General features: G+C 63.8%; 53 protein-coding genes and 3 tRNA genes (1 of these 56 only partly in view). 36 read left to right on the forward strand and 20 right to left on the reverse strand.

What is annotated here, in order from left to right:
- Positions 1 to 281: 281 nt before the first annotated feature.
- From JQ632_RS17100 to JQ632_RS17135, 8 genes are all read left to right on the forward strand, one after another.
- Positions 282 to 1,358: a nitronate monooxygenase family protein gene (locus tag JQ632_RS17100; RefSeq protein ID WP_212403738.1), complete on the forward strand. Its 1,077-nt coding sequence runs from the start codon at positions 282 to 284 to the stop codon at positions 1,356 to 1,358.
- 78 nt (positions 1,359 to 1,436) lie between these two features.
- Positions 1,437 to 1,724, forward strand: coding sequence for an Asp-tRNA(Asn)/Glu-tRNA(Gln) amidotransferase subunit GatC (gene gatC, locus JQ632_RS17105; protein WP_212403739.1), 288 nt, complete (start codon positions 1,437 to 1,439; stop codon positions 1,722 to 1,724).
- Between the two features lie 26 nt (positions 1,725 to 1,750).
- On the forward strand, positions 1,751 to 1,963 hold the full coding sequence (locus tag JQ632_RS17110) for a hypothetical protein (RefSeq protein ID WP_140982211.1): 213 nt from the start codon (positions 1,751 to 1,753) through the stop codon (positions 1,961 to 1,963).
- Positions 1,960 to 3,435 (forward strand): Asp-tRNA(Asn)/Glu-tRNA(Gln) amidotransferase subunit GatA, encoded by a 1,476-nt coding sequence (gatA, locus tag JQ632_RS17115; protein ID WP_212403740.1) that lies wholly within the window; start codon positions 1,960 to 1,962, stop codon positions 3,433 to 3,435. The genes JQ632_RS17110 and gatA overlap by 4 nt, the downstream gene beginning before the upstream one ends.
- Positions 3,436 to 3,437: 2 nt before the next feature.
- Positions 3,438 to 3,728, forward strand: a complete 291-nt coding sequence (locus JQ632_RS17120; RefSeq protein WP_249152135.1) for a hypothetical protein — start codon at positions 3,438 to 3,440, stop codon at positions 3,726 to 3,728.
- Positions 3,725 to 5,203, forward strand: a complete 1,479-nt coding sequence (gatB, locus tag JQ632_RS17125; protein WP_212403742.1) for an Asp-tRNA(Asn)/Glu-tRNA(Gln) amidotransferase subunit GatB — start codon at positions 3,725 to 3,727, stop codon at positions 5,201 to 5,203. The genes JQ632_RS17120 and gatB overlap by 4 nt, the downstream gene beginning before the upstream one ends.
- 26 nt (positions 5,204 to 5,229) lie before the next feature.
- Positions 5,230 to 5,664 carry a hypothetical protein gene (locus tag JQ632_RS17130; RefSeq protein WP_212403743.1) on the forward strand — a complete coding sequence of 145 codons (435 nt, stop codon included), beginning with the start codon at positions 5,230 to 5,232 and terminating at the stop codon, positions 5,662 to 5,664.
- Positions 5,665 to 6,711: 1,047 nt separating this feature from the next.
- Positions 6,712 to 6,978 (forward strand): hypothetical protein, encoded by a 267-nt coding sequence (locus JQ632_RS17135; RefSeq protein ID WP_212403744.1) that lies wholly within the window; start codon positions 6,712 to 6,714, stop codon positions 6,976 to 6,978.
- Positions 6,979 to 7,053: 75 nt separating this feature from the next.
- Here JQ632_RS17135 and JQ632_RS17140 read toward each other — a convergent pair whose 3' ends face one another.
- Positions 7,054 to 9,063 (reverse strand): tetratricopeptide repeat protein, encoded by a 2,010-nt coding sequence (locus JQ632_RS17140; RefSeq protein ID WP_212403745.1) that lies wholly within the window; start codon positions 9,061 to 9,063, stop codon positions 7,054 to 7,056.
- A 350-nt stretch (positions 9,064 to 9,413) separates the two neighbouring features.
- Between JQ632_RS17140 and JQ632_RS17145 the strand changes: the two genes are divergently transcribed.
- Positions 9,414 to 9,507 (forward strand) — tRNA-Ser (locus JQ632_RS17145).
- 600 nt (positions 9,508 to 10,107) lie between these two features.
- Positions 10,108 to 11,598: a porin gene (locus tag JQ632_RS17150; RefSeq protein ID WP_212403746.1), complete on the forward strand. Its 1,491-nt coding sequence runs from the start codon at positions 10,108 to 10,110 to the stop codon at positions 11,596 to 11,598.
- A gap of 652 nt (positions 11,599 to 12,250) precedes the next feature.
- On the opposite strand, the gene JQ632_RS17155 is transcribed toward JQ632_RS17150, so the two are convergent.
- The 3 genes from JQ632_RS17155 to JQ632_RS17165 form a co-directional block, all read right to left on the reverse strand.
- On the reverse strand, positions 12,251 to 12,742 hold the full coding sequence (locus tag JQ632_RS17155; protein ID WP_212403747.1) for a GcrA family cell cycle regulator: 492 nt from the start codon (positions 12,740 to 12,742) through the stop codon (positions 12,251 to 12,253).
- A gap of 70 nt (positions 12,743 to 12,812) precedes the next feature.
- Complete coding sequence (locus tag JQ632_RS17160) at positions 12,813 to 13,010, reverse strand: hypothetical protein (RefSeq protein WP_007603456.1); 198 nt, start codon at positions 13,008 to 13,010, stop codon at positions 12,813 to 12,815.
- 303 nt (positions 13,011 to 13,313) lie between these two features.
- Positions 13,314 to 14,255 carry an acetamidase/formamidase family protein gene (locus JQ632_RS17165; RefSeq protein ID WP_212403748.1) on the reverse strand — a complete coding sequence of 314 codons (942 nt, stop codon included), beginning with the start codon at positions 14,253 to 14,255 and terminating at the stop codon, positions 13,314 to 13,316.
- A gap of 104 nt (positions 14,256 to 14,359) precedes the next feature.
- Between JQ632_RS17165 and JQ632_RS17170 the strand changes: the two genes are divergently transcribed.
- Genes JQ632_RS17170 through JQ632_RS17180 form a run of 3 tightly spaced genes read left to right on the forward strand, consistent with a single transcriptional unit; the run spans position 14,360 to position 17,176 of the window.
- Complete coding sequence (locus JQ632_RS17170) at positions 14,360 to 15,157, forward strand: YdcF family protein (protein WP_212403839.1); 798 nt, start codon at positions 14,360 to 14,362, stop codon at positions 15,155 to 15,157.
- 45 nt (positions 15,158 to 15,202) lie between these two features.
- Positions 15,203 to 15,985: a DUF169 domain-containing protein gene (locus JQ632_RS17175; protein ID WP_212403749.1), complete on the forward strand. Its 783-nt coding sequence runs from the start codon at positions 15,203 to 15,205 to the stop codon at positions 15,983 to 15,985.
- A gap of 12 nt (positions 15,986 to 15,997) precedes the next feature.
- Positions 15,998 to 17,176 (forward strand): trans-acting enoyl reductase family protein, encoded by a 1,179-nt coding sequence (locus tag JQ632_RS17180; protein ID WP_212403750.1) that lies wholly within the window; start codon positions 15,998 to 16,000, stop codon positions 17,174 to 17,176.
- Between the two features lie 124 nt (positions 17,177 to 17,300).
- On the opposite strand, the gene JQ632_RS17185 is transcribed toward JQ632_RS17180, so the two are convergent.
- Positions 17,301 to 18,497: an FAD-dependent monooxygenase gene (locus tag JQ632_RS17185; protein ID WP_212403751.1), complete on the reverse strand. Its 1,197-nt coding sequence runs from the start codon at positions 18,495 to 18,497 to the stop codon at positions 17,301 to 17,303.
- 147 nt (positions 18,498 to 18,644) lie between these two features.
- Here JQ632_RS17185 and JQ632_RS17190 point away from each other — a divergent pair, with 147 nt between their 5' ends.
- Positions 18,645 to 19,115, forward strand: coding sequence for a MarR family transcriptional regulator (locus JQ632_RS17190; RefSeq protein ID WP_212403840.1), 471 nt, complete (start codon positions 18,645 to 18,647; stop codon positions 19,113 to 19,115).
- Here the strand turns inward: JQ632_RS17190 and JQ632_RS17195 are convergent.
- The 3 genes from JQ632_RS17195 to JQ632_RS17205 form a co-directional block, all read right to left on the reverse strand.
- A complete protein-coding gene (locus tag JQ632_RS17195; protein ID WP_249152141.1) occupies positions 19,090 to 20,379 on the reverse strand; it encodes an O-antigen ligase in 1,290 nt (429 codons plus the stop codon). The genes JQ632_RS17190 and JQ632_RS17195 overlap by 26 nt on opposite strands.
- 178 nt (positions 20,380 to 20,557) lie before the next feature.
- Positions 20,558 to 22,108 carry an undecaprenyl-phosphate glucose phosphotransferase gene (locus JQ632_RS17200; RefSeq protein WP_212403752.1) on the reverse strand — a complete coding sequence of 517 codons (1,551 nt, stop codon included), beginning with the start codon at positions 22,106 to 22,108 and terminating at the stop codon, positions 20,558 to 20,560.
- A gap of 144 nt (positions 22,109 to 22,252) precedes the next feature.
- Positions 22,253 to 23,386 (reverse strand): glycosyltransferase family 4 protein, encoded by a 1,134-nt coding sequence (locus JQ632_RS17205; RefSeq protein WP_212403753.1) that lies wholly within the window; start codon positions 23,384 to 23,386, stop codon positions 22,253 to 22,255.
- 199 nt (positions 23,387 to 23,585) lie between these two features.
- On the opposite strand from JQ632_RS17205, the gene JQ632_RS17210 reads away from it, so the two are divergent.
- Together JQ632_RS17210 and JQ632_RS17215 are read left to right on the forward strand one after the other, a co-directional pair.
- Entirely contained in the window at positions 23,586 to 25,925 is a 2,340-nt protein-coding gene (locus JQ632_RS17210) for an exopolysaccharide transport family protein (RefSeq protein WP_212403754.1), read from the forward strand.
- Between the two features lie 254 nt (positions 25,926 to 26,179).
- On the forward strand, positions 26,180 to 26,626 hold the full coding sequence (locus JQ632_RS17215; RefSeq protein WP_312015620.1) for a helix-turn-helix domain-containing protein: 447 nt from the start codon (positions 26,180 to 26,182) through the stop codon (positions 26,624 to 26,626).
- Positions 26,627 to 26,803: 177 nt separating this feature from the next.
- On the opposite strand, the gene JQ632_RS17220 is transcribed toward JQ632_RS17215, so the two are convergent.
- Complete coding sequence (locus tag JQ632_RS17220) at positions 26,804 to 27,991, reverse strand: GNAT family N-acetyltransferase (RefSeq protein ID WP_212403756.1); 1,188 nt, start codon at positions 27,989 to 27,991, stop codon at positions 26,804 to 26,806.
- Positions 27,992 to 28,121: 130 nt separating this feature from the next.
- Between JQ632_RS17220 and JQ632_RS17225 the strand changes: the two genes are divergently transcribed.
- Positions 28,122 to 29,174 (forward strand): polysaccharide deacetylase family protein, encoded by a 1,053-nt coding sequence (locus JQ632_RS17225; RefSeq protein WP_212403757.1) that lies wholly within the window; start codon positions 28,122 to 28,124, stop codon positions 29,172 to 29,174.
- Here the strand turns inward: JQ632_RS17225 and JQ632_RS17230 are convergent, their stop codons facing one another.
- The gene (locus tag JQ632_RS17230) at positions 29,175 to 29,384 is read right to left on the reverse strand and encodes a DUF2842 domain-containing protein (RefSeq protein WP_212403758.1); all 210 of its coding nucleotides are present in this window, start codon (positions 29,382 to 29,384) and stop codon (positions 29,175 to 29,177) included.
- Between the two features lie 124 nt (positions 29,385 to 29,508).
- On the opposite strand from JQ632_RS17230, the gene JQ632_RS17235 reads away from it, so the two are divergent.
- Positions 29,509 to 30,600 carry a COX15/CtaA family protein gene (locus JQ632_RS17235; RefSeq protein WP_212403759.1) on the forward strand — a complete coding sequence of 364 codons (1,092 nt, stop codon included), beginning with the start codon at positions 29,509 to 29,511 and terminating at the stop codon, positions 30,598 to 30,600.
- Here the strand turns inward: JQ632_RS17235 and JQ632_RS17240 are convergent.
- The 4 genes from JQ632_RS17240 to JQ632_RS17255 all read right to left on the reverse strand — a co-directional run bounded on the left by JQ632_RS17240 (position 30,565) and on the right by JQ632_RS17255 (position 34,032).
- The gene (locus JQ632_RS17240; RefSeq protein WP_212403760.1) at positions 30,565 to 30,906 is read right to left on the reverse strand and encodes a hypothetical protein; all 342 of its coding nucleotides are present in this window, start codon (positions 30,904 to 30,906) and stop codon (positions 30,565 to 30,567) included. The two genes, JQ632_RS17235 and JQ632_RS17240, sit on opposite strands and share 36 nt — an antisense overlap.
- Positions 30,907 to 31,068: 162 nt before the next feature.
- Positions 31,069 to 32,349, reverse strand: a complete 1,281-nt coding sequence (locus JQ632_RS17245) for an O-acetylhomoserine aminocarboxypropyltransferase (RefSeq protein WP_212403761.1) — start codon at positions 32,347 to 32,349, stop codon at positions 31,069 to 31,071.
- Positions 32,350 to 32,502: 153 nt separating this feature from the next.
- On the reverse strand, positions 32,503 to 33,102 hold the full coding sequence (locus JQ632_RS17250) for a CoA-binding protein (protein WP_212403762.1): 600 nt from the start codon (positions 33,100 to 33,102) through the stop codon (positions 32,503 to 32,505).
- Between the two features lie 105 nt (positions 33,103 to 33,207).
- Complete coding sequence (locus JQ632_RS17255) at positions 33,208 to 34,032, reverse strand: enoyl-CoA hydratase (RefSeq protein ID WP_212403763.1); 825 nt, start codon at positions 34,030 to 34,032, stop codon at positions 33,208 to 33,210.
- 85 nt (positions 34,033 to 34,117) lie between these two features.
- Between JQ632_RS17255 and JQ632_RS17260 the strand changes: the two genes are divergently transcribed.
- The 6 genes from JQ632_RS17260 to JQ632_RS17285 all read left to right on the forward strand — a co-directional run bounded on the left by JQ632_RS17260 (position 34,118) and on the right by JQ632_RS17285 (position 37,835).
- The gene (locus tag JQ632_RS17260) at positions 34,118 to 34,546 is read left to right on the forward strand and encodes a PaaI family thioesterase (protein ID WP_212403764.1); all 429 of its coding nucleotides are present in this window, start codon (positions 34,118 to 34,120) and stop codon (positions 34,544 to 34,546) included.
- A 156-nt stretch (positions 34,547 to 34,702) separates the two neighbouring features.
- Positions 34,703 to 35,167: a 50S ribosomal protein L13 gene (gene rplM, locus JQ632_RS17265; RefSeq protein ID WP_212403765.1), complete on the forward strand. Its 465-nt coding sequence runs from the start codon at positions 34,703 to 34,705 to the stop codon at positions 35,165 to 35,167.
- Position 35,168: 1 nt separating this feature from the next.
- The gene (gene rpsI / locus JQ632_RS17270; protein WP_212403766.1) at positions 35,169 to 35,648 is read left to right on the forward strand and encodes a 30S ribosomal protein S9; all 480 of its coding nucleotides are present in this window, start codon (positions 35,169 to 35,171) and stop codon (positions 35,646 to 35,648) included.
- Positions 35,649 to 35,876: 228 nt separating this feature from the next.
- The gene (locus tag JQ632_RS17275) at positions 35,877 to 37,094 is read left to right on the forward strand and encodes a diguanylate cyclase (RefSeq protein WP_212403767.1); all 1,218 of its coding nucleotides are present in this window, start codon (positions 35,877 to 35,879) and stop codon (positions 37,092 to 37,094) included.
- A 106-nt stretch (positions 37,095 to 37,200) separates the two neighbouring features.
- Complete coding sequence (locus JQ632_RS17280; protein WP_212403768.1) at positions 37,201 to 37,437, forward strand: hypothetical protein; 237 nt, start codon at positions 37,201 to 37,203, stop codon at positions 37,435 to 37,437.
- A gap of 101 nt (positions 37,438 to 37,538) precedes the next feature.
- Positions 37,539 to 37,835, forward strand: a complete 297-nt coding sequence (locus JQ632_RS17285; protein ID WP_212403769.1) for an antibiotic biosynthesis monooxygenase — start codon at positions 37,539 to 37,541, stop codon at positions 37,833 to 37,835.
- 18 nt (positions 37,836 to 37,853) lie between these two features.
- Here JQ632_RS17285 and JQ632_RS17290 read toward each other — a convergent pair whose 3' ends face one another.
- The gene (locus tag JQ632_RS17290) at positions 37,854 to 38,972 is read right to left on the reverse strand and encodes an AI-2E family transporter (protein ID WP_212403770.1); all 1,119 of its coding nucleotides are present in this window, start codon (positions 38,970 to 38,972) and stop codon (positions 37,854 to 37,856) included.
- Between the two features lie 152 nt (positions 38,973 to 39,124).
- Between JQ632_RS17290 and JQ632_RS17295 the strand changes: the two genes are divergently transcribed.
- Together JQ632_RS17295 and JQ632_RS17300 are read left to right on the forward strand one after the other, a co-directional pair.
- A complete protein-coding gene (locus JQ632_RS17295; protein ID WP_212403771.1) occupies positions 39,125 to 39,838 on the forward strand; it encodes a hypothetical protein in 714 nt (237 codons plus the stop codon).
- Positions 39,839 to 39,927: 89 nt separating this feature from the next.
- On the forward strand, positions 39,928 to 40,701 hold the full coding sequence (locus JQ632_RS17300) for a gamma-glutamyl-gamma-aminobutyrate hydrolase family protein (RefSeq protein ID WP_212403772.1): 774 nt from the start codon (positions 39,928 to 39,930) through the stop codon (positions 40,699 to 40,701).
- Between the two features lie 220 nt (positions 40,702 to 40,921).
- Here JQ632_RS17300 and JQ632_RS17305 read toward each other — a convergent pair whose 3' ends face one another.
- From JQ632_RS17305 to JQ632_RS17315, 4 genes are all read right to left on the reverse strand, one after another.
- Entirely contained in the window at positions 40,922 to 41,800 is an 879-nt protein-coding gene (locus tag JQ632_RS17305) for a hypothetical protein (protein ID WP_212403773.1), read from the reverse strand.
- A gap of 42 nt (positions 41,801 to 41,842) precedes the next feature.
- The gene (locus JQ632_RS40080; protein WP_258767217.1) at positions 41,843 to 41,968 is read right to left on the reverse strand and encodes a hypothetical protein; all 126 of its coding nucleotides are present in this window, start codon (positions 41,966 to 41,968) and stop codon (positions 41,843 to 41,845) included.
- A 238-nt stretch (positions 41,969 to 42,206) separates the two neighbouring features.
- Complete coding sequence (glnA, locus tag JQ632_RS17310) at positions 42,207 to 43,616, reverse strand: type I glutamate--ammonia ligase (protein ID WP_212403774.1); 1,410 nt, start codon at positions 43,614 to 43,616, stop codon at positions 42,207 to 42,209.
- A 153-nt stretch (positions 43,617 to 43,769) separates the two neighbouring features.
- Positions 43,770 to 44,108: a P-II family nitrogen regulator gene (locus tag JQ632_RS17315; protein ID WP_007603495.1), complete on the reverse strand. Its 339-nt coding sequence runs from the start codon at positions 44,106 to 44,108 to the stop codon at positions 43,770 to 43,772.
- A gap of 376 nt (positions 44,109 to 44,484) precedes the next feature.
- Here JQ632_RS17315 and JQ632_RS17320 point away from each other — a divergent pair, with 376 nt between their 5' ends.
- Positions 44,485 to 45,984 (forward strand): NAD(P)H-hydrate dehydratase, encoded by a 1,500-nt coding sequence (locus JQ632_RS17320; RefSeq protein WP_212403775.1) that lies wholly within the window; start codon positions 44,485 to 44,487, stop codon positions 45,982 to 45,984.
- A complete protein-coding gene (locus JQ632_RS17325) occupies positions 45,984 to 46,427 on the forward strand; it encodes a GNAT family N-acetyltransferase (RefSeq protein WP_312015621.1) in 444 nt (147 codons plus the stop codon). Before JQ632_RS17320 ends, JQ632_RS17325 begins: the two co-directional genes overlap by 1 nt.
- Here JQ632_RS17325 and JQ632_RS17330 read toward each other — a convergent pair whose 3' ends face one another.
- On the reverse strand, positions 46,428 to 47,735 hold the full coding sequence (locus JQ632_RS17330; protein ID WP_249152150.1) for a multicopper oxidase family protein: 1,308 nt from the start codon (positions 47,733 to 47,735) through the stop codon (positions 46,428 to 46,430).
- 156 nt (positions 47,736 to 47,891) lie between these two features.
- Here JQ632_RS17330 and JQ632_RS17335 point away from each other — a divergent pair.
- The 8 genes from JQ632_RS17335 to JQ632_RS17370 form a co-directional block, all read left to right on the forward strand.
- Positions 47,892 to 47,976: transfer RNA gene (locus JQ632_RS17335), tRNA-Leu, on the forward strand.
- Positions 47,977 to 48,162: 186 nt separating this feature from the next.
- Entirely contained in the window at positions 48,163 to 49,524 is a 1,362-nt protein-coding gene (tig, locus tag JQ632_RS17340; protein ID WP_212403777.1) for a trigger factor, read from the forward strand.
- A gap of 281 nt (positions 49,525 to 49,805) precedes the next feature.
- Positions 49,806 to 50,441: an ATP-dependent Clp protease proteolytic subunit gene (locus JQ632_RS17345; protein WP_212403778.1), complete on the forward strand. Its 636-nt coding sequence runs from the start codon at positions 49,806 to 49,808 to the stop codon at positions 50,439 to 50,441.
- Between the two features lie 461 nt (positions 50,442 to 50,902).
- Complete coding sequence (gene clpX / locus JQ632_RS17350; protein WP_212403779.1) at positions 50,903 to 52,174, forward strand: ATP-dependent Clp protease ATP-binding subunit ClpX; 1,272 nt, start codon at positions 50,903 to 50,905, stop codon at positions 52,172 to 52,174.
- 322 nt (positions 52,175 to 52,496) lie between these two features.
- Positions 52,497 to 54,920, forward strand: a complete 2,424-nt coding sequence (lon, locus tag JQ632_RS17355; RefSeq protein WP_212403780.1) for an endopeptidase La — start codon at positions 52,497 to 52,499, stop codon at positions 54,918 to 54,920.
- Positions 54,921 to 54,994: 74 nt separating this feature from the next.
- Entirely contained in the window at positions 54,995 to 55,399 is a 405-nt protein-coding gene (locus JQ632_RS17360; protein WP_212403781.1) for a GFA family protein, read from the forward strand.
- A gap of 46 nt (positions 55,400 to 55,445) precedes the next feature.
- Positions 55,446 to 55,522, forward strand: a tRNA-Val gene (locus tag JQ632_RS17365).
- 278 nt (positions 55,523 to 55,800) lie between these two features.
- A protein-coding gene (locus JQ632_RS17370; protein ID WP_212403782.1) for a hypothetical protein crosses the window boundary here: on the forward strand, positions 55,801 to 55,869 show its 5' portion. Its footprint extends 87 nt past the window's final position; only the first 69 of its 156 coding nucleotides appear in the window; its start codon is at positions 55,801 to 55,803; its stop codon lies beyond the right edge, outside the window.

Genomic DNA, 55,869 nt, shown 5'->3' on the forward strand with positions numbered 1-55,869 from the left:
CAACAGACCTGAACGAAACAAGAATTGTGTTACCCATGTCGTCGGTTTGAACTGTTACCCATCTCGCCGGTTGCTCAGCGTAGGCGGCCTCCGGCCGCCGTCACCTGAGAACGCCGATGCTTCGCATCGGCTACGGCGCCGGATGAGGGGTTCTGCCCGCGGCGAACAGAAGCAAATTTGAGAGGTCTGTCTTCGCGGATACAAACCCCTCACCCGTCTCGCCGCTACGCGGCGATCCACCCTCTCCCACAAGGGGAGAGGGTAAGAGCGAGAGAAGAACCATGTGGCCCAACCGTCGACTGATAGATCTCTTCAAGACCGAGTTCCCGATCGTGCTCGCGCCGATGGCGGGCATCATGGATGCGGATCTCGTGATTGGGGCTGCGCAAGGCGGGGCACTGGGTTCGCTGCCTTGCGCGATGATCTCGGCCGAGAAGGCGCGCGAGCAGGTCAATGTCATCCGCCAGCGCGTTTCGGCGCCGGTCAACATGAATTTCTTCTGCCACAAGCCGCAGGAACTGACGGCGGCGTCGGAAGCGCGCTGGAAGCAGCGCCTGACGTCCTATTACACCGAGTACGGCCTCGATCCAGCCGCGCCGATCGCCGCCGCCAACCGCGCGCCGTTCGACGCGGCCTTCTGCGAGGTTGTGGAGGAGTTGAAGCCGGAGGTCGTCAGCTTCCATTTCGGCCTGCCGGATCAGGCGCTCGTGAAGCGCGTCAAGGCGGCAGGCTGCATCGTCATCTCCTCGGCGACGACAGTGAAGGAAGCGGTCTGGCTCGAGCAGAACGGCGCCGATGCCGTGATCGCGCAAGGCGCGGAAGCCGGCGGGCATCGCGGCATGTTCCTGACCGACAACATTGCCGAGCAGCCCGGCACCTTTGCACTGGTGCCGCAGGTGGTCGATGCGGTGAAGGTGCCTGTCATCGCGGCCGGCGGCATCGCCGACGGGCGTGGCATTGCGGCGGCCTTTGCGCTGGGCGCATCGGGCGTGCAGATCGGCAGCGCCTATCTACGTTGTCCGGAGTCTAAGGTCAGCGCGCTTGCGCGAAAGGTGCTGGCGGAGGCGGGCGACGTCTCGACGGTCATCACCAACGTCATGACCGGTCGCCCGGCGCGCGGCGTCTATAACCGCGTGATGCGCGAGGTCGGACCGGTCTCGCCGGACGCGCCGGTCTTCCCCCATGCGGCGACCGCGCTCGGGCCCCTGAAGGCGGCTGCCGAAAAGCAGGGCAGGGTGGAGTTCACCAATCTCTGGGCAGGCCAGGCCATCGGCCTCGGCCGCGAGGTCCCGGCCGCCGAATTGACCCGGGATTTGGCCAAAACGGCGCTTGCCCGCCTGAAAACGCTGGCCGGCTAGGGTGATAGTGCCGGTTGCGGCGCAAAAGCGGCCTCTGCTATACGGCAGGCTTATCCCTGCCGTCCGAGGCCCTATATAATGTCAGTCGACGCCGTGACCGTCCGCCGCATCGCGCATCTGGCGCGTATTGCGGTCAGGGACGACGAAGTTTCCCATCTGCAGGGCGAGCTCAACGCCATGCTGGCCTTCGTCGAGCAGCTCTCCGAGGTGAACGTCGAGGGCGTCGAGCCGATGACGTCAGTCACGCCGATGGAGATGAAGAAGCGGCAAGACGTGGTCAATGACGGCGAGATCGCCGACGATATCGTTGCCAACGCGCCGGCTACCGAAGGGCACTTCTTCCAGGTGCCGAAGGTCGTCGAGTAAGCAACTTAAGAGTCAGGACAGGTCCGATGTGCCTGCTATGCGACGATGAGAAGGCCTATCAGGCCTACATGAACTATCTCGACGCGATGGAGCGGCAGGGCAAGGCTGCCGATCCCAACGTCGCCGTCAATGCCGTGCTCGACCAGCTCGAAGCGGCCGCGAATGCCGCCGTCAAGAAAGACGACCCGGCCAACGACAAGACCCTGTCTCCATTCTTCTGCAGCCCGATCAATAAATGACCGATTTGACATCGCTGACGCTCGCCGAGGCCCGCAAGGGTCTAGCGGCCAAGACTTTCACGTCGCTGGAGCTGACCGACGCGCATCTTTCCGCGATGGAAGCCGCGCGCGTGCTCAATGCCTTCGTGCTGGAGACGCCCGATCAGGCGCGCGCCATGGCGCGCGAGGCGGACGGCAAGATCGCCAAGGGCGATGCGGGCCCGCTCGCCGGCATTCCGCTTGGCATCAAGGACCTGTTCGCGACCAAGGGCGTGCGCACCACGGCCTGCTCGAAGATCCTCGGCAATTTCGTGCCGACCTATGAGTCGACCATTACCTCGCAGCTCTGGCGCGATGGTGCCGTGATGCTCGGCAAGCTCAACAATGACGAGTTCGCCATGGGCTCGTCGAACGAGACCTCGTGCTTCGGTCCGGTGGGCAATCCCTGGCGGCGCGAAGGCTCGAACACCACGCTCGTGCCGGGCGGCTCCTCCGGTGGCTCGGCGTCGGCGGTGGCCGCGCTCTTGTGCATGGGCGCGACGGCGACCGATACCGGCGGCTCGATCCGCCAGCCAGCGGCGTTCACCGCGACTGTCGGCATCAAGCCGACCTATGGCCGCTGCTCGCGCTGGGGCATCGTCGCCTTTGCGTCCTCGCTCGATCAGGCCGGTCCGATCGCGCGCAGCGTGCGCGATAGCGCGATGCTGCTCCGCTCGATGGCCGGCCACGATCCGAAGGACACGACCTCAGTCGACATTGCCGTGCCGGACTACGAGGCCGCGATCGGCAAGTCGGTGAAGGGTATGAAGATCGGCATTCCCAAGGAGTATCGCCTCGACGGCATGCCGGCCGAGATCGAGAAGCTCTGGAGTGAGGGCGCAGCCTGGCTCAAGGCGGCCGGTGCCGAGCTCGTCGAAGTGTCGCTGCCGCACACCAAATACGCGCTGCCGGCCTACTACATCGTGGCGCCGGCGGAGGCCTCCTCCAACCTCGCGCGCTATGACGGCGTGCGCTACGGCCTGCGCGAGCAGGGCAAGAACATCATCGAGCTGTACGAGAACACCCGCGCGGAAGGTTTTGGCGCCGAGGTGCGCCGCCGCGTCATGATCGGCACCTACGTGCTCTCCGCCGGCTATTACGACGCCTATTACCTGCGCGCCCAGAAGGTGCGTACGCTGATCAAGAAGGATTTTGAGGACTGCTTTGCCAAGGGCGTGAGCGCGATCCTCACGCCGGCAACGCCGTCGGCCGCCTTCGGCATCGGCGAGAAGGGTGGCGCCGACCCGGTCGAGATGTACCTCAACGACATCTTCACGGTGACGGTGAACATGGCGGGCCTGCCGGGCATCGGCGTGCCCGCGGGTAAGGATGCGCAGGGCCTGCCGCTCGGCCTGCAACTGATCGGCCGTCCCTTCGACGAGGAGACGCTGTTCTCGCTCGGTGAAGTCATCGAGCAGGCCGCCGGCCGCTTCACGCCCGCGAGGTGGTGGTGAGCATGGCGGCGTACATCGCCAGCCTCGAAGGCGCCGCGCCGGCGCCTGAACTCAGCGCGCCGCTTGCGGGTCTCTGGTGGGCCGCGAAGGGCGACTGGGACAAGGCCCATCAGATCGTCCAGGACGACAATGGCCGCGAGGCCGCCTGGGTGCACGCGTATCTGCACCGCGTCGAAGGCGATCTCGGCAATGCGGGCTACTGGTACCGCCAGGCCGGCCAGCCGACCGCGAAGGATTCATTGCAGGCGGAGTGGGAGCGCATCGCTGCCGCGCTGCTCGGGAGCAAAGCATGAGCACGGCCACCCACAAGCTTCTCAAAGGCGCCACCGGTGACTGGGAGATGGTCATCGGCATGGAGATCCACGCCCAGGTGACGTCGAACTCAAAACTGTTCTCGGGCGCCTCCACCGCGTTCGGCGGCGATCCGAACACGCATGTCTCGCTGGTCGACGCCGCGATGCCGGGCATGCTGCCCGTCATCAACGAGGAATGCGTCAGGCAGGCTGTCCGGACTGGGCTTGGGCTGAACGCAAAAATCAACCTGCGCTCGGTGTTCGACCGCAAAAACTATTTCTATCCCGACCTGCCGCAGGGCTACCAGATCAGCCAGTACAAGTCGCCGGTCGTCGGCGAGGGCGAGGTGCAGCTCGAGCTCGACGGCGGCCGCAGCGTCACCGTCGGCATCGAGCGGCTGCATCTGGAGCAGGACGCCGGCAAGTTGCTGCACGACCAGTCGCCGACCATGTCCTATGTCGATCTTAACCGCTCCGGCGTTGCGCTGATGGAGATCGTCTCAAAACCGGACATCCGCGACGCCGAGCAGGCCAAGGCCTATGTGACAAAGCTGCGCTCGATCCTGCGCTATCTCGGCACCTGCGACGGCGACATGGAGAAGGGGTCCTTGCGCGCCGACGTCAACGTCTCCGTGCGCAAGCCGGGCGGGCCGCTCGGCACGCGCTGCGAGATCAAGAACATGAACTCGATCACCTTCATCGGCCAGGCGATCGAGTACGAGGCGCGCCGCCAGATCGAGATCCTCGAGGATGGCGGATCGATCGACCAGGAGACGCGGCTCTATGACCCCAACAAGGGCGAGACGCGCTCGATGCGCTCCAAGGAAGAGGCGCACGACTATCGCTACTTCCCCGATCCCGATCTCCTGCCGCTGGAGTTCAGCCAAGCCTTCGTCGACGAGCTGAAGGCGAAGCTGCCCGAGCTTCCGGACCAGAAGAAGGCGCGCTTCGTCGCCGACTTTTCGCTGTCGCCCTATGACGCGAGCGTGCTGGTCGCCGAGCGCGAAAGCGCGGAATTCTACGAGACGGTGCTGTCTGGGCTCGCCAATCGCGCACGCGACGGCAAGATGGCGGCGAACTGGGTGATCAACGAGTTGTTCGGCCGTCTCAACAAGGAAGGCCAGGATATTGCGGGGTCTCCGGTCAATGCTGGCCAGCTTGCCGCCATCGTCGACCTGATCGGCGAGGGTACGATCTCCGGAAAGATCGCAAAGGATCTGTTCGAGATCGTCTGGCAGGAGGGCGGCGATCCCCGCGCGCTGGTCGAGAGCCGCGGCATGAAGCAGGTGACCGACCTCTCGGCGATCGAGAAGGTGGTCGACGACATCATCGCGGCCAATCCCGACAAGGCCGCGCAGGTCAAGGACAAGCCGCAGTCGCTCGGCTGGTTCGTCGGTCAGGTCATGAAGTCGTCCGGCGGCAAGGCCAACCCGCAAGCGGTCAACGACCTCCTCAAGTCCAAGCTTGGCATCTGAGATCGAACCTCGCGCGCGGCGACGGCGTGCTCGCCGTCACCTCGCTCGAGGCCGACACGCGTCGCTCGCGCGCGTTGCCGACAGCCGACGTCGCCTCACTCACCCGCGAGGCTCCTGCGAATCGCCATGCCGCGATTCGCAAAAAGGGGCGGCTTGAACACGCGTCGGCGAGCGATTGCGCCGTTAAGCATGAAAATATTTTCGTTGCCAAAAAACGCGACTCAGAGTCCGCGAAACGCTTCTACGACACGGTCAAGCTTGACGTGACGCGCATCATCGCGTCGATCCTGCGCAATGCGCGAGTGCAGAAAAACACTTGCTGCATAGAGTTTTCTTGCAGTCGCTGCTCTCGTCGATGCCGATGCTGCGCGATGCTTTTGCAATCGGAGACGCGTGCCTCTGTTTGCACGCAAATCAAACGCGCTAGGCGCAGGCGCTTCGCTGCGTCAACACTTCCTTAAGCGAGAAGCTGTTTTTTTCTTCGCGTTGGTGTATTCGGGATGAAGTGCATCTCGATCCCCGAGTGCACGCAGCGATTAAAGCCATCTCACACATCGGAGGGCAACATGGCCAAGAAAGCGAAGAAGGCGAAGAAGGCGAAGAGCGCAGTGAAGAAGACTGCGAAGAAGACCCGCAAGGTCGCCAAGAAGAAGAAGTAACTTCGCCTAGTCGAAGTTGCCGGCTGCTAGACGGCCGGCGCGTCATTAGAGCCATCAGCGAAAGCAAAGGGCTCTGACGGCGAAAGAGGGTGTCGGCGAGACATCAGGTCGACGGTCGGATCGTCAATCTCTTGCGAGCTTGCTCGTTCGGGTTTCCGGTCCGGCAGAAGAAACCAGGTTTTCTTCGTTCGGTGCGGTCAGCCTTTCGGCTCCGCAATTTCACGAGTGGCCTCGCGGCCAAGGTGAGATCCGGTCCTGACGTGTTCGCCGACGCCCTCGCTCCTCCGCCGGGATCCTGGCCGGCGTTTTCATGTCCCAAAATTTCAGATCTGCTTCGTGTTGTGGCCTCACCGCCGTTTGGCCGTGATCTCTGTCCGCGAACGTTGCGACATGCGGCCGAACGAAACGCCGCGACGTCATCGCCGAACGTTTCCCCGGTAATCCACCCAAGCGCGATCTCATGCGAGCAAGTCCCGGGCATGACGGCTGGCCGTGGCGTGGTCTCGCGACGATGGCAGCTCGAGCGGATCAATCCGTTGACCCGAAAATCCCGCCACAGACGCATTGCACCGCGCGCCATGGTTATCGTTGTCCGAAAATCGGGACGGTAAACCGAATCTGACGAATCGCAGAAGTGCCCGTTAAATAGGGACTTTTTGCAATTTCGCGCGCGAGGCGAGGCCGTTCGCGTTTACGTCCCCTTCATCGCGATACTTAAACTGCCATTCAAATTTGCTCGCCATGATCCTCTCAAACAAGCCGGCAAACGGCATGGGGAAGAGTTGAACAATTTTGGACGGGAGCCGCGCTCGGGGAACGAGGCGGCACAAGAACAAGAGGGGATGCGACATGTTTCAGGGGACTTTCGATCTGGAGACGGCGACGCCGATCGACGCGACCGCGTTGTCGGACGTGCTGTTCGAGCGCGGGCTTTACTGGGCGAGCGGCCGCTCCGGCCTCGTCGACCTCGTTGCCGCGCATAAATGGTTCAATCTTGCGGCGCTGAAGGGCCGGAAGGATGCGATTGCCCATCGCCAGGAACTCGCGGCGCAGATGTCGGAGGCCGAAATCGCGGCCGCGCAGCGTGAGGCGCGGGCCTGGGTCACCATGCACTGACCGGTTCACTCCGCCGTCGGGAACCGAACTTTGGCCGATCAGTGCGATCGCGCCAAGGCGACCTCAGGACGAGATTTAGACGGCGAACGAGGCCGGCGCTTCGCCAGCGCTATGCCGGCGCCACATTTCATTGAAGGCCCTTTCGATGTGTCGCGTCATGCCGACAGTATCGAACAGAGGCCAAGTGGACCGATGCGTCGCCAGCTTGGTCTTGAGGGCGGATCGAAGCTCGGGATCGTGCGCGATCCGAAGCGCCAAACCCTCATATTCGTCCAGTGATCGCGTCACCAGCTCAGGAAGGCCGACAGCATTCAGGAGACTGGCTGCGACACGTCCCGCAAAGGCGGTGCCGCGGCAGGTTAGGACCGGCAAGCCAGCCCAAAGGGCGTCGCTGGCCGTGGTATGGGCGTTGTAGGGCAATGTGTCCAGGAACAGATCGGCGAGCTGGTGGCGCGCCAGGTGCTCGTCGGCAGGAACGTGTGGGGCGAACACGATCCTCTCCGCAGCGATGCCGCGCGCAACGGCTTCACGCCTCAGGTTCTCCTTGGCGATCGGGTCCCCATCAAGCAGCCAAAGGACGCTGCCGGCGGTCTTGCTAAGCAGCCTCATCCAGACGTCGAACAGCGGGGGCGTGATCTTGGACGTCCTGTTGAACGCACAGTAGACGAATGCATCGTCCGCCAGTCCGACCTCGCTCCGGGCCGGTGCATTTGACAGGAGCGGCCGCTTTGCGTCGGTCGCCTGGTAGCTGTCGGGGAGATAAATCACCTTCTCGGCGTAATGCTTCTGCTCTTCTTCGGGGATGACGATCCGGTCGGCGATGACGTAGTCCATATATGGCGCACCCATCGTGCCGGGAAAGCCGAGATAGTTGACCTGGATGGGAGCCGCCCGGCGCGCAAGGATTTTCGGCCGCGCAAAGGCGGTGAATCCTCCCAGATCGACGAGGACCTCAATGTCGAGCTGGCGGATCAGCTTGACCACGTCCTCGTCGGCAAGATGGCTGACGTCTTCAAAGCGTTCGAATGCTGCCTTCAAGCGGTCGCGCATCTTGCTGCGGTCATCCGGTCCGTAGGAGATGGCGCTGATGTCGAAGCGCTCGCGGTCGTGCGCCTCGAAAAGTCCGGCCGTCAGATGCGCAGTGGCGTGACGGCGAAAATCGGCAGACAGGTACGCGACCCGCAGCCGGGAAACCGGTGGCGGCGTTCTGGGAATCGCGGCACCTCGTTCCGGGGCGACCTCGGCGACATATGTCTTCGCGCAGGTCAATTGGTGCGCGGGAGACGACGAGGCATGAAAGAAGGTCAAGGGGTCGATCGCCACGCCGGCTTCGACGGCCTCCTCCAGGGCGGCCTGTTCACGTTCGAAACTGCGCCAGTCGGCACGCTGCCGCCTGGCACCAACCAGCTTGCTCAACGCGAACGGGAAGGCCTTGTCCAGCGCGACTGTTCTTTCGAGCGCTCCGATCGCTTCGTCGTGTCGGCCCATTTGGGTCAGGATCTCAGACGAGACGAAATGGTTCTGTGGATTCGACGGTGCAAGTTCGACGGCACGTTGGTAGCTGTCATGCGCTTCGTCGAGTTGACCGAGCTGCTGGAACGCACTGCCCCGGTTTGCGAACGCTGCGCTCGATGGCGCGATCGCAATGGCGCGATCAAATTCCGCGATGGCGCCGTGAAGCTCCTGCCGTGCCATCAGGATCGCTCCGCGATTGAGATGCGCATCGGCGAAGTTCGGCGACAGGGCAATCGCTTTCGCAAGCCAAGCGAGCGCATCGTCTGTCTTGTCCAACGCACGCAGCACGTTGGCGTAGTTGAAAAGAACGTCGGGATTGCCGGGGTCGATGCGGGCAGCCTTCTTGAGCAACGGCTCGGCGTCCGCGAAATTGCCGCGCTGGGCGTGCAACAGCCCCAACATATGGAGCGCGATCGGATGCGTTTTGCTGCCCTTGAGGATGGTCGTATAGGCCCGTTCCGCATCCGACAGATTGCCCGAACGGTGCGCCGAAATTGCCTGATCCAGAATAGCCGACGGATGGAGTGAGGAGGGGGCCGAAGCTCCCTTGTTGCGGCTCTGCTGCGACATGTGATTGGGTTTCTGGACCCCGATGACGGGTCTTTGCTTTGGCGAACTGGTGCAAAAACCCTAGTCGCCTTTGCTCGAGAGAACAACTGCCGCGCCGCTCGCGCTTCAAAGCGCGAATCTAGCGCGCTTGTGCCGAGACTTCGCGCGCGACGGGTACAGATTCCGGCCAAGTGGCGCGGTGGCTATCGGCTATGCGGGTGTGACGATGGCCGGCCGGCGCTCCGGAGGGCAGCCAGTCCCGACCTGTCCTTGGCTTCCGTCGCTGTCAAAGCTTTCATGTGCAAAGAAACCCGCTAGCCCCAATTCTGCCGCTTGCGGGCCGCCGCGGTGTCGGGCATACCCGGCGCAACGGAGACGTGGCCGAGTGGCTGAAGGCGGCGGTTTGCTAAACCGTTATAGGCTTGTAAAGGCCTATCGAGGGTTCGAATCCCTCCGTCTCCGCCAGCCACATTCCTCTCTTCAGTTATAGAGTGTGCGTAACGCCGCCATGTCAGCCGCGCGGATCCGCGCGCGTGCATTTCATCCGTTTCCGCCTGCGAATCTGCTTCGACGCATCTCTCTTTGCGTCTCTCGGCCCGAACCAATGCCGGGCGCGCCGAGTCGTGCCGCGATTCCTCGATTCGAGCGCGTGAAGCGCGTGAGGAAGGGGTGGGGCGACGCAGCGTCCTCCATGTCGGGAAAATCCGGGGTAAACGGAACCGGTCAAAAAACAGCATGGAAAACAAATGGTTACAGCGGCGCTATGATCACAACTGCGTGTTATTTGTGCAACACCCGCCGGAAAACACGTTCAACCGGGTCGTTTCGGAGCGTTCTTTTGTTGTGTGTGCAAGGACGTTCGGTAATTGTGACTGAGCGACGGAGGGGGGCATCCCAAGGTCGTCCCGTTTTAGGTGGTTCGCTTAAGTCCCTCGCGTTCAGCGGGTGTGTCCGAAGGCGCGAAGCGGCTAAGCGGTTAAGTTAAGGGACAAGGGAACCAACCTTAGGGTGTCGTCACCCAGCGGATCCGGAACCTTCCCTATAGAGCAAACTTGGAGGTTTAACATGAAGTTGGTAAAGAGCCTTTTGCTCGGTTCAGCGGCAGGTCTGATTGCCGTTGGCGGAGCACAGGCAGCCGATCTCCCCGTGAAGGCCAAAGCGGTCGAATACGTGAAGATCTGCTCCCTGTACGGTGCCGGATTCTACTACATGCCGGGCACTGACACCTGCATCAAGTTCGGCGGCTATCTGCGTGCCGATAACTGGTACCAAGGCGGCGACTACGGTTTCCGGCAAGGCGCGAACCAGGGTTCGAATAACCGTCTGACGAACTACTGGGGCGCCCGCGCTCGTATGGACTTCACCGTCGATACGCGCACGGCAACTGAGTATGGCGTGCTCCGCACCTACGCCGATATGGTCTTCACCTGGGATACGACCACGGTCAGCGGCAGCAGCCCGTCGATCTTCTCGACCGGTTCGGCCTCGCTCGGCCTCTACCATGCGTTCATCCAGTTCGCTGGCTTCACGTTCGGCCGTACGGTTTCGATCTTCGACGCTCCGTGGCAGAGCTATCCGGCTGGCGGTCCCGATACCCTTCCGGGCGGTTCCAACCACGTCACCGGTGTGAACCAGGTGACCTACACGGCTGACTTCGGTCAGGGCGTCACCGCTTCGGTGGCGTTGCAAGATGAAACGACGTCGGCAGGCGGCGAGACGAACCTCTGGAACCTGTCGGGTGCGACTGCAGCCAACATGGTTCAGGGCATCTATGGCAACAACAACTGGGGTGGAACGCGTGCTCCCGACGTCGTCGGCCAAGTCCGCGTCGACCAGGCCTGGGGTCTGGCCCAGTTCTCGGTTGTTGGGCATAACCTCCATCCCGCCTACTACGGTGCGACTGAGTTGACCGGTCACCCCGGCGACAAGTGGGGCTGGGCGGTGCAGGGCGCTTTGTCGATCAAGAACATCCCGACCGGTGCGGGCGACTCGATCAACTTGCAGGCCGTCTACACGGATGGCGCGTCTCGCTACAACTTCCAGAGCCTGTTCCCGCAGTCCTTCTTTATGTACAGCGGTAGCGGCATTGGCGCCTACCAGAGCCTCGGGATCGCCGGCATTGCTGATGGTGTCTTCACCGGCACCTCGGCTGCTAACGGCAGCTCGATTGAGACCGTCAAGACCTGGGGCTTCCGTGGTGGCTACACCCACAACTGGAACCCGAACTGGGCGAGCTCCATCTACGGTGGCTACGGCGCTGTGCAGTACGGCTCCAACGGCAAGGCCACGATCTGCGCCAACATGGTTGGATTGCTTGGTCTGACCGGCAACTGCAACCCGGACTTCAACTTCGGAGTGATCGGCGTCAACACCGTGTGGACTCCGGTCAAGGGCCTGGCTTTCACGGCGGACCTCAGCTACTCCCGTCTGGACCAGAAGTACTCGGGCACCATCGCGAGCCCGGGATTTGCTAACGGTGCCAAGCCGGCAGCTGTGTATGAGATGAAGGACCAGGACTCGCTCGCCCTGCTCCTCCGCGCTCAGCGCAACTTCTAAGATCGATCTCACGACCGATCAGAGAACCCCGGCGGGAAACCGCCGGGGTTCTTCTTTGCGGGCGTCGCGGCGTCCATCGCCGCGAAAGAGCAGGTGGCGCCCAGCCAGAGATGCTGCGACCGGCCGATGAGCGAATTCGCGCGTGCCTGGAGCACTGATCCGGACCCGAAGGGCCGCGCTAGCGCAAAGTGCAAAGCGGTCTTCTCTCGCGACGAGCGCGGAACACGTTTGCGCGGAGATCATGCTCGAACGATAATCTGTCGTCCGTGGAGAAGCGGGACTTCAGCTCGGGACGGGGTGAAGTCGGAGGATGAGCCGAATTAGGATCTGGCAAGAGGTCCAGCCAACGGACGGGCGCCGGAAGTCGTAGCCGGTCGCGAGGACGGCATTGGTGGCGTCGCCTCCGCGGTGCCGGAGATATGCCACAGATGAGCGATTGGATGCGTCGGCGGCAAAAATGATATTTACTTACATGATCTACTCATGTAATTTACAAAGTAGCCTGCCAAACGCATTGGCGGCGCCTGGTCTCAAAACGAGACGATCTACAACTTTATGAACTAACCTCCGAAACCTCCGGCAATGCCCTGCCGGAGGTTTTTGATTCGCAGGGATATCTTTCCTGCCGGTGATCCCGCAAGCACATTCCTCCTCAGCGAATCAGGCGCGCCCGGGAGTTCGGCCGGTAGGCGAGGCGCGCGTGGCCCGTGCAATAGGACTGGCCGTCGGGCGAGGCGTTGCCGCAGAAGCAAAAGTCATCCGCGCCCGGTGTCGAGATCGGCCAGCGGCAGCGGTTCTCTGACAATTCGAGCAGCGAGCAGCGGTTGGTCTCGTCGATCGGCGCATGCGCGAGCGGCGTTTCGGCCTCGTCATAGATCGCGCCTAGCATTTCACATTGCAGCCTGCGAAGGGTCCTCAGGGCCCGCGCAGTGCTCTTCTCCACGCTCCGCTCTTCCCGCTTCGGGCCGCGGGTCAGATTGAGGCGGCTGAGCTTGCCGATGACGGCGTTGCGGCTGACGCCGATATCGGCGGCGATCTCGCGGCAGGACAGGCCGGCGTGAAAATGGTTTTTCAGAAGTTCGATGCGCTCGTCGGTCCAGGTCGCAACGGAAGTCGGTGGCGAAGTCGGTGAAGCAGCGGGCATTTTGTGACGGTCCCAGGTTCTAAAATCGACCACGCCGTCCGAAACCGTCCGCTTTGCGCGTCCTTGAGCCTCACGTCCTGCCGTTGTCGCGAATGGACAGCAGACCATCCTTGATCGCGAGGCGGATACCTTCCTCGATCAAGGTTCGTGCAACGCCTGGAACGCTGGTGCCGTGGGTGCCCTGTCTCACCAGTTTTTCGAGATAGGTGATGGTCGAGAGCGCCAAGGTTACGGGAATGCGGTCAGTCTCGGCTTTTTCGGTGGCCATGGCCCGAACGCTAGCCTCTTACTCGTGTACATAAAAGTAACGATTAAGACTCTATTTAGGTTTGGGGCTGGAAGTCAATTCGGCCGCGAAAAGTGCGATGAGATCATTGGAATCGCTTGGAAAAATGCGTACGACCGCCCGCGCGGCGGCGAGGCCGGGCGCGGGCGTTATGAAGAACCGAGGCTGAGAAGGGGCCGTTACGGCCTAGAGCCTTTTCCGTTCCGATGAGATCGGAACGGGGCTCTAGATTCTTTTGACGCGTTTTCTGGACGCGAACCGGTACCCACTTGGCTCGAAAACGCTTTAGCCGTGCACGACCGACTTCGCGATCATGCAGTGGATACCCTTGGAGCCGTTGACGGTCTGCGTGACCCGCAAATCGGCAGCCAGGCTGCAAAGCGTGTAGGCATCCTCGCGCGACAAATTTCGCTTCTCGCCCAAGAGCACGATCATGTCGCGCAGCGCGCGGACCACGCATTGATCGAGGTCCGGATCCATCGCCATGGTCATGTAGTGCGACGGCGTTTCCGCGCGGGGATAGCTGAGGCGGAGGTCCTTGCGCAGCGTGAAGCGGAAGCGGCCCTGGAGCGCGGTCTCGATCGCGGTGACGCAGACCTCCCCGTCGCCCTGCACGCCATGGCCGTCGCCGCAGGAGAATAGCGCGCCTGGCACGAACACCGGCAGGTAGAGCGTTGCGCCTGCGTCGAGCTCCTTGTTGTCGAGATTGCCGCCCATCGCGCGCGGGATCAGCGAGGAGATGCGGCCCCAGGCCGGCGGCGGCGCCGTGCCCATCACGCCGAAGAACGGTTTCAGCGGCAGATCGAGCCCCCAGGGCAGGCGGCCGACCATGCGCGTCGTATCGAGTGGGATGTTGAGGATGCGCAACTCGTGAAAGTCATCGGGCAGGGTGCCGGACAGCGGCTTGATCAGGTTGTAGCCCCAGTCCTGCCGCAGCGAGACATCGAGGATATCAACCTCGAGGACGTCGCCGGGCTCCGCGCCATGAATTGCGATCGGGCCGGTGAGGATGTGGCCGGGCAGCATCCGCTCGTTCGTCGCGTGCACCTCGAACAGTTCGGGCGGAACGTGAAACTGCTTACGATCCGGCACCACGTCCGGGCCGCCGCTGATCGTGTCGATCGTCACCTCGTCGCCGCTGTCGATCGCGAGCACTGGCGCGAGTTTGGCTTCGAAAAAGCCCCAATGGCAGGTCTTTGGGCTGGATTGCAGGTGATGATGGGCCATTTCGACGACCTCGCAATGCGTTCTTGAAGGGACTTTGTGAACGGGCTTGGGCTCGCGGCGGAGACAGCGTATGAGGCAGTAGCAAATATCCCACGAGGCTTCCCCTGTTTTTCGTGCTCTCCAAAACCCTCGGCATCGTGTTCCTGCCGACGAACCTTTTGATCCTGCTCGGTATCGTCGGCGTGATCCTGCTGGCGACGCGCTTCGCTGCGCTCGGGCGAAAGTTGATGGTTGCCGCGATCGTGCTGCTGGTGCTGTGTGCTTTCTCGCCGCTCGGCGCTCTCCTGACCTATCCGCTGGAATCGCGCTTTCCGCCGTGGGACCCCTCGCGCGGCGCGCCTGACGGCATCATCGTGCTGGGTGGGCCGGTCGAGGCGGAGCTCTCGGCCGAGCATGGCACGCCGGTGACGCACAACGGCGCCGATCGCATGTTTGCCGCGGGCGAGCTTGCAGTCCGCTATCCCAACGCCCGCATCGTCTTCACCGGCGGCAGTTCCAATCTCATGTCCAGTGACGCGCGGGAAGCCGACTATGCCGGCATGCTGCTGCAAAACCTCGGCATCCCGAAGGAGCGCATGATCATGGAGCGGCGCTCGCGCAATACCTACGAGAATGCGCTGTTCACAAAGGCCCTGGTGAATCCGAAGCCCGGCGAACGCTGGCTGCTCGTGACCTCGGCTTACCATATGCCGCGCTCGGTCGGCATCTTCCGCAAGGCGGAGTTTGCCGTCGAGCCGTATCCCGTCGATTGGCGGATCGGGGAGCACCTCTTCAAAGTCGAGACCATCGCGGCCGATGGGCTGAGCCGAACCGATCTCGCGATCCGGGAATGGCTGGGCTTGATCACCTATCGTCTCCGTGGCCGGACCGCCGAGTTGCTTCCCGGGCCCGCCAAGGACTAGAAAAGGATCAGAACAGAACAACGGGCCCCTCGCCGGGAGGACAGCATGCAACACGCGATCACTGAGGCGGTCGACCTCTCTGCCATCGTTGCTGACCTCAATACATTGTTGCGGCTGAAGACGAGCGTGATCGGCATGAAGCTGTTTGCTCGCGTCGAGGACATGGAGGCGATCCCGAAGATACGCCGGCCGAATGCGGTCCACACCACCGACCAGATCGTCAGCATGGCCTCGCGCCTCGGCTGGACCGTCGGCATCACCGGCGACGATCTCGTAGGCAGCCAATGCCGCGCCGTCATCGGCCTCGCGCCGCAGGACGAGAAGTGGCTGTCCGGCGAGAATTATGTCGGCGTGTGGCACGGCACGGCGGAGGACGCGCGCAAGCGCCAGGAGGCGCTCGACGTGGTGCCGTTCGGCCGGTACAAGGCGCTCGCAGTGAGCCCGCTTGCCAGCGGCCGTCTCAACCCGCCGGACATTTGTCTGGTCTATGCGACGCCGGGACAGATGATCATCCTGATCAACGGTCTGCAATATACCGGCTACAAGAAGTTCGAATGGGGCGTGGTCGGCGAGACCGCCTGCGCGGATTCCTGGGGGCGGGCGCTCAAGACCGGCGAGCCCAGTCTGTCCTTGCCATGCTATGCCGAGCGGCGCTATGGCGGCGTGCCGGACGAGGAGATGCTGATGGCTCTGAAGCCCGAGCATCTTGCCAAGGCGATCGTGGGCATGAAGGCGCTCGCCAAGAACGGTCTTCGCTATCCGATCCCGCCTTACGGGATCCAGAGCGATGTGCGCGCGGGCATGGGCGTGAGTTACGGAAAGAAATAGAGGTTCTGGACCATGAGCTCCAAGCAATTCGACATCGTCGTCTACGGCGCGACCGGTTTCACCGGTCAGCTCGTCGCCGAATATCTCGCCGCGCACTACAAGGGCGACAAGGAGCTGAAATGGGCGATGGCGGGACGCAGCCTCGACAAGCTCAAATCGGTGCGCGACGCGATCGGCGCGCCGGCCGATACGCCGCTGATCGTCGCTGATGCCTCCGATCCGGCGTCGTTGAAGAAAATGGTCGATCAGACGAAGTCTGTGATCACGACGGTCGGTCCGTATCAATGGTACGGTGAGGACCTGCTGGCCGCCTGCGTCGCCGGCGGCGTCGATTATTTCGATCTCTGCGGCGAGCCGGTCTGGATGCGGCAGATGATCGACAAGCACGAGGCGGCCGCCAAGGCGAGCGGCGCGCGCATCGTGTTCTCCTGCGGCTTCGACTCAGTGCCGTTCGAGCTCGGTGCGTTCTTCGTGCAGGAGGAGGCCAAGCGCGCGTTCGGCGCGACGGCGCAGCGCGTGAAGGGCCGCGTGCGCGACATGCGCGGCACGCTCTCCGGCGGCACCGCGGCGAGCGCGAAGGCAACGTTTGACGCGGTCGCCAAGGACATCAGCCTCGTCGCAATCCTGAATGATGCCTTTGCGCTGACGCCGGGCTTCGCCGGTCCAAAGCAGCCGCGCGGCAACAGGGCGGCGTATGAAGAGGATCTGGGATCGTGGGCGGCGCCGTTCATGATGGCGCTGATCAACACGCGCAACGTCCACCGCTCCAACATGCTGATGGGCTTTCCCTACGGCAAGGAATTCATCTACGACGAGATGGTGCTGACGGGCGCGGGCGAGAAGGGCGAGGCCAACGCCAAGAAGGTGATGGCGGCGAATTCCGAGAAGACCGGCCCGAACGCGCCGAAGCCGGGCGAGGGGCCCTCGAAGGAAGAGCGCGAAAACGGTCGCTACGATCTGTTGTATGTCGCGATTGCGCCCGACGGCCGAGAAGTCCGCGCCGCCGTGAAGGGCGATCGCGATCCCGGCTACGGCTCGACCTCGAAGATGATCTCCGAATGCGCGATCTGCATGCTGCGCGACACGAAGGATGTGCCGGGCGGTTTCTGGACGCCGGGCGCGGCGATGCAGGGTAGCTTGATCAAGCGGCTCGAGGAAAACGCGGGGCTGACGTTCCGGGTCGAAGCGTAGTCGCGCGCCACAATCACGGTGTCATCGCCCGGCTCCGACCGGGCGATCCAGTATTCCAGAGACGGTCGTGGGATACGGGGAAGCCGCGGCGTACTGGATGCCCCGCCTTCGCGGGGCATGACAGCTACACCGCTCGCGCATCATAGGCGTACATGAAATCCATGCTCCTGGCGCCGAGCGGCAACAGCCATTTCATCATCTGATTGCGCATCCACGCGCCCGTCGCGCTGAACTCGCGCTTGCTGCTGCCGTTGCGGCGGGCGATGGCGACGATCTTTTCCGCGCGCGGGCGGCGTTCGAGCTCGAAATTCTGGAAGGTGAGGCCGAGCTCCTGTCCGTGCGCCAGCAGCCGGCCGAGCCGCATCGCATCTTCGAGCGCCAGCGAGGCGCCCTGGCCGGCATGCGGGCTGGTCGCATGCGCGGCATCGCCGATCAGCAGACAGCGCTTGCGCGACCAGGTCGGCAAGGTCGCAACGTCGAGCGTGTCGGTCACCGCGATGTTTTCGGCCGCCTCGATGATGGCGGGGATCGGGTCGTGCCATCCCCTGTGGAAGTCGCGCAGATGCTGCTTCAGCGTCAACTGCTCCTGTGCGCGGAAGGCCGCCGCATCCATGCCGTTCGCCGGCTGCGTGCTCCACCACATCGCGCCGTCCTTCGGATCGGTGCTGCAAAAGCCGTAGCCGAAGAAGCCGCTGCGGCCGAAGGTGGTCTCCACCCGCTGGCCGAGCGAGACGCCGTCGAGCACGGCGCGCGGCACGAAGCCGCCAAAGCCGATCAGACCGGTGTCGAAGGGCGTCGGGCCGTCGGGCACGACGTGGCGGCGAACCGCGGAATGCACGCCGTCGGCGCCGATCAGGAAATCGCCTTCGGCGCTGGTGCCGTCGGCGAAATGGGCGACGATGGGCTGGTCGCCGCGGTCCTCGATCCCGACCAGGCGCTTCTCGAAATAGAGCTCGGCATGCGAGCACCAGGCCTCGTCGATGAGGATCTCGTTCAGCGTCGCGCGGCACATGTTCACCGCGGGCTGGCCGAACCGCCTTTCCATGTCGCGATTGATCGAGCCGAGCCGTTGGCCGTCCTGGGCGTAGAAGTCGAAGGACTCGGCCACCGAGCCGCGATTGATCAGCTCGCGGGCAAGGCCGAGCTCCTCCATCACATGCATGCCGTTCGGTGCGATCTGGAGGCCGCCGCCGATGCCGGTGGAGTAGGGCCAGGCCTCGAAGATCTGCGCCTCGATGCCGGCGCGGCGGAGCAGGATCGCTGTGACGGGCCCGGCGATGCCGGCGCCGATGATCAGGGCCTTGCGCGGACGGCTTTGCATGTCTTGCTCCCGACGGTGGCGAGGTGCTAGGAAAACTACGGTCGCTAATTATCTTAGTGGCTAAGATATATACTTGCTAAGGTAAGAGGCCGGTTTTTGTCAAGAGGGAAAGCGCGCGCGGCGCTGCTCGTGGAACTCGAAGAGGCGATGCGCCGGTCGTCGGCGCAGGGCGTGCTGTACGGCCAGGCGGTCGCCAACATCGCCGGCATCTCCAACTCCGATCTCGAATGCCTCGACTTCCTCAATCTGGAAGGACGGGTCACCGCCGGCCGGCTCGCCGAGGTCACGGGGCTGACGACCGGCGCCATCACCGGCGTCGTGGATCGGCTGGAGAAGGCCGGCTATGTCCGCCGCGAGCGCGACGAGGCCGACCGCCGCAAGGTCTTCATCGTCGTGGTGCCGGAGGTGACCGCGAAGATCGGCCAGTTCTACGTGCCGATGCAGCAGGCGATGCAGAAGGTCTGGAGCGGCTACAGCGAGGAAGAGTTGCGCCTGCTGCTGCGGTTTGCGCTCGACGGCTACAAGGGCGTGCTGGAAGCGACGGAGGCGTTGAAGGCCGTCATCGATACGCCGCCGGAGAAGCGCGCCAATCCTAAGATGCCGAAGGCTCGGCGCTGACGGGGATCTGAGCCGGCACGACGGGCGTCTCCGCCGGCACCTTGTAGGCCTGGGCTGCGGCGATCATGCCCCACATCGCCCCCAGCATCATCCAGAAGTGCCGCCAGTGATCGGTGTCGATCACAAAGCTTTCGCCGACGGTACCGACGAAGGCCGAGAACACCGCGAGGTATGTGCGCTGCCAGGGCACGCGGACGAAGACGTGGCGGAAGCCGATGACGACGGTCGTGAACACCAGCGCCGGATAGAGCACGCCCGACAGCCAGCCGCCGGACATGAAGGCGTTGAGGTACGAATTGTGGGTGTCCTCGGGGAAGTAGCGGTGGAATTGCAAGGGGCCGATGCCGAACGGCAGGTCGAGCGCCATATCGGCACCGAGGATATGCCGGCCGAAGCGACCGAAGCGGCCTTCGTCATAGCTCTGGTCGAAGCTTGCGCGCTGCTTGAACATCTCTGCTGTGGCGTCGAAGGACAGCAGCACTGCGATCAGCGCCAGCCCCAGGGTTGCGGCGACGACGGTCATAATGATGATGCGCGAGCGTTGCGTGTTGCTCCGGCTGGTCAGCACCATCAGCGCCAGCATGAAGGCCGCGGTCAGGACCAGCCCGCCCCAGGCCGCGCGGGAGAAGGCGAGCAGGATGGCGAGCGCCATGATGGCAAAGGCGATCGCGTTGCGGATCGCCATGCCGGGCCGCTCCAGCACCACGCTCTGCAGCACGAACAGCGACGGCAGGATCAGGAAGGCGCCGAGCACGTTCGGGTCCTTGAAGGTGCCGCGCGCGCGTCCATAGAGCGTCAGCAGGTCGTTGCCGTCGGGGACCAGATGGAAGTAGCCGGCGACCGCGGAGATTGCAGCGACCATGGCGCCGACCACGAGCCCGCGCCTGAGCATCTCGAGCCGCGCCGCCGTATCCTCGGAGAGCACCATGGCGAAGAACACGACGGTCACCGCCATGTACCAGGAGGTCGCAATCCAGCTTGCCACCTCGGTCTGACCGAGCAGCGGAATGGCGCAGATGGTGTAGCCGATATTGAGCAGGAACAGCGCCAGCACCAGCGGCATGAACACCAGTTGCAGCCGCAGGCCGGTCGCAAAGAAGGCGACGGTGGCAAGCAGGGTGGCAATTTCGTAGGGGCTCGGCTCGATGAAGACGACCGCGCCGCATGCGCCGACCAGCCAGACCAGCGTGCGCTGCAGCGCCAATACGCCTGATACAGCGGAAGCCGCTGCATTCATTCCCCCGGCTGCCGCCGCATACGCCATCACACGCTCATACGCTTACGCAACTCACACAAACTCTAGCTCCGCTGTCATCGCCCGGGTTGACCGGGCGATCCAGTACTCCGCGGCGGATGTCGGAGAATTCGATTGGGGCCGCGGGTTACTGGATGCTCCGCCCCAGTGCGCAAGTGCGCACAAGGCGGGGCATGACCAACTCAAATCAATACGCGTTTTCGTTCTTGGTCAGCAGCGACAACGGCGTCTTGAGGAAGATGTAGAGGTCGAACAGCACCGACCAGTTCTCGATGTAATAGAGGTCGAACTCGACGCGCTTCTGGATCTTCTCTTCGTTGTCGATCTCGCCGCGCCAGCCGTTGATCTGGGCCCAGCCGGTGATGCCCGGCTTGACGCGATGGCGCGCGAAATAGCCGTCGACGGCCTCGTCGAACAGCCGGTGCTGGAATTTGCCCTGCACGGCGTGCGGACGCGGACCGACCAGCGACAGATTGCCCTTGACCACGACGTTGAAGAGCTGCGGCAGCTCGTCGAGGCTGGTCTTGCGGATGAAGCGGCCGACGCGGGTGACGCGCGGATCGTTCTTGGTTACGACCTTTGATGCCGTCGGATCGGCCTGGTGGTGATACATCGAGCGGAACTTGTAGACATCGATGCGCTCGTTGTTGAAGCCAAAACGCTTCTGGCGGAACAGGACCGGTCCCGGGCTGTCGAGCCTGACCGCAAGCGCGACCAGCGCCATGACAGGCAATGCGGCGAGCAGCGCAATGCCGCCGACGATGCGGTCGAACAGCCATTTCATCACCAGATCCCAGTCGGTGATCGGCGCCTCGAACACGTCGAGCGTCGGCACTTCGCCGAGATAGGAATAGGAGCGGGGGCGGAAGCGCAGCTTGTTGGTGTGCGCGGAGAGGCGGATGTCGACCGGCAGCACCCAGAGCTTCTTCAGCATCTCCAGGATGCGCGTCTCGGCCGAGATCGGCAGCGCGAACAGCACGAGGTCGACGCGGGTGCGGCGGGCGAATTCGACGATATCGTCGACCTTGCCGAGCTTTGGCGCGCCGGCGCAGGTGTCGAGCGCGCGGCTGTCGCTGCGGTCGTCGAACACGCCGAGCACGTGGATGTCGGTGTCATCCTGCGCGTTCAGCGCCTCGACCAGCTCCTCGCCGTTGCGGTCGGAGCCGACGATGATGGTGCGGCGGTCGAGCCGGCCGTCACGTGCCCAGTTGCGCACCAGATTGCGCAGGACCAGGCGTTCGCCGAGCAGCGCGACGAGACCCAGGACGAAATAGGCCGCAAGCCAGACGCGCGAGACCTCGCCGCCGACCTTGGCGAAGAAGGATACGCCGATGAACAGCAGGAAGACGAAGGACCAGGACGAGACCATCCGCGTCATCTGCCGCAATTGCCCGCGAAAGAGCTCGACCTGATAGATGTCGGCGGCCTGGAAGCACACGATCGCGGTCGCGGTGATGCCGAAGATCGCGACGAGATATTCCCAATAGAAGCCCGACAAGGGCAGCACATAGATGAGATGAAGCGCGATGCCGACAATGCTGAGCAGCACGAAATCGGCCAGCCGCACGAAGCCGGTGATCAGGATCGGCGAATAGGCCCTGAGTACCTTCTGGTTGACGACGTCGAGTGCGGCCGGTGACAGCCGGCGGCGCCGTTCGACGAAGGGTTTTTCGGTCGGCGTGCTTGTCGCAGCGTTGGCTGCGTCCTCAAGCATCGAGCGCGCGTTGATCGGTTCCACGGCCTTCCCAGTCCATTTTCTGCGATCCCCCTGGCCATTTTTCTGGCTTGCCATGCACATGGGCACGCAGGCGCCAGGGCGGAACTCCCCGGCTCTTCGCTTATCGGACAAATCGGAAGAAACTCTTAGCGTAGTAAAGGACGGTTAATGATTGGCAAACGCGTCGCGGTAGCCGGCCAGCACGCCTTCGACCATGGCCTGTTGGGAGAAATGCGCCGATATGCGCTCGCGCAGCGCCGTGGCACGTTGCGCGGTGACTTGCGGATTCTCCAGTGCGGCGCCGATGGCGTCGGCCATGGCGTCGGGATTGCTCGGCGCAAACAGCGCGGCGCTGTCGGCGCCAAAGATCTCGGGGATGCCGCCGACCCGTGCGGCGATCATCGGAATCCCGGCGGCACCGGCCTCGATCACGACATAGGGCATCGAGTCGCCGCGGGAGGGGACGACGAGCAGCCGGCCCTTGGAGAAGCCGTAGCGCGCCTTGACGTGGCCGATGAAGCGGATCGAACTGCCGAGGCCGAGCTTCTCGACCTGTGCCTTCAGCGCGGCGGTTTCCTCGCCGTCACCGCCGAGGGTCAGTGTGACCTTCTTGCCGTCGGCATGCAGGCGCGCGACGGCGTCGACCAGGAGATCGGCGCCCTTGATGTGCCGGAACTCTCCGACATAGGCGAGATCGGTCGCATCGTCCGCCATGATCAGCGGCTCGAATTCCTCCGGCGTCACGCCGTTGAACACGCAATGCACCACCCCCTTGGGCGTGCCGACGATGCGTTGATAGGTGTCCCGCGCAAACGCGCTTTCGAACAGGAACAGATCGGTGCTGTCCATCAGCGTGCGCTCCAGCCGCGCGTAGAACTCGCCCTTGAAGGTATTGAGCGGGTAGTGGAGCGAGCCGCCGTGCGGAGTGTAGATGCGGATGGTCTTGTCTGTGCGCCGGCGCAGGCGGGCGAACGCGCCGGCCTTGGCGCCATGGCCGTGCAGGACGTCAGGCCTGAGCTTGCGGATCAGCGACATCATGCGCATCCAGACCAGCACGTCGTCGGGCGAGGGTTCGCGGCGGATCGCCATCCGATGCACGCCGAGCTTCAGGCGCGGCGCGAGATCGGCGAGCGCCTTCTCCGCGCGCTCGCCGCCGGTCAGGCTGTCGGCGAGAATGCCGACATGATGTCCGCGATCGACCTGGCCGTTGGCGAGATCCAGGATGTGGCGAATGATGCCGCCGACGGGCGCGCGCACGGCGTGCAGGATGCGCAGCGGCTGGTCGGGAGACGGAGGCATGATCAAACCAGCGCTCGGGAGGCGATTTCAGATCCAAATATCGATCTGGATTAAGGGCCTTCATGGTTAACAAACGGTGTTCTCGACGGCGGCGTAGGCGACGCACGGGTCTTGCGGCGCGCAATTAACCCAGCAGCAACCTTAATGGAGTGTAATCGCGGCGGTTGAGGTGGGCGAGTGGCGTCCGCGGGAGTGTACGATGCGTCTGGCGTTCTGGCGTGGCTGGAAAGAGAGAGCGGCGATCAAGCGGGCCGTTCTCAAGCCGCCCAAAGTGACAAAGCAGAAGGCACAGGTCGAGAAATCGGCGGCCGAGGCCCCCTTGGCCGAGAGACCCTTCGCGGAGACGAGCGATCTCGATCTGCGTCTGCTTGGCCGTGCGCTGGCGCGTCGGCGCAGCTGGATCATCGTGCCGACGGTGCTGGCGCTGGCGCTCTCTGTGGTTGCTGTCAACCTCGTTACGCCGCGCTTCAAGTCGGAGGCGCGCATCCTGGTTGACGGGCGCGAGAACGTTTTCCTGCGACCGAACGGCGAGCGGACCGAGGAGCGGCAGGCGCTCGACCCCGAGGCCGTCACCAGTCAGGTCCAGCTCGTGCTGTCGCGCGATCTCGCGCGCGAGATCATCAAGAAGAACAAGCTCGCGGAGCGTCCCGAATTCGATCCGGTGCTCCAGGGCGTTACCCCGCTCAGATCGCTGCTGGCGCTGGTCGGCATCGGCCGCGATCCCTTCTCCATGACGCCTGACGAGCGCGTCATGGAAGCCTATTACGATCGCCTGACGGCCTATGCCGTCGACAAGTCGCGCGTGATCGTCATCGAATTTCAGTCCTGGGACCCGGATCTGGCGGCGCGCATCGCCAACTCGATCGCCGACGGCTATCTCGTGCTGCAGCAGAGCGCGCGGCAGGATCAGGCAAAATCGGCAAGCCAGTGGCTTTCGGGCGAGATCGAGACCCTGCGCAAGAAGGTCTCCGACGCCGAGTCGCGGGTGGAGGATTTCCGCTCCAAGTCGAGCCTGTTCGTCGGCACCAACAACACCACGCTGTCCAATCAGCAGATGGGCGAGGTGAACACCCAGCTCAACAATGCGCGCGCGATGAAGGCCGATACCGAATCCAAGTCGCGGCTGATCCGCGAGATGCTTCAGAGCGGCAAGCCGATCGAGGCGTCCGAGGTGCTCAATTCGGAGCTGATGCGCCGGCTTTCGGAGCAGCGTGTCACGCTGCGGGCGCAACTCGCCGAGCAATCGTCGACGCTGCTCGGCAACCATCCCCGCATCAAGGAATTGAAGGCGCAGCTCGCCGATCTCGACAATCAGATCCGTGACGAGGCCAGCAAGAAATCACGTGCGCTCGAAAGCGATGCCCGCATCGCCGACGGCCGGGTCCAGAGCCTGACCGCGAGCCTCGAGCAGCTCAAGAAGCAGGCCTCTTCCACCAACGGTCAGGACGTCCAGCTCCGCGCACTGGAGCGCGAGGCCAAGGCGCAGCGCGACCTGCTGGAATCGTATCTGGCCAAGTTTCGCGAGGCCAATACGCGCGAGACGATCGATGTGACGCCGGAGGGCCGCATCATCTCGCGCGCCACCGTGTCCAATACGCCGGCCTATCCGAAGAAGCTGCCGATCGTCTTGATCGCCACGCTAGCGACGTTGCTGCTGAGCTCGGGCATCGTGGTCACCGGCGAACTGCTGCGGATGACGGCGCCGCGTCCGGCGGCGCCCGTTGCCCCGGCGGCGGTCGCGCCAGCGCCCGCTGCTGCGGCCCCCGTTCCTGCGGTGGAATCGCCGCCCATGGCCGCCCCGATGCCGGCAGCGCCCGCGCGCATCGAGCCGGTCATGGCGCCGGTCATCGCCGCGCCGCCGATTGCACCGGCGCAGGCGCCAGCGCCCGCACCACTACGGCGCGAGCAGGCGATCGCACCGGATCCGGTTCCGAACGAGCTGACTGAGGTCGAGCGTCTCGCCACGCGGTTGCGGGCCGCCGGTCCTGCGGGGCGCAAAGTCACCGTGCTCGGCACCGCGTCCGGCGAGAGCATCACGCTGACGGCTCTGACGCTGGCCCGCTTCCTTGCCCGCGACGCGCGTGTCGTCGTCGTTGATCTCGTAGCCTCGACGCCGACGATGTCGGCAGTATCGGCCGATCCGTCCGCCCCCGGCCTTGCCGAATTGATGCAGGGACAGGCCTCGTTCACCGAGATCATCACCAAGGACCGGCTGTCGCGCGTGCAGATCGTCAATGCGGGCCGGCCCGGCTTCGACCGCAACCTGCTGCAGTCGCCGCGCATTGCGCTCGCGGTCGACGCGCTGTTGCGGGTCTATGACCATGTCCTGCTCGATGCCGGCACGGCATCGGACCTCCCGGCCGAACTCTTGACGGCGCATGCCCGCGCCGTCGTGGTGCCGGACGCTTCGATGGCCGCGGATGCCCGCGCGACGATGAGCACGCAGCTCGGCGCGGTCGGTTTCAGCGAGGTCGTGATGCTGACGAAGCCGGTGCAGCCGTCGGATGCGCCGACGCCCGGCCCGCGCGTCGCGGCTTAGCTCCTCTCAACCTCTCAGAGTTTGTGGGCCGCGCTCGATGCGCGGGAGCAGGGCAAAGAACGGTGGTCACTTCACGAAGAGAGCAGCCAGCACGACTGCGACCGGGAGAAACCCGAGGCAGACAACAGCAATCCTGAAGACTGTTTCATTTTCAAGAGTCCGTGCGAGACGCCGATACATCGCGAATCTTCCCAGCTCGCCTTTGCAACCAGAGCATGCGCCCGTTAAGAACGCGATCGCAAGCAAAAACAAGGGTGGCGAAATTGGCCGCGGAAATATCAAGTAAAACAGATGCACTCGCGAAACGTCACAAGCAATCGGCGATCATCAGCCGTTTGACGGTGACGTGCTTCATGGCGATGCGCAGCGGTTACGCGCGCAAGCACCTCGGCGCGGTGTTTGAAGAGATTCTGGTGGCGCTGGCGACCCGGATCAACGACGATTTCGGTGCGCCGCCCATATCGGCGTCCGACATTTCCAGACATCTCGGCCTGCCGCGCTCGAATGTACGCCGCTGCCTTGAGGTTCTGATCGACGAAGGCGTCATCCGCAAGGAAGGCGAACACGGCTATCGGGGCGAACTGGACTGGCTCGCTGCACGAATTGACGCGGAGTATTTCCTGAAGATCCGGGACGCAATTGTCGCCGCTGCTGACGAGTTGAAGGCGCTGGACGCGCCCGGCCCGCGCGTGGCGGAGTGACTTCTTCACCCTCTCCCCCTTGTGGGAGAGGGTGGCTCGCCGCTTAGCGGCGAGACGGGTGAGGGGTTTCTATCCGCGCATCTCACATGGCGGCTGTGGATAGAGACCCCTCAGCCGGCGCTTCGCGCCACCTTCTCCCACAGGGGAGAAGGGAGGGCAGTTGAGTGCTTGGCAAGGCTACCCGAACGCCCGGCGCAGCTTTTGCGCGAGCTCGAACAGCATCTGGTTCTGCTTGACCAGGCGCTTGCCGTGATTGAGCGAGGACATCGCCATTGCAGCTAACCTGCCGCGCGAAGTGAGCGGCACAAAACTGTCGAAAATCGGTTCGTCGCTCTTGCAGAACATCCGCTTGTAGTCGTCCGTTCCGATACCGAGATCGAGTGTGCGGTAGCCGCGCTCGGCGTAGCGGTCGATGATGTTGCGCATCAGGATCAGGCCGGGGCTGTAGCGTGAATGTTCCGACATCGTGTAGGTGTTGAACATCATCGAGAAGCGGTGGCCGTCGGCGACGCCGGCGAAGATCGCGATCACCTCCTCGTCGCATTCGAGCGCGTGGATGTCGATGACACGGCCGTCGCCGTGCGTTGCGAGGCAGGCGCTGCGGACGAACACCTCAACGCCTGCTTCGGCAAACACGTTCGGCAGCTTCTGCTCGGCCATCCTGACAGGCTTGACGCGGAAGAACCAGTCGAGCAGGCGGGTGATGTCGTCGTCCGTGGCGGCGAGGTGGTAGCGGTAGCCGGCGAGTGCCTGGAGCTTCTTCTCCTTGCTCTTCAACCGCCTGCGGAACGAGTTGCTGATCCGCGTCGCCGGCGCGGCGCCCGGCGTCATCGTCAGCAGCGGACAGCCGTTGATCGAATTCTGCCGCGGCAGAGCCGCAAGCGGGTTCGGCCGGTCATGCCAGTTGAGCGGCTGCTGCGTCAGTGCGAGCACATCGACGTCGCCGCGCGCGCGCAGGGCGGCGAGCAGGGCATCGATATCGGCGGGACCGGCCTGCGCGGCGAATTCGCCGTCCCACAGCCCCATGTTGAAGGTCGCGTGCTTGCCGCCCATGAAGCAGGCAGTGCGGACGCCGTGATTCTGGTGCAGGGCCAGCGGCAGGAGGAGCAACGGCCGGCGGTCGGCGTCGCGGGCGATCACGACGAACGGATGCGCGCCTTCATGCGCGCCGACCATCCGCTGCCAGGGGCCGAGGAGGTCGAAGCGCTGATAGGGCGTGGAGAAATGCCCGGCCTCCTCGAGGAAGCGCCAATCCGGTTCGGCTGCGGAGAGATCGGCAACGATGTCGATATCAGCGATAGGGCTCGCTTCCGACCGCGCTGGGGCGTCTGCCGTCCGGCTTTGCATCGCCGCAGCCATGGTCATTCGCAAAACCTGTCGGACAAGGAAAATTTTCGGTTTTCGGCCTCGGGCGACCTTTGCAAAGAAAGGTCAACAAAGAGTAAGGACAATCGGGAGGGGACGCGGGCCGCCGGCGCTCGCTTGAGGGTGGATCTTGGAATCCGACAGCAGATGGCTGGAACGGCTGCGCCTCGAGGTCGCCTGGTTCACCGGCCAGGCCCGGCTGCATGGGCGCAGGGCCGGCGGCGCGGGCGCGATCTTGCGCTTCCAGCGCGTGCGACCGCGGCGGAACGGGCGGTTCCAGCCGCTGATTGCCAACGAGGTCACGCCAAACTTCCTCGATCGCACGCTGCGGGCGTTGAAGCGCTGGAAGTTCGACATCGTCGGCCTGGACGAGGTTTGCCGGCGTGCGGTGACGCTGCCCGAGCGGCGGCGGTTCGTGGCGCTGACCTTCGACGGCGCCACCAAGGATCTGATCGACTTTGCCTATCCGGTGCTGTCGCGGCACGGCGTGCCGTTCACCGTCTACGTTCCGACCGCATTCCCGGACGGCGTCGGCGAGGCCTGGTGGCTGGGGCTCGAGAAGGTGATCGACAGCGAAAGCCGCATCAGCCTGATGATGGACGACAGGGAGCAGCGCTTCGTGGTGACCGGCCACGCCGAGAAGCAGCAGCTCTTCGACTTCATCGAGAACTGGCTGAGGACGCTGCCGCCGCAGGCGCTGTCGGCCGCGATCAACGATCTCTGCAAGCGCTACCGCGTCGATCTCGCCAGCCTGTCACGCGAGGCGTCGATGAACTGGAACGATCTGGCGCGGCTCGCTGCGGATCCGCTCGTCACGATCGGGAGCGCGACCGTGAACTATGCAGCGCTCGCCAATATGAAGGACGGCATCGCCTCGCGCGAAATGGCGATGGGCAAGGCGGTGGCCGAATCCGCCTTCCACCGCGAGATCAGGCATCTGGCATTTCCGTTCGGCGACCGCGACTCCTTTCGCAGGACGCATGTCGTGATGGCCGAGGAGGCGGGCTTTGCCAGCGCCGTGTCGACGATCCCGGGGATCGTGGATGTCGAGGGACGCACCAATCTGCGCGCGCTGCCGCGGATCTCCTGGGACGGAAGGCGGCGTTCGCTGCGGATGATGCGGGTGCTGTTGTCAGGCGCGGCCTTCGCGCCGGTGAGGCCGACGCCCGGCGCGCCCAGCTGATCAGGCCCGATTGGGCCGTTGCATCCAGCTCACGATCGGCATCGCCGGCAGCACCCAGCCCATGCCGACCACGACGTAGTAGATCGCCTGCCGCCAGCCGGAGCTTGCGATCCAGGCATTTTGGGCCAGGACCATGCCGACCAGCGCCCATACGGTGGCCAACACCAGGAGTGCAATAGCACCGAGGAACTTGCGGGTGCGGATTGTCATGACGAATGTGTTGTGGCTGGCGCAACTTGCGCTGGGGGAGTTGCGGACTATAAGGAGCGCGCAGTCTGGTTCAAGCCTTGTCGGCTCAAGCCCGATTGGTTCAAGTCTTGGTATTTGGCCCGAAATGACGACGATTCCGCTCCAAAAGGACCGGCACCGCGCGGTGCGGTGGTGGCTCGTGTCGGTGGCCGCGCTGATCGCCCTGATGGTGCTGGTCGGCGGCGCGACGCGCCTCACCGAGTCCGGGCTGTCGATCGTGGAATGGAAGCCGGTCACGGGCAGCGTGCCGCCGCTGAGCGAAGCGCAGTGGAGCGAGGCGTTGGAGGCCTACAAGAAGATCCCGCAATATCGCGAGCTCAATGCCGGCATGAGCCTGCATGAGTTCAAGACCATCTTCTGGTGGGAGTGGAGCCATCGGCTGCTCGGGCGCTTCATCGGCGTCGCCTACCTGCTGCCGTTCCTGTTCTTCCTGTGGCGCGGCGGCCTGTCGGGCGATCTGAAGCGGCGGCTGTGGCTGCTGTTCGGCCTCGGCGCGCTCCAGGGTGCTGTCGGCTGGTGGATGGTGGCCTCGGGCCTCGCCGAGCGCGTGGAAGTGTCGCAGTATCGGCTGGCGACGCATCTGTCGCTCGCGCTCCTGATCTACGCTGGCATAGTCTGGACGGTGCGGCGTCTTGGCGCGCAGCCGCAAGTCGTTGCATCAGCGCGGCTGAAGGCGACGAGCGCGGTCATTCTGGTCGTGACTTTCGTTCAGCTCTATCTCGGCGCGCTGGTCGCGGGCCTGAGGGCAGGGCGCGTCTACAACACCTGGCCCGACATCGACGGCGCCTTCATCCCCTCCGCGGAGCGGCTGTGGTTCGAGACGCCGTGGTGGCGCAATCTGTTCGACAATGTGCTCACGGTGCAGTTCGAGCACCGCATGACGGCCTATCTGCTGTTCGCGCTCGCCGTATTCCACGCGTTCGATGCCATCGGCGCGCGCGCCGGTCGGGCCGCGAGCGGGGCGATCTGGCTGGTTGCGGCAGTCAGCCTACAGGCGGTGCTCGGCATTCTCACGCTGCTCAACGAGGTGCCGATCGGACTTGCGCTCGCGCATCAGGCGGTCGCGATCGTCGTGCTGACGCTGGCGGTGGTGCAGGTCGAGCGCATGGCATCGCGCAAGCCTGCGGAAAACGCTCTGGCTTCAGCAATAGCCGTAGACGCCGCAGGCGTAAGGTAACCGCCAGAAGTAGTCGACCTGCGGGCCGCCATAATAGGCGCCCTGGTAGTCGTAGCTCCAGGCGCGGCCATAATAGCCCGGCAGGGCCGCGGAGCCCGGCAGCAGCGGCGTGCCCGGCAGATTGCGGATGTAGCTGCCGACGCCATAGGCCGGCGAGATCAGGGAATCCGCCTCGACCTCGGTGACGATCTCGCGCGGCGGAGGCGGCGCGGCATAGCGCTTCTTCGGCACCGCCGGCATGTCGGCCGCGAGCGCGCCCGAGACCGTCAACATCGCCGCAAGGGCAGGCGTCATCCAGCGCAGCATTGTTGGCTCCGAATCAGAGGTCGTGATCCGGAGCCAATCTATGCCTGGGGCGGTTAATGACTGTTAACCGCTCTGTCATTCCGGGGCGGTGCGAAGCACCGAACCCGGAATCTCGAGATTCCGGGTTCGCGCTTGCGCGCGCCCCGGAATGACGAAGCAGACTTACGCGCTCAGCGCCTGCTCGAGATCCGCGATCAGGTCTTCCTTGTCCTCGATGCCGATCGAGAGCCGGACCACGTCCGGACCGGCGCCCGACTTGACCTTGGCGGCATCGTCGAGCTGGCTGTGCGTGGTCGAGGCCGGGTGGATCACCAACGAGCGGGTATCGCCGACATTGGCGAGGTGCGAGAACAGTTTCAGGTTCGATACTAGGCTGACGCCGGCGTCATAGCCGCCCTTCAGGCTGAAGGTGAAAACGGCGCCCGCGCCCTTCGGCGAATATTTGCGCGCGAGCTGATTGTACTTGTCGCTCGAAAGGCCCGCATAGCTCACCGATGAGACCGCCGGATGGCCGGAGAGGAATTCCGCGATGGCCTTGGCGTTGTCGCAATGCCTCTGCATGCGCAGCGGCAGCGTCTCGATGCCGGTGAGGATGAGGAAGGCGTTGAAGGGCGACAACGCCGGCCCGAGGTCGCGCAGGCCGAGCACGCGGCAGGCGATCGCGAAGGCGAAATTGCCGAAGGTCTCGTGCAGCTTGATGCCGTGATATTCCGGGCGCGGCTCGGACAGCATCGGATATCTATTGTCCTTCGACCAGTCGAAGGTGCCGGCATCGACGATGACGCCGCCGATCGAATTGCCGTGGCCGCCGAGAAATTTCGTCAGCGAGTGCACGACGATGTCGGCACCGTGATCGATCGGGCGGATCAGATAGGGCGAGGCCAGCGTGTTGTCGACGATCAGCGGTACGCCGGCCTTGCGGGCGACCGTCGAGACCGCCTCGATGTCGGTGATGCTGCCGCCGGGATTGGCGATGGATTCGATGAAGATCGCCTTGGTGCGCGGCGTGACCGCGCGCTCGAAGCTGGCGATGTCATCTGGATCGGCCCACACCACGTTCCAGCCAAAGCTCTTGAAGGAGTGCGAAAACTGGTTGATCGAGCCGCCATAGAGCTTTCGCGCCGCGATGAATTCGTCGCCGGGCTGCAGGAGTTGCTGCATCACCACGACCTGCGCGGCGTGACCCGAGGCGACCGCGAGCGCGGCGGTGCCGCCCTCGAGCGCCGCGACGCGCTCTTCCAGCACGGCATTCGTGGGGTTGCCGATGCGGGTATAGATGTTGCCGAAGGACTGCAAGCCGAACAGCGAGGCCGCATGGTCGGCATCGTTGAAGACGAAAGAGGTTGTTTGATAAATCGGGGTCGCGCGCGCACCGGTAGTCGGATCGGGCTGTGCACCGGCATGCACGGCGAGGGTCGAAAATCCCGGAAGGCGATCGCTCATAATCTCTCGTCCTGTTCTTGTGTCTTTCGAAAATCGCGCGGCATGCTGATCGCGGCGGCGTCCGCCGTCAAGGCATCGCGGCCGGCAAGACTTTGTTCGAAACGGCCGTGCTTCGCTATGTCGCGTTCGGGAAATGAATCTCTCGCGATTGCGTCAGCTCTGTTCGGTCTTGTTCTTATCGGTCGTAATCTTGGCGGCGCGGTCGGACGCTGCGGTCTCGCCGCCGCCCATGCTCATGCGATTGAGAGACAGTCGCATGCCCTGCGTCGGCGCCGGCGGACGCTTGGCGGAGATCGTGCGCGAATTGACGCCCATCCAGGATATTTCCGACGACAGCCGGCCATATTCGATTTTTGGGCACCGGTTCATCACGACCTTGATGCCGGCGGCCTCGGCCTTCTCGGCAGCGGCGTCGTCGCGCGCCCCCAATTGCATCCAGATCACCTTCGGCAGCGGATAGAGCGTCAGCGCTTCCTCAACCACGGGTATGATGTGGCTGGAGTTGCGGAAGATGTCGATCATGTCGACGGGGCGGCCGAGATCGCGCAGCGAAGCGACGAAGGGTTTTCCGAGCAGTTCCTTGCCGACATGGCCGGGATTGACCGGGATCATGTCGTAGCCGCGCTGCGCCAGATATTTGAACGCGAAGTAGCTCGGGCGCACATTCACTGGCGAGGCGCCGACCATCGCGATCGACTTCACGCTGTTGAGGATGCCGCGGATGTAATTGTCGGGATAGGCGTCGTGGTTCATTCGCTGTCGTTTCCTTGTCATTGCGAGGAGCGAAGCGACGAAGCAATCCAGTCTATTTCCTCGGTGGGATTTCTGGATTGCTTCGCTTCGCTCGCAATGACGGTCTTATTTATCTTCCCATTTCGGCTCGCGCTTCTCGATGAAGGCGCCGATGCCTTCCTCGGCGTCGCGCGCCATCATGTTCTCGGTCATCACCTCTGCCGCATAGCGATAGGCATCGGCAAGGCTCATCTCGACCTGGCGGTAGAAGGCCTCCTTGCCGAGCTTGACGGTGTAGGCGGACTTCAGCGCGACCTGTTGCGCGAGCTCCAATGCTGCGGCGAGTTCGGTGCCGGCCGGCACCACGCGGTTGATGAGGCCGATCTCGCGGGCCCGCTCGGCCGGGATCGGCTCGCCGGTGAGCAGCATCTCCATCGCCTGCTTGCGCGGCACGTTGCGCGACAGCGCCACCATCGGGGTCGAGCAGAACAGGCCGATATCGACGCCCGGCGTTGCGAAGCTCGCGGCCTCGGAGGCCACCGCAAGATCGCAGCTTGCGACGAGCTGGCAGCCGGCCGCCGTGGCAATCCCCTGAACGGCCGCGACCACCGGCTTCGGCAAACGCACCACCGCCTGCATCATTGCGCTACAGGCGTTCATGATCTCGGCAAAATAGGCGCGGCCGCGATCGGGATCGGTGCGGTGCGCGGTGAGCTCCTTCATGTCGTGGCCGGCGGAGAAGGCCGGCCCATTGGCCGCGATGACGGCCGCGCGGATGCGCTTGTCCTCCGCGATCGCGTTGATGCTCGCGTGCAGTTGTCCAATCATCGCCTCAGAGAGGCTGTTCCTTGCACCGGGTCGGTTCAGCGTAAGCACGGCAACGCTGCCGACGATCTCGCGGAGCAGGATTTGCGATTGCGGGGAGGGGGAGCGGGCGGCCTGGACGGACATCGGCGGATTCCAGTCAGGAGATTCCAGTTGGATGACGCACATAACTTAATGTACCAGGCGAAGTGAAGCGAGGGTGAGGGATGGCATGGCAGCAGCGAAAATGAGCGTGGCGGAGGTCGAGCAGTTCTTGCGCGACGAGTTTCCGCAGGCCTTCAGCGGCGACGACATCACCATCGAGAGCGCCGACGGCCAGACCTGCCTTTTGCGTCAGCGCTTCAGCGAAAGGATGCTGCGGCCGGGCGGAACCGTCTCGGGCCCGACGCTGATGGCGCTCGCCGATTTCGCGATGTACGTCGTGCTGCTCTCGGCGATCGGGCCGGTCGGCCTCGCCGTCACCACCAATCTCAACATCAATTTCCTGCGCAAGGGCCTGCCCGGCCAGGACGTGCTGGCGGAGGCGCGGCTCTTGAAGCTCGGCAAGCGCCTTGCGGTCGGCGAGGTGAACCTCCTGTCCGGCACGTCTCCCGATCCGATTGCCCACGTCACATCGACCTATTCCATTCCAAATGTTTGAGCTTTTCTGAGGTATTATAACACCATATTTTTAAGCTATTGATTCTACTTCTCTAATTTGCGCATCGTGGCATTGACCCGCGCGCGTCACTTCTTTAGAAAGCCGCGCAGTTCGGCGCGACGTCCGCGCCGCCATCTCCCTCACGGAAATTCTGACATGAAAACCTTTTCGGCAAAGCCGGCCGAAGTGACGAAGAAGTGGGTGCTGATCGACGCCAAGGGTCTGGTCGTCGGCCGTCTCGCCACCATCGTCGCCATGCGGCTGCGCGGCAAGCACCTCCCGACCTACACGCCCCACGTCGACTGCGGCGACAACGTCATCATCGTCAACGCTGCGCACGCGGTTCTGACCGGTCGCAAGCGCGAGCAGAAGACCTACTACAAGCACACCGGCTATGTCGGTCATGTGAAAGAGCGCACGGCGAAGCAGATCCTCGAGGGTCGCTATCCCGAGCGCGTGGTCGAGAAGGCCATCGAGCGCATGATCCCGCGCGGCCCGCTCGGTCGCGTCCAGATGGGCAACCTCCGCGTCTATGGCGGGGCCGATCATCCGCATGAGGCGCAGTCGCCCGAGAAGATCGACATCGCCAAGTTGAACCGCAAGAACACGAGGGCCGCATAATATGGCCGAATCCATCCAGTCGCTCGACCAGCTCTCCCAGCTCAAGACGGCCGCCGCTCCGGACGCGCCCAAGCACGAGAAGAAGGTCGACAAGTTCAACCGCGCCTACGCCACCGGCAAGCGCAAGGACGCGGTCGCCCGCGTCTGGATCAAGCCGGGTGCCGGCAAGGTCACGGTCAACGCGCGCGAGGTTGAGGTCTACTTCGCCCGTCCGGTGCTGCGCATGATGATCCAGCAGCCGCTGGTCGCAGCCCAGCGCGCCGGCCAGTATGACGTGATCTGCACCGTCGCCGGCGGCGGCCTCTCGGGCCAGGCCGGTGCCGTGCGTCACGGCATCTCCAAGGCGCTCACCTATTTCGAGCCGGAGCTGCGCGGCGTCCTCAAGAAGGGTGGCTTCCTCACCCGCGACTCCCGCACCGTCGAGCGCAAGAAGTACGGCAAGGCCAAGGCCCGCCGCTCCTTCCAGTTCTCCAAGCGCTAATCGCTTCGGTAAAATTCGTCGCGAAAGCGGCTTCAATGAGATGCAAAAGGGCGCCGATTCGGCGCCCTTTTTGTTGGTCGTTTGTGAACAAATTAATCCTGTCTTTCCCGAAAACTTGCACCTGCATGAAAACCTGAATGGAACCCGCGAGACCTAGCGTCGCAAATCGGAAGGGCGCGTCATCAATGGGCTGAGCGCGTCAAGACTGCTTTCAAAGGGGGCTGACAGATGTCGCTCGATAGCATCACGCTCTATTTGGTTGCCACCATGATCGCCGCACTTCTCGGCGCCATGCTGGTGTTCTTCGGCAAGCAGGAGAATAGTCCCGCACTGAAATGGTGGGGGGCTGCCTATCTGCTGGGTGCGACCTCCGTCGCAGTATGGACCGCGGCCGGCGACAAGCTCGGCGCGCATCTTTACCTTGCGATGAACGCCGTCGGCTTCGTCGCCTGCGGCATGGTGTGGAACGCCGCGCGCGTCTTCCACGGACGCACGCCGAACTGGCCGGGTCTCGTGCTCGGTGCGCTCGCCTGGGCCGCGACCGTGACGCTGCTCGATCCGGCCGCGTCCACGCTGCGCATGATGGTCGGCGCCGGCATCGTCTCGGTCTATGCGGCGCTGACCGCAAGCGAGCTCTGGGTCGAGCGGCGCAAGAGCCTGCAGCGGCGCTGGCCGGCCTTCGTGGTGCCCGTCATGCACGGCTGCGTGCTGATGCTGCCGATCCTCATCGGCGGCTTCCTGCGGCCGAACGATCCGACCTTCTCCGCCAGCATCTGGGTGACGGTGTTCGCGGTCGAGCTCGTGCTCTATGCCGTTGGTACCGTGTTCGTGATCTTCATGCTGGTGTCGGAGCGCACGGTGACTGCGCACCGGACGGCGGCGTCGACTGATCCGTTGACCGGCATGCTGAACCGGCGCGGCTTCTCTGAAGCCTGCTCGCGCGTGATCGATCGCGAGGCGCGTGGCGGCCGTCCGGTCACGGTGATGATCTTCGACATCGATCACTTCAAGTCGATCAACGATCGCTTCGGCCACCCCGCCGGCGACGAGATGCTGAAGCTGTTCTCGACCGTGGTGGTGACGAACCTGCGCATCTCCGACCTCTCGGGCCGCATCGGCGGCGAAGAGTTTGCGGCGCTGTTGCCGTGCTCGCTGGAGGAGGGCGTCTTGGTCGCCGAGCGCGTGCGCGAGGCCTTCGAGATGTCCGGCGTCGTGGTCGACGACGCACCGGTTGACACGACAGTCAGCATCGGCGTTGCGGGCGGCCCCGCCGGCACCGAGCTCGAAGTGCTGCTGGCCTCCGCCGACACTGCGCTCTACCAGGCCAAGCGCGGCGGCCGCAATCGCGTCGAGGCCGCCGAGGAACTGCCGCTGTCGCTGGAAAACTGGCGGCGACAGAGCGCGGCCAAGATCGGCGCGCAGCGTCCGCAGGCGGTGACGGCCTGAGAACAAGAATCCGGGGCCGCTTCCGTTTCGATTTCATCGGAACGGCAGAGGCTCCGGTAGCTTCCGATAACCGGCTGTTTACCATTCGCTCCCTACCATTCCGGTCATGGAGTCGATCCGTCAGCAGAACTCGCAAGCCGCCCTGATGTCGCTGGAAGCGGCGGAAGCGTCGACGCGCGGCGGCTTTGCCTGCCTCTTCTCGACATCAGACGAATACGAGACGGCGCTGATCACCGAGCGCCGCGCCCAGGGGCGTTACACGAAGGGACAGGATCGCCGGCCGATTGCGCTGTTTGCAGCCTGTGCGCTGGCGGTCGCCGGAGCCGTGTTGCTGTTTGGCTGACGAGCCACGTCCATCCATCGCATCAGGGCGCCGTTCCGGCGCCTTTTTCTTTTGGGCCGGCTGCGCTAGACACACCCATCAAACAAAAAGGGTGGAAGCCGATGATTACCGAGATTGCGCAAATCGACGTCAAGCCGGGCTCCGAGAAGGATTTTGAGGCCGCCGTGGCCAAGGCCAAGGCAGCCTTCGGCCGCTCCAAGGGCTTTCACGGCTTCGAGCTGCACAAGTCGATCGAGAAGCCGCAGCGTTACCGGCTGATGGTGAAGTGGGAGACGCTGGAAAATCACACCGTCGATTTCCGCGGCTCGGAGAATTTTACCGAATGGCGCGGCCTGGTCGGGCAGTACTTTGCTTCACCGCCCGAGGTCGAGCACACCAACACGGTGCTGACGACCTGAGCGCTCAGACCGCCTTACTCAGAGCGATTTGAACTGCTGCGGCGCCTCATCGCTCTTGAAATGGTCGATCATGACCTTGGCGATGGCGATCAGCGGGAGCGCCAGCGCCAGGCCCCAGATGCCGAAGACCACGCCGAGCAGGATCTGGAACGCGAACAGCGTGGCAGGCGGAATGTCCAGCGCCTGCCGCTGCAGGATGGGCGTCAGCACATAGCTCTCCATCGCGTGCACGCCGAGAAACAGGATGAACGCGGACAGCGTTGCGACCCAGCCCGAGGCGAGGCTCGCCAGCACCACGACGACGCCGGCGATGATCGCACCCACGGTCGGAATGAAGGCGAGCAGGCCGGCCTGAATGCCCAGAATGAACGAGCCGGGGATACCGATGACGGCCAAACCGATCCAGGTCACGGCGCCGACCGCAAGCATGACGATGATCTGCGCGATCAGCCAGCGCTCCAGCGTCTCGCCGATGCGGTCGATGATGATGGTGGTCCGGACGCGCATCTTGGCCGGCGCGATGAACAACAGCCCGTCGTGATAGAGGCTGGGCTGCGCCGCGAAGGCCAGCCCCAAAAACAGCACGATGAAGAAGTTGCCGACGGCGCTGATCGTGCCGAGCAGCAGCTTGAAGGTCTGACTGACGATCGCCCCGCCGCTGGACGCCAGCGCGCCGGCGCTCGGCAGCGAGGGGTGCGACGGCGTCGTGCCTGGTGTCTCGGAGGCGGCCGGCGCAGCGTTGCCGATGTCGAAGAAGCTGGTGTCGATGCCGTGGCTGTCGAGGAAGGCTTTGACGTTGCCGAGCTGCGACTTGATGGTCTTGCTGAGCGCGGAGGCCTGGTCGGCGATGGTTGCGCCGCCGAGATAGACGACGCCCGCAAGCAGCAGGGCAAGCACCACACAGACGATCGCGAGCCGGATGGGATGGGCCAGGCCGACGAAACGGCCGAGCGTGTTGGTCAGCGCATTCAAGGCCACGCCGAGCAGCATGCCCGTGAAGATCAGGAGCAGGGTCGCGGCAAAATACCAGGTGAAGAGCAGGAGCGTCGCGAACAGCACCACGCCGATGCCGCCGACGGCGATCGCCCACGCCAGATCGCCGCGGGTCCGGGATGGTTCGTCGGCGGAGGATGTCACGTGATGTCCTTTTCAAGCTCCAGGAGTCTTCAAACTTCAAGAATCACTCTTTCGTCAAACGCGCTCCGGATCAAGCCGCCTCGAGCGCGCCGGTTTGACGGTGCCGCGCCGGTGGTGCAAAGCGATGGCGGGAGATACAGGGTGGGCGCGGCTTGAGTTTCATCGGCAAATGGATTGGCGTGCTTGGCCTGCTGGCGGTGCTGGTCGCCGGCGACCAGATCCGCATTCACCGGCCCGGCCACAAATACCGGCTCACCGTCGAGGTCGAGACGCCGGCTGGCATCAAGAGCGCCTCCAGCGTCCTCGCCGTGGTGCCTGACCGCGGCTACAGCCGCGGCGGCAAGACCGTGACCCGTGGCGAGGCGGTGTTCGTCGACCTCGGCGAAGATCACGGCCAGCGCAAGAACCTGGTGGCGCTGCTCGCGCATCTCGACAAGGCCCTCGATCTCGATGACGTCAACTACGTCGCGCTGCGCGCCTATGGCGCCGGGCGCGGCAGCCGGGTCTCCTTCAACGAGCTGAGCCGCCTGAGCGGCGCCGTGCCGGTGCAGGGCCCGCTGATCCCCGCGCTCGTGACCTTCGGCGATCCCAATGACCCCGCCACGGCGCGCATCGTGGCGGCGGACCAGGCCGAGGCGGTGCTGGGGGCTGGCTACAAGCTCCACGGGCTGACCGCCGAGGTGGTGCCCAACGGATTTTGGCCGATCGACTTCGGCGGGGGGCTGGGCGAGCCGGTCACGCGCGGAATCGTGGCCAAATTGCCTTGGCTGGCCGGGACCGGCGAATCTGCTGCCGCCGCGCTGAAGGCCGCCGGCCTGACCGCCGGTGCCCCGATCGAGCCCAAGGAGGCATTTACGCGAAAATAGCAGGGCGGTCCCGCGGGCCGGCCAGTTGATATTTTCTCTCCCATGGGCATCTTTGCAGAATCTTTTCGGCGGGAGGTCTGACGAGGGAGATGAAGAAGCCGGTCGTCGGCGTGATCGGGAACAGCCATCGCGTCGAAAATCGATTCCAGGTCCAGATGGTCGGCGAGCGCAATTTGCGCGCGGTTGCCGAGGTGTCCGGCGCCGTGCCGCTGATGTTTGCGGGCTCGCCCGACATCACCGACATCGGTGCGCTGCTCGATGTCGTCGACGGCATCGTGCTCACCGGCGCCCGCGCCAATGTTCATCCGACCCGCTTCAACGTCGATCCCTGCGAGAAGCACGAGCCCTACGACATCCATCGCGACGAGGTGGCTCTGGCGCTCTCGGTCGCCTGCGTCGCCCGCGGCATTCCGCTGTTCGGCATCTGCCGCGGCCTCCAGGAGATGAACGTCGCCTTCGGCGGCTCGCTGCATCCGGAGATCCGCGAAATCCCCGGCCGCATGAACCATCGCATGCCGCGTCTGGAGAACGGCGAGATCCATCCTGATCCCACCGTCGTGTTCGCCGATCGTCACGACGTCGACCTCATTCCCGGCGGCGCATTCGCAAAAATCCTCGGCTGCGAGAGGATCAAGGTCAATTCGCTGCACGGCCAGGGGATTTTGGAGCCCGGCCAGCGCGTGATCGTCGAGGGCGTCGCCGAGGACGGCACGATCGAGGCGATCCGTATCGCGGAAGCGCCGACCTTTGCGCTCGGCGTGCAATGGCACGCCGAATACGATCCGCAGCGCAATCCGATCAACCGCGCGCTGTTCGAGGCGTTTGGCGACGCGCTGGTGGCGCGGCGGCAGGCGGCGGCGTAGGGTACGACAAGCTCGACATTCTCGCCGCGCTCGTCGAGAGATACGAGAACGATCGGATCGACCCTGGAGGTGTCGGTCGGCCAAACGTTTTCCGAGATATTGAATCGGAGGCGAGCGCTGACGGTGGAAATGATCTTCACAGCGAAGCCTGGAAGGTGCCGGCGGAGCTTTTTGATCAGGCCGTATCGATTGGGAGCCGCCTGACGAACCACGCCGGTCGTTACTTCGGTTGCTCCGCCTCCTGCGGACCTTGCGCGACCTTCACATGGTCGGGTTGAGCGGGCAGTATCGGCTCGACGATGTTGAACAGTACGAAATTGGCGACGCGCCCGAGTGCGGTTTGCGGCAGAACGCGTTGAAAGCGTCCGGTCGGCGGTGCGAGGCAGATCGGCGTCATCGAGATGCCGTATTTCAGCGCTGCCCCGGCGAACAATCGGCCCTGCCTGTCGACGACGGCCTGGTCCGCCTGTGCCTCCACTGCAAGCTTGACGATGTCCTTGATGTTTTCGTTCGTGGTCTTCGCCGCCAGCTTGCTCTCGGCGTCCTGATCCAGCTTGTACTCGGCTGTGGCCTGCAGAATTTTCTGCCCCTGGCATACGTAACCGCCGGCATGGATGTACTGCATGGCGACTTCATTGCATTCGGGCTTCTTCATCAGCTTGGCGAAGATAGCCCAATTGGGGCCGAGCGGAATTTCCTCCAGAACAACGTCGGTCAGGGAGGAGCGCACCTTCGCCACATAGCTCTTGTTGGCCGTGTCGTGAAACAGCCAGCCGAGGTCAACTTCAACGCCTGTGGCGAACCGCCCTTTGCGTTCGAGACTTTCCTGCATCTCCCAACTCCGTGAGGAGACCACCGCATCCTCGAGATCGGCCTTGTCGGCGTGACAGATCGCCTTGAAGTCCTTCACCTTGGCGTCGACGTAATAGAGCGATCCGACGCTCATCAGGTTGGACGGCGGATTGATCGGTTGGAATCCGTATTGGCGCAGCGTGTCGCCGAGGGGGTCATCGCTGGGGCTCGTTTCATAATACGCCGCCAGCGGAGCGGCCACCGTCATACCGATCGCGGCGAGTGCAAAAATGGTCAACTTTCGCATGACTGCCTCCTCTCGTCGGGCCCACGCGTCTGGCTATGATGTTCATCGGCCGGGGCAGCAGGCGCCGCCGCAGCTGAAATAGCCCGCCGGACAAGCGGATGCCGGAGTGACGGCGTAGATCGTCGTCAGGATCGATACGAGCATTCCGAGAATCTTGATTGTACGCATGACTCTCTCCCGGTGTGTAACAGAGCACGCAATTGCGTCCTCAATCACCGCGGACTATACGAGGGATTGCCATTTGAAGTTGTGAAGAGGTTCACACGGCCGGATCGCATCTTGAGCACGGAACCCATCATTCTCAGGAGTGGCAGGTCGGACGCTGGTGCCGCGCCTGCAGGCGGACCCAAAACGAAAAGGCGCCCCTTTCGGAGCGCCTTTTGCTTTGCCGTCTGACGGGACCCGATCAGCCCGAATAGTACATGTCGAACTCGACCGGATGCGGGGTCATTTCGAAGCGCTCGACTTCGGTCATCTTCAGCTCGATGTAGCTGTCGATGAAGTCGTCGTCGAACACGCCGCCGGCTTTGAGGAAGGCGCGGTCCTTGTCGAGGTTTTCCAGCGCCTCGCGGAGCGAACCGCAGACGGTCGGGATCTGCTTCAGCTCTTCCTTCGGCAGGTCGTAGAGATCCTTATCCATCGCCGAGCCCGGATCGATCTTGTTCTTGATGCCGTCCAGACCCGCCATCAGCATCGCGGCGAAGCCGAGATAGGGATTGGCGAGCGGATCGGGGAAGCGCACCTCGACGCGTTTGGCCTTCGGGTTCGACGTGTAGGGGATGCGGCAGGAGGCCGAGCGGTTGCGCGCGGAGTAGGCGAGCAGCACGGGGGCCTCATAGCCCGGGACCAGACGCTTGTAGGAGTTGGTCGTCGGGTTGGTGAAGGCGTTGATGGCCTTGGCGTGCTTGATGATGCCGCCGATATAGTGGAGGCAGGTCTCCGACAGGTCGGCGTATTTGTTGCCGGCGAACACCGGCTTGCCGTCCTTCCAGATCGACTGGTGGACATGCATGCCCGAGCCGTTATCGCCATAGACCGGCTTCGGCATGAAGGTGGCGGTCTTGCCGTAGATGTGCGCGACCTGGTGGATGCAGTATTTGTAGATCTGCAGATGGTCGGCCATCAGTGTCAGCGTGTCGAACTTCATGCCGAGCTCGTGCTGGGCGGAGGCGACTTCGTGGTGATGCTTCTCGACCTTGACGCCCATCTTGGCCATGGCGCCGAGCATTTCGGAGCGCATGTCCTGCACGGAGTCCTGCGGCGGTACCGGGAAGTAGCCGCCTTTGGTGCGGACGCGGTGGCCGAGGTTGCCGCCCTCATATTCGGTGGCGGAATTGGTCGGCAGTTCCGAGGAATCGAGCCGGAAACCGGTGTTGTAGGGGTCGGCCGAGAAACGCACGTCGTCGAACACGAAGAATTCTGCCTCGGGGCCGACAAAGACGGTGTCGCCGACGCCCATCGACTTCACCATGGCTTCCGCCTTCTTCGCCATGCCGCGGGGGTCGCGGTTATAGGGCTCGCCGGTGGTCGGCTCGAGCACGTCGCAGATGATGACCATGGTGGTCTCTGCGAAGAACGGATCGATCGTCGCGGTGACGGGATCCGGCATCAGGCACATGTCGGATTCGTTGATCGCCTTCCAGCCGGCGATCGAGGAACCGTCGAACATCTGGCCCTCGGCAAAGGTGTCCTCTTCGATCATGCTGACGTCGAAGGTCACGTGCTGCCACTTGCCGCGCGGATCGGTGAAACGGAGGTCGACGTATTTGACGTCGTTATCCTTGATCGCTTTCAGGACGTCTTTGGCGGTCTTCATGCATACCCCTTTTGGCTCTGCGGGTCGGTTTCCAGACTACGAGCGACGTTGTTCTCGCTTCGTGAGGCGCGCGAGTGCACAAACGAAATCAGGCCGCCGAAGCAGCCTTATTTCCTTGCGTGGAGTGTCGCAAAATTCGGGATAGCACCCGGCTCAGATAGCGTCCAGCCCGGATTCGCCGGTTCGGATGCGGATCGCTTCCTCGATGTTGGAGACGAAGATTTTGCCGTCGCCAATGCGACCGGTTTGCGCCGCGCGGCGGATGGCGTCGATCGCGCGCTCGACCAGGTCGTCCCCGATCACGATCTCGATCTTCACCTTGGGCAGGAAGTCGACGATGTATTCGGCACCACGGTACAGTTCGGCATGGCCCTTCTGGCGTCCAAAACCCTTGGCTTCGGTGACGGTGATGCCCTGAAGTCCGACCTCCTGAAGCGCTTCCTTCACCTCGTCGAGCTTGAACGGCTTGATGATGGCTTCGATTTTCTTCACTGAGCGCCTCCCGGCCTTTCAATCAATAGCGACGTCTTCGTCAGGGTGCGCTTGTCATGCGCGGCTTTGTCTTCGCTGTCCCGGAATGCCTGACCAGCCCGGGCGGCGGCCGGTCACACCCTCATGAATGCCTGTGAGCACGACGAACCGAAGCGGCTTCCTCGAAAGCAGGGTCTATGCCAAGTTGTATTTGCCCTGTTTTTTGGAGCGTTATCAGCCTTTTAACGGGCATTTCGGATAGATGGGACCAACAGGCTCAAAATACCGAAGACTACGAAATAGGCAAATGGTTCAATCTGTGTGCAGATTTCGGTGTTGAAGCGGGAGTCGGCATGGAAAGTGCCTGTTGAAAAGGCGTTTGTACCAGGGAAGTGGCATGGAAGTTCTGACCAACGCCGAAATGCAGCGGGCCGACCAGCTCACCATCGCCGCCGGCACGCCCGGCTTCGAGCTGATGCTGAGCGCGGGTCAGGCGGTCGCTGAAGCCGCGCAGGCGCTGGTGGAGGATGGGCCGATCCTGGTGGTGGCCGGGCCCGGCAACAATGGCGGCGACGGTTTCGTCGCGGCCGCCGAGCTTGCGGCGCAGGGCCGCGAGGTCTCGATCATCCTGATGTGCGAGCGCGATCAGCTCCAGGGCGAGGCGGCCTCCGCCGCGCGCGGCTGGAAGCATCCGGTGCTGCCGTTCAATCCGCAGGCGATCGGCCGGCCGGCGCTGATCGTCGACGCGCTGTTCGGCGCAGGCCTCAGCCGTGCGCTCGAAGGCGAGGCGCGCGAGATGATCGAGGCGATCAACGCCAACGGCGCGCCGGTGCTCGCCGTCGACCTGCCGAGCGGCATCAACGGCACCAGCGCCAGCGTGATGGGCGTTGCGGTGAACGCAACCGAGACCGTCACCTTCTTCCGCAAGAAGCCCGCGCATCTTCTTCTTCCCGGCCGGATCCATTGCGGTCGCGTGCGAGTCGCCGACATCGGCATCGGCAGCGAGGTGCTCGAAGAGATCAGGCCGCAGCTCTTCGAAAACGATCCATACTTTTGGGGACGCGCTTTCCCGGTGCCGAGGATCGACGGTCACAAATACGCGCGCGGTCACGTGCTCGCGGTCTCCGGCGATGCCGCCGCGACCGGCGCGGCGCGGCTTGCCGCACGCGGTGCGCTGCGTGCCGGCGCGGGACTCGTGACGCTGGCGACGCCGCGCGACGCGCTGGCGATCAATGCGGCTGCGCTGACCGCCGTGATGGTGCGGCCCGTCGACACCGCGATCGAGTTCGGCGGGCTGCTCGAGGACAAGCGCTACAACACCTGCATCATCGGACCTGGCACCGGCACGGGCGAGCGTACCTGCGATTTCGTCCACACCGCGCTGTCGGCGCAGCGCCATCTCGTGCTCGATGCGGACGCGCTGACGAGCTTTGCCGCGAACCCCGAGCGCCTGTTCGAGTCGATCAAATCGTCGCACGACACCGGGGTCGTGCTGACGCCGCATGAGGGCGAGTTTCCGCGGCTGTTCTCCGATCTCAGCAACAAGCATCCCGGCCGCTCGAAACTCGAGCGCGTGCGCGCGGCCGCCGAACGATCCGGCGCGGTCGTGCTCTTGAAGGGCCCGGACACCACGATCGCCGCGCCCGACGACCGCGCGACGATCGCCGCGAACGCGCCGCCCTGGCTTGCCACAGCGGGCGCCGGCGACGTGCTCGCCGGCATCATCGCCGGTCTCCTCGCGCAGGGCGTGCCGGCGTTCGAGGCCGCCAGCATCGGCGTCTGGATGCATGGCGAGGCGGCGCTCGAGGCGGGCCCCGGCCTGATCGCCGAAGACCTCACCGAGACGCTGCCGGCCGTGCACCGTCGGATCTATGACGCGCTGGGGGTGGAGTACTAGTGCTCAGGCAGCTCGTGCTGACCGACATGGGCGCGGCTGCGCAGGTCCATCGGATTGCCTTTGATCAGGCGATGCCTTGGCTGATCGGGCTGCACACGCCAGAAGAGGACCGCTGGTTCTACCGCGAGCGTGTTTTCGCGAAGTGCTGCATGTGGGGACATTTCGACGACGATGTCCTGAGCGGAATTATCGCTTTCCGTGACGGTTGGGTCGAGCAGCTCTACGTGCTGCCCGGTGCCCAGGGCCGCGGAGTCGGCACAAGACTCCTCGAAATTGCCAAGCGCGATTGTGATCAGCTCGAGCTTTGGACCTTCCAGCGCAACGAGCGGGCGCGGCGCTTCTATGAAGCGAGCGGCTTCACGCTGATCGAGCAGACCGATGGAGCGCGGAACGAGGAGAAAGAGCCCGACGCTCGCTACCTCTGGACGCGTGTGGGTCGGTAGTCACTCCACCGCGTACCAGCGCACCAGCCGCGGTGCGGTCCAGTCGGCTGCGAACGATTGGATGAGGTAGCGGCCGGGATAGGTCGCCGCGAATGCGATGCGCTGGGTCTGGCCGGGCTCGACCGCGAGCGTGTCGAGCCAGTAGGGCTTCCAGCCGTCGTCGAGCCGGTCGAGCAAGCGGAAATGGTGGCCGTGCAGGTGGAAGACGCTCGGGACGGTGCCGGTATTCTTGAGGGCCAGCACGACGGTGCGGCCGGCCTTGGCACGGAAGACGGGAGGCGCTGAGGCGGAGAAGGATTGCGGACGCGCCCAACCGCCGTCAGCCGTCCCCAGAGCGACATCGAACCGCAGGGCACTTTTGAGGCCGAGCTCAACGGGCAGACCATTGGACGGTAGCGGCGGTGCTGCCTGCAGCCGGTTTGGCCGCACGGGCGGCTCGATCGAGGTCACCAGGCGGGCGAGGGGGCGGGCGTCCTTGCCGTCATGCAGCAGGACCGGGGAGCTGGAGCCGGGCGCGCCCGTCCCATCCAGAAAGACGTCGGCCCGTCCGCCCGGGGCCAGCACCACCGCACCATTGCGGGCGACGAACGGCTCGGCGGGCTGGCCATCGAGCGCCATGACCATCACGTCGATGCCGTCGATTTTCACCGCAACGACAGCCCGTTGGCAGCCGTTGATCAAGCGGAGCCTCAGCCGCTCGTTCACGCGGAGGGTGAAGTCGGGCACAACCTTGCCGTTGACGGTGTAGATGGGCGCGATATCGCCACCGACGGCGCCGGGCATCATCGCCCTGCCGTCGGGCGCAAGGCGCCAGTCCTCGATCAGGAAGTGCTCATCGCGATCGACCGCAACCGGCTCCGCTTCCTCCACGATCATGGGCAGCGGCCGGGCTGGCTGCTTCAGGCCGTCTTCGAGCAGGCGAAGATCGACCATCAGGGTCCCGGCGTGAGGTGTTGAAATAGTTGAGGTTTCCTTGGCCGCGGCGGCGACCGGCGGGCGGCCCAGCAGGGGTTCGGCTGCGGCGGCGGCATCGAGCCCGCGCCAGGTGAGGATCGCCCGGGACGGCAGGCCATTCTCGAAAACGATCTCCTCGCTCTGGCCGCGCCTCAGCCGGAGGTCCGGTCCGGCGAATGACCAGACCGGTGTCGCCGGCCCATTGGGGCGAAGCGGGAGGGTGCCGGCCCCGGCCGTCAGCATGCGGGCCTGCCGGGCCCGGGCCGGTCCCACGGGCAGCGACGGAGCGATGGCGGCGGCGGCAATTCCGGCCAGCAGCGCGCGTCGGTTCGGTCGGGATTCGTCGCTTGTCATCGGGCCAATGCGCACCATTTCTGAAGGCAGAAGTCCAGCCGCCCGAGGGGCGGCAGGACCTGCCCGTATCAGGCCATTTTTTTGCTGCGAACAGGCAGGCACATGCTATAAGCCCGGCCGCCCGCGGCATCGCGGCCGGTCTGGATGCAAATTCACGCGGGCGTGGCGGAACTGGTAGACGCGCTGGATTTAGGTTCCAGTGACGAAAGTTGTGGGGGTTCGAGTCCCTCCGCCCGCACCAAGCGCTCTATCCAAGCGTTTGCACGAGGATTACCGAAGGACCTGTTCCTCATGGGCGACGCGCCCCTGGGGAGCCGGGTCTGACAAACCACCGGCGCAGGGCAACACGCCTCTCGCGCCAAAACGATTGATGACAAGCGTCGCGGCGCCGAAGTGCTGCGACCGAACGAGAAGAAGATTGGACGCCATGCAGGTCACAGAGACCCTCTCGGAAGGATTGAAGCACGAGTTCAAGATCAGCGTTCCCGCGTCTGATCTCGACGCCAAGGCTGATGCCAAGCTCGTCGACCTCAAGGACAAGGTGAAGCTCAATGGCTTCCGTCCCGGCAAGGTGCCGGTCGCCCACCTGAAGAAGGTGTATGGCCGTTCGGTGATGGCCGAGACCATCGACCAGACCATTCGCGACACCAATACGCAGATCTTCTCTGAGCGCGGCTTCAAGCTCGCGAGCGAGCCGAAGATCACGATGCCCACCGAGCAGAAAGAGGTCGAAGAACTGCTGTCCGGCAAGTCGGACCTGACCTACACGGTGGCGATCGAAGTGGTGCCGCCGATTGCGCTCGCCGACTTCAAGAGTTTCCAGGTCGAGAAGCCCGTCGCCGACGTTTCCGACGCCGATGTCGACGAGGCGATCAAGCGCATTGCCGACAGCAACCGCAACTACGCCGCCAAGGCCGACGGCGCGAAGGCGGAATCGGGCGACCGCGTCACCGTCAGCTTCAAGGGCACCATCAACGGCGAAGCCTTCGAGGGCGGCACCGGCGAGGGCATCCAGGTCGTGATCGGCTCCAACACCTTCATCCCCGGCTTCGAGGATCAGCTCATCGGCATTGGTGCGGGCGAGACCCGCACGGTGAAGGCCGGCTTCCCCAAGAACTACGGCAACACCAAGCTCGCCGGCCAGGCAGCCGAGTTCGAGACCACGGCGACGCTGATCGAAGCGCCGCAGGACGTTGCGATCGATGACGAGTTCGCCAAGACCCTCGGCCTTGAATCGCTGGACAAGCTCAAGCAGGCCGCGCGCGATCGGCTGGTCGCTGAGTTCGCCGGTGCGACGCGCCAGCGCGTCAAGCGCGCGCTGCTCGACCGCCTCGACGAGGCGCATCGCTTCGACGCGCCGCAGTCGCTCGTCGACGAGGAGTTCAATCTGATGTGGAACTCGGTGAAGGCCGAGATGGACTCGGCCGGCAGGACCTTTGCCGACGAGGACACCACCGAGGACAAGGCGCGCGACGAGTATCGCAAGATCGCCGACCGCCGCGTGCGCCTCGGCCTTGTGCTCTCGGAGATCGGCGAGAAGAACAAGATCACCGTCACCGACGACGAGGTGGGTCGCGCGGTGATTGAACGGGCGCGCTCGATGCCGGGTCGCGAGAAGGAAGTCTGGGACTTTTATCGCAACAATGCCAACGCGCTGGCCCAGCTTCGTGCACCGATCTATGAAGACAAGGTGGTCGATTTCATCCTGGAGCTCGCCAACGTGACCGAGAAGAAGGTCTCGCGCGAGGATCTCTACAAGGACGACGAGGCCGACAAGACCGCCGCCTGATGAAGGCGTCGAAGCCAACTATTAAGGATGATGCGCGGAAGGGCCCAGCTAGCCAGGTGGCCGGCTGGGCCTGTTCGCGCGAATCAGCTTCAACTGATTTTCACGGATTAAGCCTTAATTCGTTCCGGTCTTGTCTCCGGTGAATTGGCCTATATCTGTCAAACCGTCTTTCAAGTCCTGCATCACGGGACGTGCATCAGCGTCCGGCAATTCCAGCTCGAAACTGTTTCGAAACTGTCTTGCCGAAAAGCGATGTCCGCTCCGCCAACCCTAGGTGACTCATGCGCGATCCGGTCGAAACTTACATGAACCTCGTGCCCATGGTGGTCGAGCAGACCAACCGTGGCGAGCGCGCCTACGACATCTTCTCGCGCCTGTTGAAAGAGCGCATCATCTTCGTGACCGGGCCGGTCGAGGACGGCATGTCGACGCTGATCGTCGCGCAGCTCCTGTTCCTTGAGGCGGAAAATCCGAAGAAGGAAATCTCGATGTACATCAACTCGCCGGGTGGCGTGGTGACGTCGGGCCTCGCGATCTACGACACCATGCAGTTCATCCGTCCGCCGGTCTCGACGCTGTGCACGGGCCAGGCTGCCTCGATGGGTTCGCTGCTGCTCTGCGCCGGTGAGAAGGACATGCGTTTCACACTGCCGAACTCGCGCATCATGGTGCACCAGCCCTCCGGCGGCTTCCAGGGCCAGGCAACCGACATCATGCTGCACGCCCAGGAGATCCTGAACCTGAAGAAGCGGCTCAACGAGATCTACGTGAAGCACACCGGCCAGACCTACAAGGCGATCGAGGACGCGCTGGAGCGCGATAAGTTCCTCACCGCCACCGATGCCAAGGAGTTTGGTCTCGTCGACAAGGTGATCGACAAGCGCGCCGAGGAGCCGGCGCCGGTAAAAGCCCCGTAAGGACACGGGGGAGATCGCAAGAGCGACCCCGGGATCGCAATGGCGACCCCGGGATCGTCAGGGCGCCGTTCACGTTAACAGCGCGTTGGTAGCGACGCGAAAAGCGTGGTTTGCGCCCCGCGACGGGCGGAAAGTTCCGCTTTCGTGCTTATTTTTCGTGGCAATCCAGCAACGCCGGGGTGATTTCGGTCACTTCTCTCGTGCCAAGACGTGAAATCACGGTATTGTCACGGGTAGCCGGGAGCCGCCCGATTAGCGAATTCTTGATAGTCGGGTGACAGCATGGTTGGCTACGATTGATCGGCTAAGATCGCGGGAGAATCGAGTGACCGTGATTCGCACGGGATGTAACGCGTAGGGTCTTTTTTGGTACGGAATTTGCTCTATTTCAGCTTCAAGACGGCCGAAGTGCCAGAATGGAGCGATCGGGCGGACGGATCGAACCGCGGACGGAGACAGGAATGAGTAAGGTCGGCACGAGCGACTCCAAGAACACGCTGTATTGCTCGTTCTGCGGCAAGAGCCAGCACGAAGTCCGCAAACTGATTGCGGGTCCGACGGTCTTTATCTGCGACGAATGCGTCGAACTCTGCATGGACATCATCCGCGAGGAGAACAAGTCCTCGCTGGTGAAGTCGCGCGACGGCATCCCGACGCCGAAGGAAATCTGCAAGGTGCTGGACGACTACGTGATCGGCCAGAGCCACGCCAAGAAGGTTCTGTCGGTCGCGGTCCACAACCACTACAAGCGCCTCAATCACCAGACCAAGCACAACGACGTCGAGCTCGCGAAGTCGAACATCCTGCTGATCGGTCCGACCGGCTCGGGCAAGACGCTGCTCGCGCAGACGCTCGCCCGCATCCTGGACGTGCCCTTCACGATGGCTGACGCGACGACGCTGACCGAAGCCGGCTACGTCGGCGAGGACGTCGAGAACATCATCCTGAAGCTGCTGCAGGCCGCCGACTACAACGTCGAGCGTGCGCAGCGCGGCATCGTCTACATCGACGAAATCGACAAGATCAGTCGCAAGTCCGACAATCCCTCGATCACCCGCGACGTGTCGGGCGAGGGCGTGCAGCAGGCGCTCTTGAAGATCATGGAAGGCACGGTGGCCTCGGTCCCGCCGCAGGGCGGCCGCAAGCATCCGCAGCAGGAGTTCCTGCAGGTGGATACCACCAACATCCTGTTCATCTGCGGCGGCGCCTTCTCGGGCCTCGAGAAGATCATCTCCGCTCGCGGACGTTCGACCTCGATCGGCTTCGGTGCATCTGTGCTCGCGCCGGAAGACCGCCGTACCGGCGAAATCTTCCGTCACGTCGAGCCTGAGGACCTCCTGAAGTACGGTCTCATCCCCGAGTTCGTGGGACGTCTGCCCGTCGTGGCGACGCTTGAGGACCTCGACGAGACCTCGCTGAAGAAGATCCTGACCGACCCGAAGAACGCGCTCGTGAAGCAGTACCAGCGCCTGTTCGAGATGGAGAACATCGAGCTGACCTTCGCCGACGAGGCGCTCGGTGCGGTCGCCCGCAAGGCGATCGAGCGCAAGACCGGTGCGCGTGGCCTGCGTTCGATCCTCGAGGCGATCCTGCTCGAGACCATGTTCGACCTGCCGGGCCTGGAAGGCGTGGAAGAGGTCGTGATCTCCCGCGAGGTCGTGGAAGGCACGGCGCGTCCGCTCTACATCTACGCGGATCGCTCCGACCGTGCGGTCGAAAACGCCAGCGCGTAACATCGCGCTGGTGCAGCAAATTTTCCCGTCTGACTGGACGGCTGCGGAGAGTGGTTCCGCAGCCGATGTTGCGTGGCTGTTCAGCTTGCGTAAAGCGCTGAATGGCGTGCGTTTTTCAATGACTTGACACCCCCCGGGTCGATAGCCACCTAATGTCAGCGGCGAGCAAGAATTCTCTTCAAGATTCGCCTAGGTTTCGATTCGGCAGAGCCGGTCCGAGCGTTTGGACCGCTCGAAAAAACCGGATCATTTCGGCACCTTGTGGCGGTTGCGCTGGGCTCAGCGGGCTGCGTGCAAGGGGGCACAGCAAAAGGAACAGGCCATGACTACTCCCAAACCCCGGCCAACCATCGTCCACGGCGAAACCCACGCCTATCCGGTGCTGCCGCTGCGCGACATCGTCGTCTTCCCGCACATGATCGTGCCGCTCTTCGTCGGCCGCGAGAAGTCGATCCGCGCGCTCGAAGAGGTGATGAAGAACGATGCGCTGATCATGCTCGCGACGCAGAAGAACGCGTCCGACGATGATCCGGCGCCCGATGCGATTTACGAGACGGGTACGCTTGCCAGCGTGCTGCAGCTCTTGAAGCTTCCCGACGGCACCGTGAAGGTGCTGGTCGAAGGGCTCGAGCGCGCGCGCGTCGAGAAGTACACGGAACGTGCCGACTACTATGAAGCGACTGCGGTCGCGCTCGCCGACACCGATGCGAAGTCGGTCGAGGCGGAAGCGCTGGCGCGGTCGGTCGTGTCCGACTTCGAGAGCTACGTGAAGCTCAACAAGAAGATCTCTGCCGAAGTGGTCGGCGTCGTGCAGGCGATCACCGATTTCGCCAAGCTCGCGGACACCGTCGCCTCGCATCTCGCGGTCAAGATCGCGGATCGGCAGGGTATCCTGGAGACGCTGTCGGTCACCCAGCGCCTGGAGAAGGTGCTCGGGCTGATGGAGAGCGAGATCTCGGTGCTGCAGGTCGAGAAGCGCATCCGCTCGCGCGTCAAGCGCCAGATGGAGAAGACCCAGCGCGAGTACTATCTCAACGAGCAGATGAAGGCGATCCAGAAGGAGCTCGGCGACGACGACGGTCGCGACGAGCTCGCTGATCTCGAAGAGAAGATTGCCAAGACCAAGCTCTCCAAGGAAGCGCGCGAGAAGGCGCAGCACGAATTGAAGAAGCTGCGCCAGATGTCGCCGATGTCCGCGGAAGCGACCGTCGTGCGCAACTACCTGGATTGGCTGCTGTCGATCCCGTGGAACAAGAAGTCCAAGGTGAAGAAGGATCTGGAAGCCGCGCAGGCGGTTCTGGATGCGGATCACTACGGGCTGGAGAAGGTCAAGGACCGCATCGTCGAGTATCTCGCCGTGCAGTCGCGCGCCAACAAGCTGACCGGGCCGATCCTGTGCCTCGTCGGGCCTCCCGGCGTCGGCAAGACCTCGCTCGGCAAGTCGATCGCGAAGGCCACGGGGCGCGAATTCGTGCGCGTGTCGCTCGGCGGCGTGCGCGACGAGGCCGAGATCCGCGGTCACCGCCGCACCTATATCGGCTCGATGCCCGGCAAGATCATCCAGTCGATGCGGAAGGCGAAGTCGTCCAATCCGCTGTTCCTGCTGGACGAGATCGACAAGATGGGCGCCGATTTCCGCGGCGATCCGTCATCGGCGCTGCTCGAGGTGCTCGACCCCGAGCAGAACTCGACCTTCAACGATCACTATCTCGAGGTCGACTACGATCTCTCCAACGTCATGTTCATCACGACCGCGAATACGCTCAATATTCCGGGCCCGCTGATGGACCGCATGGAGATCATCCGGATCGCCGGCTACACCGAGAACGAGAAGGTCGAGATCGCGCGCAAGCACCTGATCCCGAACGCGGTCTCCAAGCATGGCCTCGATTCCAAGGAATGGTCGATCGACGACGATGCGCTCTTGCTTCTGATTCGCCGCTACACCCGCGAAGCGGGCGTGCGTAACCTGGAGCGTGAGCTCTCGACACTCGCCCGCAAGGCGGTGAAGGAGCTGATGATCTCCAAGAAGAAGTCGGTCAAGGTCACCGAGAAGACTCTGGAAGAGTTCCTCGGCGTGCCGAAGTATCGCTTCGGCGAGATCGAGAGCGAGCCGCAGGTCGGCATCGTCACCGGCCTGGCCTGGACCGATGTCGGCGGCGAGCTGCTGACGATCGAAGGCGTCATGATGCCCGGCAAGGGCAAGATGACGGTCACCGGAAACTTGCGCGACGTGATGAAGGAGTCGATCTCGGCGGCGGCGTCCTACGTCCGCTCGCGCGCGATCACCTACGGCATCGAGCCACCGATGTTCGACCGGCGCGACATCCACGTGCACGTGCCGGAAGGCGCGACGCCGAAGGACGGTCCGTCTGCGGGCGTCGCGATGGCCACCGCGATCATCTCGGTCATGACCGGCATTCCGGTCCGCCACGATGTCGCGATGACCGGCGAGATCACGCTGCGCGGCCGCGTGCTGCCGATCGGCGGTCTGAAGGAGAAGCTGCTCGCCGCTGCCCGCGGCGGCATCAAGACGGTGCTGATCCCCGAGGACAACGCCAAGGATCTCACGGAGATTTCCGATGCGATCAAGGGCGGCATGGAGATCGTCCCGGTCTCGCGTCTCGACGACGTCGTGGCCCGCGCGCTGGTGAAGAAGCCGGTGCCGATCGTCTGGGAAGAGGACACCAAGGTGACGGTGAAGCCGGACGGCGACGAAGCCGCCGGCGGCCTGACCGCGCACTGATCCGGCCAAAGAAAAGACCCAGCCAAGCATTAGAACGGCGTCTTCGGGCGCCGTTCGTGTTTGGAGGATGCGGCATGCAGATCGACGGGCAATGCCATTGCGGCCGCGTGACCTATGAGGCGGAGATCGACCCGGAGGCCGTCTCCGTCTGCCATTGCACCGATTGCCAGACGCTGACGGGCTCGCCCTTTCGGGTGACCGTGCTGTGTTCCGGCCAAGCCATCCGGCTGTCGGGTGAGCCGCCAAAGGTCTATGGCAAGCGCGGCGATAATGGCCGCATGCGCTTCCAGCATTTTTGCGGCGACTGTGGTTCCCCGCTGTTTTCGAGCGGCGAGGGCGACGCGACCGATGATTGGGGCATTCGTTGGGGTAGCATCAGCGAGCGCGATCGTTTGCGGCCGATGCGCCAGATATGGTGCCAGTCGGCCGCCGTCTGGATCGATGCCATTCCGGGGCTGCCGGGAAGGCCGAAAGACTGATGTTTGGCTTGCCCGGCCGGGGGCGGCGAGGCTAAAGAGGCGGCGAGGGCGGTTAGCTCAGCTGGTTAGAGCATCTCGTTTACACCGAGAGGGTCCGCGGTTCGAATCCGTGACCGCCCACCAGCCTGCGCTCGCGAAGCGAAGCAGGCTGCCACGCCGAAGCCCAACGGGCGAAGGCGGGCTTTCCGTTGCGAGCTCCGGCTCGGCAAGTCGGCCTTTGCTCGCGAAGCGAGGCAAGATTCCCCTCCTCAATTTGCCTCGCTGCGGCCGTCTCGGTCGCCTGCATCTGGGCCAAAGTTAGGCAATTCTGGCTCTGACGGCCACTGCTGCGCCGCAGTATCTTCACACTTCGAGCGCTCAATCCCGGCGCGCTGGGGGTCAGAGCATGGGGGGACTTCACCATGACTGATAGCGAGCGCAAAGAGCGCAGGAGTCAACTTGAGCGCTATCGGGTGCTCGAGGAGGAGACC

This window comes from Bradyrhizobium liaoningense (assembly GCF_018130955.1).
Classification (GTDB): Bacteria; Pseudomonadota; Alphaproteobacteria; order Rhizobiales; family Xanthobacteraceae; genus Bradyrhizobium; species Bradyrhizobium liaoningense_C.

Excerpts from the sequence above, each read along its gene's own strand:
- lon (WP_212403780.1), top strand. The coding sequence starts at position 52,497 with ATGACTACTCCCAAACCCCGGCCAACCATCGTCCACGGCGAAACCCAC.
- JQ632_RS17220 (WP_212403756.1), bottom strand. The coding sequence starts at position 27,991 with ATGACCATGGCTGCGGCGATGCAAAGCCGGACGGCAGACGCCCCAGCG.
- JQ632_RS17250 (WP_212403762.1), bottom strand. The coding sequence starts at position 33,102 with ATGAACCACGACGCCTATCCCGACAATTACATCCGCGGCATCCTCAAC.
- JQ632_RS17135 (WP_212403744.1), top strand. The coding sequence starts at position 6,712 with ATGTTTCAGGGGACTTTCGATCTGGAGACGGCGACGCCGATCGACGCG.
- JQ632_RS17160 (WP_007603456.1), bottom strand. The coding sequence starts at position 13,010 with ATGGCCACCGAAAAAGCCGAGACTGACCGCATTCCCGTAACCTTGGCG.
- JQ632_RS40080 (WP_258767217.1), bottom strand. The coding sequence starts at position 41,968 with ATGCGTACAATCAAGATTCTCGGAATGCTCGTATCGATCCTGACGACG.
- JQ632_RS17345 (WP_212403778.1), top strand. The coding sequence starts at position 49,806 with ATGCGCGATCCGGTCGAAACTTACATGAACCTCGTGCCCATGGTGGTC.
- rplM (WP_212403765.1), top strand. The coding sequence starts at position 34,703 with ATGAAAACCTTTTCGGCAAAGCCGGCCGAAGTGACGAAGAAGTGGGTG.
- JQ632_RS17300 (WP_212403772.1), top strand. The coding sequence starts at position 39,928 with ATGAAGAAGCCGGTCGTCGGCGTGATCGGGAACAGCCATCGCGTCGAA.
- JQ632_RS17165 (WP_212403748.1), bottom strand. The coding sequence starts at position 14,255 with ATGGCCCATCATCACCTGCAATCCAGCCCAAAGACCTGCCATTGGGGC.
- gatC (WP_212403739.1), top strand. The coding sequence starts at position 1,437 with ATGTCAGTCGACGCCGTGACCGTCCGCCGCATCGCGCATCTGGCGCGT.
- rpsI (WP_212403766.1), top strand. The coding sequence starts at position 35,169 with ATGGCCGAATCCATCCAGTCGCTCGACCAGCTCTCCCAGCTCAAGACG.
- tig (WP_212403777.1), top strand. The coding sequence starts at position 48,163 with ATGCAGGTCACAGAGACCCTCTCGGAAGGATTGAAGCACGAGTTCAAG.
- clpX (WP_212403779.1), top strand. The coding sequence starts at position 50,903 with ATGAGTAAGGTCGGCACGAGCGACTCCAAGAACACGCTGTATTGCTCG.
- JQ632_RS17150 (WP_212403746.1), top strand. The coding sequence starts at position 10,108 with ATGAAGTTGGTAAAGAGCCTTTTGCTCGGTTCAGCGGCAGGTCTGATT.
- JQ632_RS17155 (WP_212403747.1), bottom strand. The coding sequence starts at position 12,742 with ATGCCCGCTGCTTCACCGACTTCGCCACCGACTTCCGTTGCGACCTGG.
- JQ632_RS17275 (WP_212403767.1), top strand. The coding sequence starts at position 35,877 with ATGTCGCTCGATAGCATCACGCTCTATTTGGTTGCCACCATGATCGCC.
- JQ632_RS17245 (WP_212403761.1), bottom strand. The coding sequence starts at position 32,349 with ATGAGCGATCGCCTTCCGGGATTTTCGACCCTCGCCGTGCATGCCGGT.
- JQ632_RS17230 (WP_212403758.1), bottom strand. The coding sequence starts at position 29,384 with ATGACAATCCGCACCCGCAAGTTCCTCGGTGCTATTGCACTCCTGGTG.
- gatB (WP_212403742.1), top strand. The coding sequence starts at position 3,725 with ATGAGCACGGCCACCCACAAGCTTCTCAAAGGCGCCACCGGTGACTGG.
- JQ632_RS17110 (WP_140982211.1), top strand. The coding sequence starts at position 1,751 with ATGTGCCTGCTATGCGACGATGAGAAGGCCTATCAGGCCTACATGAAC.
- JQ632_RS17210 (WP_212403754.1), top strand. The coding sequence starts at position 23,586 with ATGCGTCTGGCGTTCTGGCGTGGCTGGAAAGAGAGAGCGGCGATCAAG.
- JQ632_RS17100 (WP_212403738.1), top strand. The coding sequence starts at position 282 with ATGTGGCCCAACCGTCGACTGATAGATCTCTTCAAGACCGAGTTCCCG.
- JQ632_RS17190 (WP_212403840.1), top strand. The coding sequence starts at position 18,645 with ATGCGCCGGTCGTCGGCGCAGGGCGTGCTGTACGGCCAGGCGGTCGCC.
- JQ632_RS17195 (WP_249152141.1), bottom strand. The coding sequence starts at position 20,379 with ATGGCGTATGCGGCGGCAGCCGGGGGAATGAATGCAGCGGCTTCCGCT.
- JQ632_RS17185 (WP_212403751.1), bottom strand. The coding sequence starts at position 18,497 with ATGCAAAGCCGTCCGCGCAAGGCCCTGATCATCGGCGCCGGCATCGCC.
- gatA (WP_212403740.1), top strand. The coding sequence starts at position 1,960 with ATGACCGATTTGACATCGCTGACGCTCGCCGAGGCCCGCAAGGGTCTA.
- JQ632_RS17260 (WP_212403764.1), top strand. The coding sequence starts at position 34,118 with ATGGCAGCAGCGAAAATGAGCGTGGCGGAGGTCGAGCAGTTCTTGCGC.
- JQ632_RS17180 (WP_212403750.1), top strand. The coding sequence starts at position 15,998 with ATGAGCTCCAAGCAATTCGACATCGTCGTCTACGGCGCGACCGGTTTC.
- JQ632_RS17120 (WP_249152135.1), top strand. The coding sequence starts at position 3,438 with ATGGCGGCGTACATCGCCAGCCTCGAAGGCGCCGCGCCGGCGCCTGAA.
- glnA (WP_212403774.1), bottom strand. The coding sequence starts at position 43,616 with ATGAAGACCGCCAAAGACGTCCTGAAAGCGATCAAGGATAACGACGTC.
- JQ632_RS17175 (WP_212403749.1), top strand. The coding sequence starts at position 15,203 with ATGCAACACGCGATCACTGAGGCGGTCGACCTCTCTGCCATCGTTGCT.
- JQ632_RS17205 (WP_212403753.1), bottom strand. The coding sequence starts at position 23,386 with ATGCCTCCGTCTCCCGACCAGCCGCTGCGCATCCTGCACGCCGTGCGC.
- JQ632_RS17240 (WP_212403760.1), bottom strand. The coding sequence starts at position 30,906 with ATGCTGCGCTGGATGACGCCTGCCCTTGCGGCGATGTTGACGGTCTCG.
- JQ632_RS17280 (WP_212403768.1), top strand. The coding sequence starts at position 37,201 with ATGGAGTCGATCCGTCAGCAGAACTCGCAAGCCGCCCTGATGTCGCTG.
- JQ632_RS17255 (WP_212403763.1), bottom strand. The coding sequence starts at position 34,032 with ATGTCCGTCCAGGCCGCCCGCTCCCCCTCCCCGCAATCGCAAATCCTG.
- JQ632_RS17235 (WP_212403759.1), top strand. The coding sequence starts at position 29,509 with ATGACGACGATTCCGCTCCAAAAGGACCGGCACCGCGCGGTGCGGTGG.
- JQ632_RS17285 (WP_212403769.1), top strand. The coding sequence starts at position 37,539 with ATGATTACCGAGATTGCGCAAATCGACGTCAAGCCGGGCTCCGAGAAG.
- JQ632_RS17330 (WP_249152150.1), bottom strand. The coding sequence starts at position 47,735 with ATGACAAGCGACGAATCCCGACCGAACCGACGCGCGCTGCTGGCCGGA.
- JQ632_RS17140 (WP_212403745.1), bottom strand. The coding sequence starts at position 9,063 with ATGTCGCAGCAGAGCCGCAACAAGGGAGCTTCGGCCCCCTCCTCACTC.
- JQ632_RS17320 (WP_212403775.1), top strand. The coding sequence starts at position 44,485 with ATGGAAGTTCTGACCAACGCCGAAATGCAGCGGGCCGACCAGCTCACC.
- JQ632_RS17360 (WP_212403781.1), top strand. The coding sequence starts at position 54,995 with ATGCAGATCGACGGGCAATGCCATTGCGGCCGCGTGACCTATGAGGCG.
- JQ632_RS17305 (WP_212403773.1), bottom strand. The coding sequence starts at position 41,800 with ATGCGAAAGTTGACCATTTTTGCACTCGCCGCGATCGGTATGACGGTG.